General features: G+C 64.2%; 60 protein-coding genes and 5 tRNA genes (2 of these 65 cut by a window edge). 50 read left to right on the top strand and 15 right to left on the bottom strand.

What is annotated here, in order from left to right; genetic code table 11:
• The 13 genes from tuf (QYL93_RS11490) to QYL93_RS11430 all read left to right on the top strand — a co-directional run.
• Positions 1-704 carry the 3' portion of an elongation factor Tu gene (tuf, locus tag QYL93_RS11490; protein ID WP_179682390.1) on the top strand. Its footprint begins 487 nt before the window's first position, so only the last 704 of its 1,191 coding nucleotides appear in the window; the start codon falls outside the window, past its left edge; its stop codon occupies positions 702-704.
• 29 nt (positions 705-733) lie between these two features.
• A complete protein-coding gene (rpsJ, locus tag QYL93_RS11485) occupies positions 734-1,045 on the top strand; it encodes a 30S ribosomal protein S10 (RefSeq protein WP_005796953.1) in 312 nt (103 codons plus the stop codon).
• 213 nt (positions 1,046-1,258) lie between these two features.
• Positions 1,259-1,933 (top strand): 50S ribosomal protein L3, encoded by a 675-nt coding sequence (gene rplC, locus QYL93_RS11480; RefSeq protein ID WP_057203511.1) that lies wholly within the window; start codon positions 1,259-1,261, stop codon positions 1,931-1,933.
• Positions 1,933-2,553, top strand: a complete 621-nt coding sequence (gene rplD / locus QYL93_RS11475; protein ID WP_010467171.1) for a 50S ribosomal protein L4 — start codon at positions 1,933-1,935, stop codon at positions 2,551-2,553. Before rplC ends, rplD begins: the two co-directional genes overlap by 1 nt.
• Positions 2,550-2,864: a 50S ribosomal protein L23 gene (rplW, locus tag QYL93_RS11470; protein WP_010467173.1), complete on the top strand. Its 315-nt coding sequence runs from the start codon at positions 2,550-2,552 to the stop codon at positions 2,862-2,864. The genes rplD and rplW overlap by 4 nt, the downstream gene beginning before the upstream one ends.
• A gap of 2 nt (positions 2,865-2,866) precedes the next feature.
• Positions 2,867-3,691, top strand: a complete 825-nt coding sequence (rplB, locus tag QYL93_RS11465) for a 50S ribosomal protein L2 (protein WP_007847814.1) — start codon at positions 2,867-2,869, stop codon at positions 3,689-3,691.
• A 10-nt stretch (positions 3,692-3,701) separates the two neighbouring features.
• A complete protein-coding gene (gene rpsS, locus QYL93_RS11460; RefSeq protein ID WP_027997031.1) occupies positions 3,702-3,977 on the top strand; it encodes a 30S ribosomal protein S19 in 276 nt (91 codons plus the stop codon).
• A 9-nt stretch (positions 3,978-3,986) separates the two neighbouring features.
• Positions 3,987-4,319 carry a 50S ribosomal protein L22 gene (gene rplV, locus QYL93_RS11455; protein ID WP_007847806.1) on the top strand — a complete coding sequence of 111 codons (333 nt, stop codon included), beginning with the start codon at positions 3,987-3,989 and terminating at the stop codon, positions 4,317-4,319.
• 14 nt (positions 4,320-4,333) lie between these two features.
• Entirely contained in the window at positions 4,334-5,218 is an 885-nt protein-coding gene (rpsC, locus tag QYL93_RS11450; protein WP_305743748.1) for a 30S ribosomal protein S3, read from the top strand.
• A gap of 2 nt (positions 5,219-5,220) precedes the next feature.
• The gene (rplP, locus tag QYL93_RS11445; protein WP_007847799.1) at positions 5,221-5,637 is read left to right on the top strand and encodes a 50S ribosomal protein L16; all 417 of its coding nucleotides are present in this window, start codon (positions 5,221-5,223) and stop codon (positions 5,635-5,637) included.
• Positions 5,638-5,653: 16 nt separating this feature from the next.
• Entirely contained in the window at positions 5,654-5,848 is a 195-nt protein-coding gene (rpmC, locus tag QYL93_RS11440) for a 50S ribosomal protein L29 (RefSeq protein WP_057203514.1), read from the top strand.
• Positions 5,849-5,857: 9 nt separating this feature from the next.
• Positions 5,858-6,127 (top strand): 30S ribosomal protein S17, encoded by a 270-nt coding sequence (gene rpsQ / locus QYL93_RS11435; RefSeq protein WP_007847796.1) that lies wholly within the window; start codon positions 5,858-5,860, stop codon positions 6,125-6,127.
• Between the two features lie 134 nt (positions 6,128-6,261).
• Positions 6,262-6,768 (top strand): peroxiredoxin, encoded by a 507-nt coding sequence (locus QYL93_RS11430; RefSeq protein WP_305743747.1) that lies wholly within the window; start codon positions 6,262-6,264, stop codon positions 6,766-6,768.
• Positions 6,769-6,816: 48 nt separating this feature from the next.
• Here the strand turns inward: QYL93_RS11430 and QYL93_RS11425 are convergent, their stop codons facing one another.
• Both QYL93_RS11425 and QYL93_RS11420 read right to left on the bottom strand, forming a co-directional pair.
• Positions 6,817-7,308, bottom strand: a complete 492-nt coding sequence (locus QYL93_RS11425) for a GNAT family N-acetyltransferase (protein WP_305743746.1) — start codon at positions 7,306-7,308, stop codon at positions 6,817-6,819.
• 47 nt (positions 7,309-7,355) lie between these two features.
• A complete protein-coding gene (locus tag QYL93_RS11420) occupies positions 7,356-8,024 on the bottom strand; it encodes a cytochrome b/b6 domain-containing protein (protein WP_305743745.1) in 669 nt (222 codons plus the stop codon).
• 167 nt (positions 8,025-8,191) lie between these two features.
• Between QYL93_RS11420 and QYL93_RS11415 the strand changes: the two genes are divergently transcribed.
• Positions 8,192-8,647, top strand: a complete 456-nt coding sequence (locus QYL93_RS11415; protein WP_305743744.1) for a cytochrome c — start codon at positions 8,192-8,194, stop codon at positions 8,645-8,647.
• A gap of 78 nt (positions 8,648-8,725) precedes the next feature.
• On the opposite strand, the gene QYL93_RS11410 is transcribed toward QYL93_RS11415, so the two are convergent.
• Positions 8,726-9,229, bottom strand: a complete 504-nt coding sequence (locus QYL93_RS11410) for a peroxiredoxin (RefSeq protein ID WP_305743743.1) — start codon at positions 9,227-9,229, stop codon at positions 8,726-8,728.
• Between the two features lie 173 nt (positions 9,230-9,402).
• On the opposite strand from QYL93_RS11410, the gene QYL93_RS11405 reads away from it, so the two are divergent.
• From QYL93_RS11405 to QYL93_RS11380, 6 genes are read left to right on the top strand one after another with little or no spacing between them, the layout of a single operon-like run.
• The gene (locus tag QYL93_RS11405) at positions 9,403-9,939 is read left to right on the top strand and encodes a hypothetical protein (protein ID WP_305743742.1); all 537 of its coding nucleotides are present in this window, start codon (positions 9,403-9,405) and stop codon (positions 9,937-9,939) included.
• Complete coding sequence (locus tag QYL93_RS11400) at positions 9,936-11,186, top strand: MFS transporter (protein ID WP_305743741.1); 1,251 nt, start codon at positions 9,936-9,938, stop codon at positions 11,184-11,186. Before QYL93_RS11405 ends, QYL93_RS11400 begins: the two co-directional genes overlap by 4 nt.
• Complete coding sequence (locus QYL93_RS11395) at positions 11,183-11,632, top strand: PTS sugar transporter subunit IIA (protein WP_057203522.1); 450 nt, start codon at positions 11,183-11,185, stop codon at positions 11,630-11,632. The genes QYL93_RS11400 and QYL93_RS11395 overlap by 4 nt, the downstream gene beginning before the upstream one ends.
• A complete protein-coding gene (locus QYL93_RS11390; RefSeq protein ID WP_305743740.1) occupies positions 11,601-11,870 on the top strand; it encodes an HPr family phosphocarrier protein in 270 nt (89 codons plus the stop codon). Before QYL93_RS11395 ends, QYL93_RS11390 begins: the two co-directional genes overlap by 32 nt.
• Positions 11,871-11,922: 52 nt before the next feature.
• Positions 11,923-13,680: a phosphoenolpyruvate--protein phosphotransferase gene (ptsP, locus tag QYL93_RS11385; RefSeq protein WP_305743739.1), complete on the top strand. Its 1,758-nt coding sequence runs from the start codon at positions 11,923-11,925 to the stop codon at positions 13,678-13,680.
• Positions 13,681-13,735: 55 nt separating this feature from the next.
• Positions 13,736-15,001, top strand: a complete 1,266-nt coding sequence (locus QYL93_RS11380) for an MFS transporter (protein WP_305743738.1) — start codon at positions 13,736-13,738, stop codon at positions 14,999-15,001.
• A 34-nt stretch (positions 15,002-15,035) separates the two neighbouring features.
• Here the strand turns inward: QYL93_RS11380 and QYL93_RS11375 are convergent, their stop codons facing one another.
• The 5 genes from QYL93_RS11375 to QYL93_RS11355 all read right to left on the bottom strand — a co-directional run bounded on the left by QYL93_RS11375 (position 15,036) and on the right by QYL93_RS11355 (position 18,687).
• The gene (locus tag QYL93_RS11375; RefSeq protein WP_305743737.1) at positions 15,036-15,869 is read right to left on the bottom strand and encodes a DMT family transporter; all 834 of its coding nucleotides are present in this window, start codon (positions 15,867-15,869) and stop codon (positions 15,036-15,038) included.
• A 67-nt stretch (positions 15,870-15,936) separates the two neighbouring features.
• Positions 15,937-16,641, bottom strand: coding sequence for an AraC family transcriptional regulator (locus QYL93_RS11370; protein WP_305743736.1), 705 nt, complete (start codon positions 16,639-16,641; stop codon positions 15,937-15,939).
• A gap of 30 nt (positions 16,642-16,671) precedes the next feature.
• Positions 16,672-17,652 carry a lipoyl synthase gene (gene lipA, locus QYL93_RS11365; RefSeq protein ID WP_057203528.1) on the bottom strand — a complete coding sequence of 327 codons (981 nt, stop codon included), beginning with the start codon at positions 17,650-17,652 and terminating at the stop codon, positions 16,672-16,674.
• A 14-nt stretch (positions 17,653-17,666) separates the two neighbouring features.
• Positions 17,667-18,305 (bottom strand): lipoyl(octanoyl) transferase LipB, encoded by a 639-nt coding sequence (gene lipB / locus QYL93_RS11360; protein WP_305743813.1) that lies wholly within the window; start codon positions 18,303-18,305, stop codon positions 17,667-17,669.
• 61 nt (positions 18,306-18,366) lie between these two features.
• Positions 18,367-18,687: a YbeD family protein gene (locus QYL93_RS11355; RefSeq protein WP_305743735.1), complete on the bottom strand. Its 321-nt coding sequence runs from the start codon at positions 18,685-18,687 to the stop codon at positions 18,367-18,369.
• A gap of 271 nt (positions 18,688-18,958) precedes the next feature.
• Here QYL93_RS11355 and QYL93_RS11350 point away from each other — a divergent pair, with 271 nt between their 5' ends.
• The 9 genes from QYL93_RS11350 to QYL93_RS11310 all read left to right on the top strand — a co-directional run bounded on the left by QYL93_RS11350 (position 18,959) and on the right by QYL93_RS11310 (position 26,133).
• Complete coding sequence (locus tag QYL93_RS11350; protein WP_305743734.1) at positions 18,959-19,432, top strand: ATP synthase subunit I; 474 nt, start codon at positions 18,959-18,961, stop codon at positions 19,430-19,432.
• Positions 19,433-19,451: 19 nt separating this feature from the next.
• Positions 19,452-20,330 carry a F0F1 ATP synthase subunit A gene (gene atpB, locus QYL93_RS11345; protein WP_305743733.1) on the top strand — a complete coding sequence of 293 codons (879 nt, stop codon included), beginning with the start codon at positions 19,452-19,454 and terminating at the stop codon, positions 20,328-20,330.
• A 59-nt stretch (positions 20,331-20,389) separates the two neighbouring features.
• Positions 20,390-20,659 (top strand): F0F1 ATP synthase subunit C, encoded by a 270-nt coding sequence (gene atpE / locus QYL93_RS11340; RefSeq protein WP_007847749.1) that lies wholly within the window; start codon positions 20,390-20,392, stop codon positions 20,657-20,659.
• Between the two features lie 34 nt (positions 20,660-20,693).
• The gene (locus tag QYL93_RS11335; protein WP_007847746.1) at positions 20,694-21,164 is read left to right on the top strand and encodes a F0F1 ATP synthase subunit B; all 471 of its coding nucleotides are present in this window, start codon (positions 20,694-20,696) and stop codon (positions 21,162-21,164) included.
• A 10-nt stretch (positions 21,165-21,174) separates the two neighbouring features.
• Positions 21,175-21,717, top strand: a complete 543-nt coding sequence (locus QYL93_RS11330; protein WP_305743732.1) for a F0F1 ATP synthase subunit delta — start codon at positions 21,175-21,177, stop codon at positions 21,715-21,717.
• A 42-nt stretch (positions 21,718-21,759) separates the two neighbouring features.
• Entirely contained in the window at positions 21,760-23,313 is a 1,554-nt protein-coding gene (gene atpA, locus QYL93_RS11325) for a F0F1 ATP synthase subunit alpha (RefSeq protein WP_057203533.1), read from the top strand.
• An 18-nt stretch (positions 23,314-23,331) separates the two neighbouring features.
• Positions 23,332-24,198: a F0F1 ATP synthase subunit gamma gene (gene atpG, locus QYL93_RS11320; RefSeq protein ID WP_305743731.1), complete on the top strand. Its 867-nt coding sequence runs from the start codon at positions 23,332-23,334 to the stop codon at positions 24,196-24,198.
• Between the two features lie 33 nt (positions 24,199-24,231).
• Positions 24,232-25,638: a F0F1 ATP synthase subunit beta gene (gene atpD, locus QYL93_RS11315; protein WP_305743730.1), complete on the top strand. Its 1,407-nt coding sequence runs from the start codon at positions 24,232-24,234 to the stop codon at positions 25,636-25,638.
• Between the two features lie 78 nt (positions 25,639-25,716).
• Positions 25,717-26,133, top strand: coding sequence for a F0F1 ATP synthase subunit epsilon (locus tag QYL93_RS11310; protein ID WP_057203545.1), 417 nt, complete (start codon positions 25,717-25,719; stop codon positions 26,131-26,133).
• A gap of 65 nt (positions 26,134-26,198) precedes the next feature.
• On the opposite strand, the gene QYL93_RS11305 is transcribed toward QYL93_RS11310, so the two are convergent.
• From QYL93_RS11305 to QYL93_RS11295, 3 genes are all read right to left on the bottom strand, one after another.
• Positions 26,199-26,993 carry a hypothetical protein gene (locus QYL93_RS11305; RefSeq protein WP_305743729.1) on the bottom strand — a complete coding sequence of 265 codons (795 nt, stop codon included), beginning with the start codon at positions 26,991-26,993 and terminating at the stop codon, positions 26,199-26,201.
• A 218-nt stretch (positions 26,994-27,211) separates the two neighbouring features.
• A complete protein-coding gene (locus QYL93_RS11300; protein ID WP_305743728.1) occupies positions 27,212-27,505 on the bottom strand; it encodes a DUF4148 domain-containing protein in 294 nt (97 codons plus the stop codon).
• 60 nt (positions 27,506-27,565) lie between these two features.
• Positions 27,566-27,859, bottom strand: coding sequence for a DUF4148 domain-containing protein (locus QYL93_RS11295; RefSeq protein ID WP_305743727.1), 294 nt, complete (start codon positions 27,857-27,859; stop codon positions 27,566-27,568).
• Between the two features lie 380 nt (positions 27,860-28,239).
• Between QYL93_RS11295 and QYL93_RS11290 the strand changes: the two genes are divergently transcribed.
• The 3 genes from QYL93_RS11290 to QYL93_RS11280 are packed head-to-tail and all read left to right on the top strand — an operon-like array spanning position 28,240 to position 30,253.
• Entirely contained in the window at positions 28,240-28,689 is a 450-nt protein-coding gene (locus tag QYL93_RS11290) for a nuclear transport factor 2 family protein (protein WP_057203537.1), read from the top strand.
• 12 nt (positions 28,690-28,701) lie between these two features.
• Complete coding sequence (locus tag QYL93_RS11285) at positions 28,702-29,727, top strand: YheT family hydrolase (RefSeq protein WP_305743726.1); 1,026 nt, start codon at positions 28,702-28,704, stop codon at positions 29,725-29,727.
• A complete protein-coding gene (locus tag QYL93_RS11280) occupies positions 29,720-30,253 on the top strand; it encodes a DUF2946 family protein (protein ID WP_305743725.1) in 534 nt (177 codons plus the stop codon). The genes QYL93_RS11285 and QYL93_RS11280 overlap by 8 nt, the downstream gene beginning before the upstream one ends.
• A gap of 57 nt (positions 30,254-30,310) precedes the next feature.
• Here the strand turns inward: QYL93_RS11280 and QYL93_RS11275 are convergent, their stop codons facing one another.
• The 4 genes from QYL93_RS11275 to QYL93_RS11260 form a co-directional block, all read right to left on the bottom strand.
• Entirely contained in the window at positions 30,311-30,883 is a 573-nt protein-coding gene (locus tag QYL93_RS11275) for a cytochrome c5 family protein (RefSeq protein ID WP_305743724.1), read from the bottom strand.
• A 158-nt stretch (positions 30,884-31,041) separates the two neighbouring features.
• Positions 31,042-32,469, bottom strand: coding sequence for an efflux transporter outer membrane subunit (locus QYL93_RS11270; RefSeq protein WP_305743723.1), 1,428 nt, complete (start codon positions 32,467-32,469; stop codon positions 31,042-31,044).
• The gene (locus tag QYL93_RS11265; RefSeq protein ID WP_305743722.1) at positions 32,462-35,617 is read right to left on the bottom strand and encodes an efflux RND transporter permease subunit; all 3,156 of its coding nucleotides are present in this window, start codon (positions 35,615-35,617) and stop codon (positions 32,462-32,464) included. Before QYL93_RS11265 ends, QYL93_RS11270 begins: the two co-directional genes overlap by 8 nt.
• Positions 35,618-35,626: 9 nt before the next feature.
• Positions 35,627-36,931, bottom strand: coding sequence for an efflux RND transporter periplasmic adaptor subunit (locus QYL93_RS11260; RefSeq protein ID WP_370876966.1), 1,305 nt, complete (start codon positions 36,929-36,931; stop codon positions 35,627-35,629).
• A 163-nt stretch (positions 36,932-37,094) separates the two neighbouring features.
• On the opposite strand from QYL93_RS11260, the gene QYL93_RS11255 reads away from it, so the two are divergent.
• The 18 genes from QYL93_RS11255 to rsmB all read left to right on the top strand — a co-directional run.
• A complete protein-coding gene (locus QYL93_RS11255) occupies positions 37,095-37,745 on the top strand; it encodes a TetR family transcriptional regulator (RefSeq protein ID WP_305743721.1) in 651 nt (216 codons plus the stop codon).
• 67 nt (positions 37,746-37,812) lie between these two features.
• Positions 37,813-37,888: transfer RNA gene (locus QYL93_RS11250), tRNA-Arg, on the top strand.
• 284 nt (positions 37,889-38,172) lie between these two features.
• Complete coding sequence (locus QYL93_RS11245; protein ID WP_305743720.1) at positions 38,173-38,514, top strand: hypothetical protein; 342 nt, start codon at positions 38,173-38,175, stop codon at positions 38,512-38,514.
• 388 nt (positions 38,515-38,902) lie between these two features.
• Positions 38,903-38,988, top strand: a tRNA-Tyr gene (locus tag QYL93_RS11240).
• A 69-nt stretch (positions 38,989-39,057) separates the two neighbouring features.
• Positions 39,058-39,131: transfer RNA gene (locus QYL93_RS11235), tRNA-Gly, on the top strand.
• A gap of 64 nt (positions 39,132-39,195) precedes the next feature.
• Positions 39,196-39,270, top strand: a tRNA-Thr gene (locus tag QYL93_RS11230).
• A gap of 75 nt (positions 39,271-39,345) precedes the next feature.
• Complete coding sequence (gene tuf / locus QYL93_RS11225) at positions 39,346-40,536, top strand: elongation factor Tu (protein ID WP_179682390.1); 1,191 nt, start codon at positions 39,346-39,348, stop codon at positions 40,534-40,536.
• 9 nt (positions 40,537-40,545) lie between these two features.
• Positions 40,546-40,621 (top strand) — tRNA-Trp (locus QYL93_RS11220).
• A gap of 89 nt (positions 40,622-40,710) precedes the next feature.
• Positions 40,711-41,094, top strand: a complete 384-nt coding sequence (secE, locus tag QYL93_RS11215) for a preprotein translocase subunit SecE (protein ID WP_305743719.1) — start codon at positions 40,711-40,713, stop codon at positions 41,092-41,094.
• 4 nt (positions 41,095-41,098) lie between these two features.
• Positions 41,099-41,695 carry a transcription termination/antitermination protein NusG gene (gene nusG / locus QYL93_RS11210; RefSeq protein ID WP_179682389.1) on the top strand — a complete coding sequence of 199 codons (597 nt, stop codon included), beginning with the start codon at positions 41,099-41,101 and terminating at the stop codon, positions 41,693-41,695.
• A 119-nt stretch (positions 41,696-41,814) separates the two neighbouring features.
• Complete coding sequence (rplK, locus tag QYL93_RS11205; protein ID WP_057199791.1) at positions 41,815-42,246, top strand: 50S ribosomal protein L11; 432 nt, start codon at positions 41,815-41,817, stop codon at positions 42,244-42,246.
• A gap of 1 nt (position 42,247) precedes the next feature.
• The gene (gene rplA / locus QYL93_RS11200) at positions 42,248-42,943 is read left to right on the top strand and encodes a 50S ribosomal protein L1 (RefSeq protein WP_057199792.1); all 696 of its coding nucleotides are present in this window, start codon (positions 42,248-42,250) and stop codon (positions 42,941-42,943) included.
• A gap of 238 nt (positions 42,944-43,181) precedes the next feature.
• A complete protein-coding gene (gene rplJ, locus QYL93_RS11195) occupies positions 43,182-43,706 on the top strand; it encodes a 50S ribosomal protein L10 (protein WP_056165010.1) in 525 nt (174 codons plus the stop codon).
• 40 nt (positions 43,707-43,746) lie between these two features.
• Positions 43,747-44,124 carry a 50S ribosomal protein L7/L12 gene (gene rplL / locus QYL93_RS11190; protein ID WP_057199794.1) on the top strand — a complete coding sequence of 126 codons (378 nt, stop codon included), beginning with the start codon at positions 43,747-43,749 and terminating at the stop codon, positions 44,122-44,124.
• 265 nt (positions 44,125-44,389) lie between these two features.
• A complete protein-coding gene (gene rpoB, locus QYL93_RS11185; protein WP_179682388.1) occupies positions 44,390-48,502 on the top strand; it encodes a DNA-directed RNA polymerase subunit beta in 4,113 nt (1,370 codons plus the stop codon).
• Between the two features lie 21 nt (positions 48,503-48,523).
• Entirely contained in the window at positions 48,524-52,771 is a 4,248-nt protein-coding gene (gene rpoC, locus QYL93_RS11180; RefSeq protein WP_305743718.1) for a DNA-directed RNA polymerase subunit beta', read from the top strand.
• 250 nt (positions 52,772-53,021) lie between these two features.
• Positions 53,022-53,570 (top strand): LemA family protein, encoded by a 549-nt coding sequence (locus QYL93_RS11175; protein WP_305743717.1) that lies wholly within the window; start codon positions 53,022-53,024, stop codon positions 53,568-53,570.
• Between the two features lie 70 nt (positions 53,571-53,640).
• Positions 53,641-54,028, top strand: the 5' end (the start) of a protein-coding gene (rsmB, locus tag QYL93_RS11170; protein ID WP_305743716.1) for a 16S rRNA (cytosine(967)-C(5))-methyltransferase RsmB. 1,040 nt of this gene lie beyond the right edge of the window; 388 of the gene's 1,428 nt are visible here — the first part of the coding sequence; the start codon lies at positions 53,641-53,643; its stop codon lies off the right edge, out of view.

Below are 54,028 nucleotides of genomic sequence, written 5' to 3'. Positions count from 1 at the left end.
TCCCAGGCGACGACACCCCGATCATTCGCGGTTCCGCCAAGCTCGCCCTGGAAGGCGACAAGGGTGCCCTGGGTGAAGAAGCCATCATGAAGCTGGCCGACGCACTGGACAACTACATCCCCACGCCAGAGCGCGCTGTGGATGGCGCCTTCCTGATGCCTGTGGAAGACGTGTTCTCGATCTCCGGCCGCGGCACCGTGGTGACCGGCCGTATCGAGCGCGGTATCGTCAAGGTCGGCGAAGAAATCGAAATCGTCGGCATCAAGGACACCGTCAAGACCACCTGCACCGGCGTGGAAATGTTCCGCAAGCTGCTGGACCAAGGCCAGGCTGGCGACAACGTTGGCCTGCTGCTGCGCGGCACCAAGCGTGAAGACGTGGAACGCGGCCAAGTGCTGTGCAAGCCCGGCTCGATCAAGCCCCACACCCACTTCACGGCTGAAGTGTATGTGCTGAGCAAGGACGAAGGCGGCCGCCACACCCCGTTCTTCAACAACTACCGTCCCCAGTTCTACTTCCGCACGACCGACGTCACCGGCGCCATCGAGCTGCCAGCGGACAAGGAAATGGTCATGCCAGGCGACAACGTGTCGATCACTGTGAAGCTGATCAACCCCATCGCCATGGAAGAAGGCCTGCGCTTCGCCATCCGTGAAGGCGGTCGTACCGTCGGCGCCGGCGTCGTGGCCAAGATCATCGCCTAATCGCTCAGTAGAACAACAAGGAACTTGACATGTCCAAGCAAAAAATCCGCATCCGCCTGAAGGCGTTTGACTACAAGCTGATCGACCAGTCCGCTGCCGAGATCGTTGACACCGCCAAGCGCACCGGCGCCATCGTCAAGGGCCCCGTGCCCCTGCCGACGCGCATGAAGCGTTTCGACATCCTGCGCTCGCCGCACGTCAACAAGACCAGCCGCGACCAGCTCGAAATCCGTACGCACCAGCGCCTGATGGACATCGTGGATCCTACCGACAAGACGGTGGACGCCCTGATGAAGCTCGACCTGCCTGCTGGCGTGGACGTCGAAATCAAGCTGCAGTAATGATCCCTTCCTGGCGGGCTTGCCCGCCAGGTTTGGTCTCGTATAACGCGAACTTGCTTGCAAAAGCAGTTCGCGTTATACTTTAGGGCTTCGCTTAATTTGCGTGCACTTACGGGTGTGCGCAGGGCGAAGTTTTAATAACCCTCTTTCATGCACGCGAGTGCAACGCCGCAGCCAATTGAAGTTGCGGCGGTGGAAGTTTTGGAGAAACAAATGAGTCTGAGCAACTCCCTCGGGTTGCTGGGTCGCAAGGTGGGCATGATGCGTCTGTTCACCGATGACGGGGACGCAGTGCCTGTCACGGTGGTGGATGTGTCCAACAACCGCGTAACCCAGATCAAAACCCAAGAGAACGATGGCTACGTGGCCCTGCAGGTCACGTTCGGTTCGCGCAAAGCATCGCGCGTGACCAAGCCAGAAGCCGGTCACCTTGCCAAGGCAGGTGTGGAAGCCGGTGAAATCATCCAGGAATTCCGCGTGACCGCCGACACCGCTGCCCAGTACCAAGCTGGCGCATCGGTCGTTGTGACGTCCGTGTTTTCCGTGGGCCAGAAGGTCGACGTGCAAGGCACCTCGATCGGTAAAGGCTACGCCGGCACCATCAAGCGCCACAACATGAAGTCGCAACGCGCGTCGCACGGTAACAGCCGTTCGCACAACGTTCCCGGCTCCATTGGTATGGCGCAGGATCCAGGCCGCGTGTTCCCTGGCAAGCGGATGACGGGCCACCTCGGCGATGTCACCAAGACCACGCAAAACCTCGATGTGATCCGCATCGACGAAGCGCGTCAACTGCTCTTGATCAAGGGCGCTATTCCGGGCTCCAAGGGTGGGTTCGTGACGGTGCGTCCAGCGGTCAAGGCCAAAGCCTCCAAAGGAGCGAACTAATGCAGCTCGAACTCCTGAATGACCAAGGCCAGGGCGCGTCCAAGCTGGACGTTCCTGAGACCGTGTTCGGTCGTGAATACAACGAAGATCTGGTGCACCAGATCGTCGTGGCTTACCAAGCCAACGCCCGCCAGGGCACCCGTGCGCAGAAGGACCGTGAACAAGTCCGCCACTCGACCAAGAAGCCTTTCAAGCAAAAGGGTACGGGTAACGCACGTGCAGGTATGACCTCGTCGCCACTGTGGCGCGGGGGTGGTCGGATTTTCCCGAACATGCCTGACGAAAATTTCACGCAAAAGATCAACAAGAAGATGTACCGCGCCGGCATGTCTGCGATTTTGTCGCAGCTGGCCCGCGAAGGCCGTCTGGCGGTGGTCGACTCGCTGAAGCTTGATTCGCCCAAGACCAAGGTCCTGGCAGACAAGTTCAAGGCGATGAACCTGCAATCGGTGATGGTGATCGCCGAGGAAGTGGACGAAAACCTGTACCTGGCTTCGCGCAATCTGGTGAACGTGCTCGTCGTCGAGCCCCGTTACGCCGACCCCGTGTCGCTGGTCCGTTTCAAGAAAGTGCTCGTCACCAAGGGTGCAATCGACAAACTCAAGGAGATGTTCGCATGAGCACACTCAAGTTTGACGAAGGTCGTCTGATGCAAGTGCTGGTCGCTCCCATCGTGTCCGAAAAGGCCACCATGGTTGCCGAGAAGTCCAATGCAGTGACGTTCAAGGTGCTGCAGAACGCAACCAAGCCAGAAATCAAGGCCGCTGTGGAATTGATGTTCAAGGTCGAGGTCAAGGGCGTTTCTGTGGTGAACACCAAAGGCAAGACCAAGCGTTTTGGCAAGACCATCGGCCGCCGCGACAACGTTCGCAAGGCTTATGTCACGCTGCAACCAGGTCAAGAGCTGAACCTCTCCGGGGAGGCCGCGTAATCATGGCTGTCATCAAGATGAAACCCACTTCGCCCGGCCAACGTGCCGTGGTGAAGGTCACGCGTGACCACCTGTACAAGGGTGAAGCGTACGCCCCCCTGCTGGAACCCCAGTTCCAGAAGGCCGGCCGTAACAACAACGGTCACATCACCACCCGCCACAAGGGCGGTGGCCACAAGCACCACTACCGTGTGGTGGACTTCAAGCGCAACAAGGACGGCATTCCAGCCAAGGTCGAGCGCATTGAGTACGATCCAAACCGTACGGCCCACATCGCTCTGGTGTGCTATGCCGACGGCGAGCGTCGCTACATCATCGCTCCCCGCAACCTGGAAGTGGGCGCAACCCTGCTGTCCGGTTCGGAAGCCCCGATCCGCGCTGGTAACACGCTGCCTATCCGCAACATCCCCGTGGGTTCGACCATCCACTGCATCGAGCTCAAGCCCGGTGCCGGTGCTCAGATCGCCCGCTCGGCTGGTGCTTCGGCAACCCTGCTGGCCCGCGAAGGTACCTACGCTCAAGTGCGCATGCGCTCGGGTGAAGTGCGCAAGATCCACATCGAATGCCGCGCCACCATTGGCGAAGTGGCCAACGAAGAACACAGCCTGCGCCAACTCGGCAAGGCCGGTGTGAAGCGCTGGATGGGTATTCGTCCTACGGTTCGCGGCGTCGCCATGAACCCAGTGGATCACCCTCACGGTGGTGGCGAAGGCCGCACCGGCGAAGGCCGCCATGCAGTCGATCCTTGGGGCAATCTGACCAAGGGTTATCGCACCCGTAACAACAAGCGCACACAGATCATGATCGTGTCGCGTCGCAAGAAGTAAGGGGTAACAGATGACTCGCTCTCTCAAAAAGGGTCCATTTGTTGACCATCACTTGCTGGCCAAGGTCGAAAAGGCCGTTGCCACCAAGGATAAGAAGCCAGTGAAGACCTGGTCGCGTCGCTCCATGGTTCTGCCCGATTTCATCGGTCTGACCATCGCCGTGCACAACGGCAAGCAGCACGTACCTGTCTACGTTACCGACCAGATGGTGGGCCACAAGCTCGGCGAATTCGCCCTGACGCGCACCTTCAAGGGTCACCCCGCTGACAAAAAAGTCAAGAAATAAGGAACGACCATGTCTGAAACACGTGCAGTCCTCCGGGGCGTCCGTCTGTCGGTCGACAAGGGCCGTCTGGTCGCTGACTTGATCCGCGGCAAGAAAGTGGACCAGGCTCTGAACATCCTGAACTTCACGCAGAAAAAAGCTGCGGGAATCGTCAAGAAGGTTCTGGAGTCCGCCATCGCCAACGCTGAGCACAACGACGGCGCCGACATCGACGAACTGAAGGTCAAGACCATCTACGTCGAGCAAGGCACCACGCTCAAGCGCTTCACCGCGCGCGCCAAAGGCCGCGGCAATCGCATCAGCAAGCCCACGTGCCATGTGTACGTGACGGTTGGCAACTAAAGGCTCGGAAGACTATGGGACAAAAAATCCATCCTACCGGCTTCCGCCTTGCGGTCAGCCGCAACTGGTCCAGCCGTTGGTACGCCAGCAACCGCGACTTCGCGGGCATGCTGGCCGAAGACATCAAGGTGCGCGAGTACCTGAAGGCCAAGCTCAAGAACGCCGCCGTGTCGCGCATCCTGATCGAGCGCCCCGCCAAGAACGCCCGTATCACCATCTACTCGGCTCGTCCTGGTGTGGTGATTGGCAAGAAGGGTGAAGACATCGAGAACCTCAAGAAGGAACTCGCTCTTCGCCTGGGCGTGCCTGTCGCAGTGAACATCGAAGAAGTGCGCAAGCCCGAAATCGATGCCAAGCTGATCGCCGACAGCATCACGCAGCAGCTCGAAAAGCGGATCATGTTCCGCCGTGCCATGAAGCGCGCCATGCAGAACGCCATGCGTCTTGGTGCCCAGGGCATCAAGATCATGTCGTCCGGCCGTCTGAACGGTATCGAAATCGCCCGCTGCGAGTGGTACCGTGAAGGCCGCGTGCCACTTCACACGCTGCGCGCCGACATCGACTACGGCACCTCCGAAGCCAAGACCACCTACGGTGTGATCGGCGTCAAGGTCTGGGTCTACAAGGGCGATACGCTGGGTCGTAACGACCTGCCTGCCGTGGAAACCCCACGTCCAGACGAAGAACGCCGCCCACGCGGTCCACGCCGTGATGGCCGCCCAGGTGGCGACCGTCCAGGTGCTGGCCGTGGAGGCCCACGTCGCCCAGCCGGTGTGAACACCGGTCCGGCCGACGGCAGCGACAAGCCAGCGGAAGCTGGTGGCGCTGATAACACCGCCGTTAAGCGCGTACGCAAAGTCGCCGCGCCCGCTACAGCAGCGGACGGAAAAGGAGAATAAGTATGCTGCAACCTGCTCGCCGCAAATACCGCAAGGAGCAAAAAGGCCGTAACACCGGTGTCGCAACGCGGGGTGCTTCCGTTGCTTTCGGTGATTTCGGTCTGAAGTGCACCGACCGTGGCCGCCTGACGGCCCGCCAGATCGAGGCTGCACGCCGTGCAATCTCCCGCCACGTGAAGCGTGGTGGCCGCATCTGGATCCGCGTGTTCCCGGACAAGCCAATCTCTACCAAGCCCGCAGAAGTGCGTATGGGTAACGGTAAGGGCAACCCCGAGTACTACGTGGCCGAAATCCAGCCCGGCAAGATCGTCTTCGAGATCGTCGGTGTGCCCGAAGAACTGGCCCGTGAAGCGTTCCGCCTGGCTGCCGCCAAGCTGCCGCTGCGCACCACGTTCGTCAGCCGCCACATTGGCTCGTAATTCAGGAGAACAAGCAATGAAGACTACTGAACTGCGCCAAAAAGACGTTGCCGGCATCGAAGGCGAAATCAAGGCTCTGCAGAAGGCCCATTTCGGCCTGCGCATGCAGAAGGCTACCCAGCAGTTGGCCAACACCAACACGCTGCGTACCACCCGCCGCGATATCGCCCGTGCAAAAACCATCCTTGCTGAAAAGCAAGCCGCCAAGTAAGGAGCCGACATGACGGAAGCTAAAAAATCCCTCAAGCGCACCTTGATTGGCAAGGTGGTCAGCGACAAGCGCCAGAAGACCGTGACCGTGCTGATCGAGCGCCGTGTGAAGCACGAGCTCTACGGCAAGATCGTGGGCAAGTCGAGCAAGTACCACGCCCATGATGAAAATGGCGAGTACAAGCTGGGCGACGTGATCGAAATCACCGAGAGCCGTCCGCTCTCCAAGACCAAGAACTGGGTTGCCACCCGCTTGGTGCAAAAGGCCGGCCTGCTCTAAGCCCTCCCGGCTTGTTGGCAGCACTGCCCTCCAAAACGACCCACAATGTGGGTCGTTTTGCTTTTGGGGCCTGCGTTTTGTGCGCGCTGCCCCGGGGCATGCGGATACCACCCCAACAACCCTAGGAGAGATCAATGATCAAAGTCGGTGACACCCTGCCAGCCAGCACCCTGATGGAATATTCGGAAGTCGAGGGCGAAGGCTGCTCCATTGGCCCGAACCCGGTGCCGGTGGACAAGGCCACGGCGGGCAAGACCATTGCCCTGTTCGCACTGCCCGGCGCTTTCACGCCCACCTGCTCGGCCAAGCACGTGCCTGGCTATGTGGAAAAGGTGGATGAGTTCAAAGCCGCCGGCGTGGACGAGATCTGGTGCGTGAGCGTGAACGATGCCTTCGTGATGGGCGCCTGGGCGCGCGACCAGCAGACCGAAGGCAAGGTGCGCATGCTCGGTGACGGCGACGCCACCTTCGCCAAGGCCACCGGCCTGACGCTGGACCTCAATGGCAAGGGCCTGGGCCTGCGCAGCAACCGCTACTCGATGCTGGTGCGCGACGGCAAGGTCGTCACGCTCAACATCGAAGCCCCGGGCAAGTTCGAAGTCAGCGACGCCGCCACCCTCCTGGCCCAGGCCAAGGCGTAATCGACTCCCGGCCCTGGGCAGCACCTGCTGCGACGGGGCCGGCGGCGTTCAGGAGATATCCGCCTTGAGGTAATGCGACCCTGCAATGGGGTTGTGGTAGTACGGCGGGATCTCCTCGAACCCCAGGTCCGTGTAGAGCGCACGGGCCGACTCCATGTCGTCGAGCGTGTCGAGCAGCACGCAGGCGTAACCCGCGCGGCGCGCCTGGTCGAGCATGGCTTCGGCCAGCTCGCGGCCCAGGCCGAAACCGCGGAAGGCCTTGCGCACGTACAGGCGCTTCATCTCGCTGGCATTGGGGTAGTCGGCCGCATCCAGCGGCCGCAGGGCGCAGCAACCGGCGACGGCGCCATCCACCTGGGCCAGCAGCAGGTGCCCGCGTGGGGCAGCGTAGTCGCCCGGCAGGCTTGCCAGCTCGGCCTCAAAGTCCTGGAACGCAAGGTCCACCCCCAGGGTCGCGGCGTACTCCCGGAAAATCTCGCGGACCGTCTCCATCTCGGCGGCAGACGACGGGTTCAGCAAGGTGACGGCAGGCTTGTCCAAGGCGCGAATTCAGGAAATGCAGGAATCCGCAGTGTAGCGGCTCGCACTCAGAACGCGCTCAGGGTGGACACCCACCAGGCCACTCCAGCGCCCACACCCAGTGCGACCAAGGCCAGGGCGCGGGTGGCGAGGTCGTCACGAGATGGCGCCACGGGCTGGGGCAATTCCTTGTAACCATGCAGCATGGGCGCCACCAGCCGGTGCTTGCGCACCAGCACATAAAAGCCGATGGCCAGGACGTGCAACGCCACCAGGCCCAGCACCAGGTACTGGCCGATCTCCTTGTGGTAGCCCGTGGCCTGCCCCACGACGGCATTGGAGACAAAGCGGGTGAGCGGGCCGGAGAACGCGATCTCGTCGTCGCTGAGCAGGCCGGTACCTACCTGTGCCACCAGCACGGCGAGCAGGGCGAAGACCGACAGCGCGCCCATTGGGCTGTGGCCCACACCGTCCTCGGGGTGGCCCGCGCCGCGCAGGTAGCCCACCAGACGCACCGGCGAGTACAGGAAGGCGCCAAACCGCGACCAGCGCCCGCCCACCAGCCCCCACACCAGGCGAAAGACCAGCAGCGCCAGCACCACATAGCCCAGGCGCAGGTGCCAGACCATGGCATTGCCCCCCACCTTGGCGGTGACCACCAGGGCGATCACGCTGGCGGCCAGGGCCCAGTGGAAGAGGCGGGTGGGCAGATCCCAGATGCGGACGGTGTGTGTCATGGTCGTGGTCCGGCGCTTGCCGTGTCGTGGGGGTGTCGTTGGCCGCATTGTGCGCGAGATGGCCGGCGCCGCCAACGCGCACTGTCGGGCATGCCAAAACCGCCGCAAAGCGGCATACTGGCGGCGGCTGGTTGGTTTTTGCTCCCCACGATAAAAGGAAACATCCGATGAAAACCCTCGCTGTAGTCGCCGTTGCCGCGGCCGTCGTCACCCTGTCGGCGCCCGCATCTGCCCAGTTCGCCAAACCCGAAGACGCCATCAAATACCGCCAGAGCGCGCTGTTCGTGATGGGCCAGCATTTCGGACGCCTGGGTGCCATGGCCAATGGCCGCATCCCCTTCGACGCCAAGGCGGCGCAGGAAAATGCGGACGTGGTCGCCGAAATGGCCAAGCTGCCCTGGGCCGCTTTTGGTGCCGGCACCGACAAGGGGGCGCCGACGAAGGCGCTTCCGGAGATCTGGACCCAACAGGCCAAGTTCAAGGAGCACTCCGACAAGCTCGAAGCCGAGACCGTCAAGCTCGCCGCAGCCGCCAAGACCGGCAACCTGGACAACCTGAAGACCGCCTTCGGCTCGGCCGCCAACACCTGCAAGGCCTGCCACGACAACTACCGCGCCAAGTGAAGCCGGCCGTCGCGGCGGCCCCAAAGCAAAAAGCCTCTTCCGGATGGAAGAGGCTTTTTTGCGTTGCGGAAGACCCGTTCAGGTCTCGGCTAACAGCTTCTCGATCAGCTGGTGCAGTTCCGGGAAGTTGGGGGCGCCCACATAGGTCTTCACGATCTCGCCGCGCTTGTTGACGATGAAGGTCGAGGGCGTGAGCCGCACATCGCCCCAGGCCTGGGCCACGGCGCCGGTGTTGTCGATGGCCACCTTGAAGGGCAGCTTGCGCGTTTCGGCGAAGTTCACCACGTAGCTCGGTGGGTCGTAGCTCATGGCCACAGCCAGCGTCTCGAAGCCCTTGGGCTGGTATTTCTTGTAGGTGGCAATGATTTCGGGCATCTCGGCCACGCAGGTGGTGCAGCTCGTGGCCCAGAAGTTCACCAGCGTCACCTTGCCGCGCAGGTCGGCCGACGATTGGCGCGAGCCGTCGAGCAGCACGAAAGTGGACTCGGGCGCCGCAGAGCGGCCCGTGTCCAGGTACACGTAGGCGCCCACGGCGGCAAAAGCCGCCACCGCTGCACCTGCTGCCCACTGCTTGATACCCATGGCGTCATCCCATCCCGGAAGTGCGGGCTCCAACCCGCACGGTATTGTGCCGGACAAGGCTGCCACCTGCCGGCTGGCCTGTCCACTGCGGTGATGGAGTGTGGGGCGGTGCAAAAGTTCTCCCTTCCCGGGCTCCGCGCACGAAATATCCGGCCACTGCCGATAATGGGCCCATGAACTGGACATTGACCGGCGCCGCCAGCGCCCTCCTGGGACTGGCTGCATGCAGCCCGGCACTCAACTGGCGCAGCGTGGCCCTGCCCGACGCCGCCCTCACCATCACGCTGCCCTGCAAGCCCGACCATGCCACGCGCAAGGTGGAGCTGGCGGGCACGCCGGTCGACCTGTCCATGGTCGGCTGCGAGGCCGACGGGGCAACCTTTGCCCTGTCCCACGCCACGCTGGCCGACCCGGCGCAGACCGGCGTGGCGCTGGCCCACTGGCGCGCGGCCGTGCTGGCGCGCCTGGGGGGAGCGCAGGCCCAGGCCCACGAGGTGCCGTTTGTGCCCCGCAATGCCCTGCCGCTGCCCCAATCGGTGCGCACCGTGGCCCAGGGGAAGGGGCCCGATGGGCAGGCCGTCACCGCGCAGGCGGTCTGGTTTGCGCGCACCGAGGGGCCGCAGATGCAGCTGTACCACGCCGTGGTCTACACACCCAAGCCCCGCCCCGAGGTGGCCGATACCTTCTTTAGCGGGCTGGTGTTGCCATGAGCGCCGGTGTGCTGCCACGGCGCGCGGCCGTCATCGTCTTCCTTGCCTTCGCGTTCGCCTACTTCCTCTCGGCCCTGCTGCGCGCCGTCACGGCCACGCTGGCGCCCACGCTGTCGCAGGAGTTCACGCTGCACGCTAGCGACCTGGGCCTGCTGGCGGGCGGCTACTTCCTGGGCTTTTCTGCCACGCAGTTGCCGCTCGGTACCTGGCTGGACCGGCATGGCCCGCAAAAGGTGCTGCTCGGCTTTTTGGGCGTGGCTGTCGCCGGCTGCCTGGTGTTCTCGATGGCCACGGGGTTCTCGGGCCTGCTGGCGGGGCGCGTGCTGTGCGGCGCGGGCGTGAGCGCCTGCCTGATGGCGCCGCTTACCGGCTACCGCCGCTGGTTCGATGCCACGGCGCAGATGCGTGCCAATTCCTGGATGCTGATGACGGGCTCGCTGGGCATGGTGGCCTCCACCCTGCCGGTGCAGTGGGCCGTGCCTCTGGTGGGCTGGCGCCCGCTGTTCTGGGGGTTGGCCGTGCTGATCGGCGTGGCCATGGTGGGCATTGCGCTGTGGGTGCCGCGCTGGCATGCGGCCGCCCCGGTTGCGGGTGCCGGTGCCTCACCCGCGCCGGGGGGCTACGCCATGGTCTGGCGCCATCCGTACTTTCAGCGCATGGCCCCGCTGGGCTTCTTCGTCTACGGCGGCATGGTGGCCATGCAGACCCTGTGGGCGGGCCCCTGGATGCAGCAGGTGGCCGGCTACAGCGCGCTCGAGTCGGCCACCGGCCTCTTCTGGATCAACCTTTCCATGCTGTGCACCTTCTGGGCCTGGGGCATGGTCAATCCCTGGCTGCTGCGCCACGGCCTCGGGGCCGACCGGCTCATCCTCGCGGGCCTGCCGCTGTCGCTTCTCATCCTGCTGGCCATCATCGTCGCCGGGCCTGCGGCGGGGGGCGCGGCGTGGGCACTGTTCTGCGTGTCGTGCACCTTCGTTTCGCTCTCGCAACCGGCAGTGGGCATGGCCTTTCCGCAGGCCCTGGCGGGGCGTGCGCTGTCGGCCTTCAACCTGGTGATCTTTGCGGGCGTGTTCGTGGTGCAGTGGGGCATTGGCCTGGCGGTGGATGCATTTGCCGCCGCCGGCCTGTCCACGACGGCCTCGTTCCAGGCGGCCATGGGGGTGTTCCTGGTGTGCAACACGGGGTCCTACCTCTGGTTCGCCCTGCGGGGGCAGCGCCATAATGCGCTTCAAACCTCTGTCCCATGAGCACCAGCATCCTGATCATCGCCCACGCCCCTTTGGCCCATGCCCTGCGCGAATGCGTGCTGCACGTGTTTGCCGACTGTGGCGACAGCGTGGCCGCACTCGATGTGCAGCCCAATGAGCGTCCCGAGGAGTCCCTCGCCCAGGCGCGGATCCTGCTGGAGCAATTGGGGCCAGACTCCACCCTGGTGCTGACCGACGTGTTCGGCGCCACCCCCTGCAACGTGGCGCAGCGCCTGGTGGACGGTGTCCGCTCGCGCCTGGTCACAGGGGTCAATCTTCCGATGCTGCTGCGTGCCGTGAGCTACCGTGCAGAGCCCCTTGATTCGGTCGTCACCCGCGCGGTGGTGGGCGGCACGCAAGGGGTGATGCAGGTGGCCATCGCCGCGCCGCAGAACCAGTCCCGACGCAACCGACATGATCAAGACTCGTACGACCATCAGCAATAAACTGGGCCTGCACGCCCGCGCCTCGGCCAAGCTCACCAAGCTGGCCGGCAGCTTCCCCTGCGACGTTTTCATGAGCCGTGGCGACCGCCGCATCAATGCCAAGAGCATCATGGGGGTCATGATGCTGGCTGCCGGTATCGGCACCGAGGTCGAGGTGGAGACGAATGGCGAGCGCGAGCAGGAGGGCATGGATGCCCTGCTGGCGCTGATCGCTGACAAGTTCGGCGAAGGCGAGTAAACGCCATGGTCGCAGCGCGCGCATCCATGGTGGCTGAAGAAAGGGAATTGCGATGACCTTTGCCGTTCACGGTCTGGCGGTGGCGCGCGGCATTGCCATCGGCCGTGCCGTGCTCGTGGCATCGAGCCGCGTGGACGTGGCCCACTACTTCATCCAGCCCGAGCAGATACCGGCCGAGATCGAGCGCGTGCGCCAGGGCCGCAATGCGGTGGTCGAGGAGCTGCAGCGCCTGCAGACCGACATGCCCGCCGACGCTCCGCACGAGCTCACCGCGCTGCTCGACGTGCACCTGATGCTGCTGCAGGACGAGGCCCTCACGGGCGGCGTCAAGCACTGGATCACCGAGCGCCTGTACAACGCAGAGTGGGCGCTCACCACCCAGCTCGAAGTGATTGCGCGCCAGTTCGACGAGATGGAGGACGAGTACCTGCGCGAGCGCAAGGCCGACCTGGAGCAGGTGGTCGAGCGCATCCTGCGCTACATGAAGGGCGTGGCCAGCCCCGTGGCGCCACCCGCCAGCAGCCCGCGCCGCAAGACCCAGCAGGATCTGCTGCTCGACGACACGGTGGACGTACCCCTGGTGCTGGTGGCGCATGACCTGTCGCCAGCCGACATGCTGCAATTCAAGCAGAGCGTGTTTGCCGGCTTCGTGACCGACGTGGGCGGCAAGACATCTCACACCGCCATCGTCGCGCGCAGCATGGACATTCCCGCCGTTGTCGGCGCGCGCGCGGCCAGCCAGCTGGTGCGCCAGGACGACTGGGTCATCATCGACGGCGATGCCGGCGTGATCATCGTCGACCCCTCGCCCATCATCCTGGCCGAATACGGCTTTCGCCAGCGCCAGACCGAGCTCGAACGCGAGCGCCTGTCGCGCCTGCGGCACACGCCGGCCGTCACCATCGACGGGCACCGCATCGAACTGCTGGCCAACATCGAGCAGCCCGGCGATGCCGTGGGTGCGGTGCGCGCCGGCGCCGTGGGTGTGGGCCTGTTCCGCAGTGAATTCTTGTTCATGGGGCGCACCGGCAACCTGCCGGGCGAGGACGAGCAGTACCGCGCCTACCGCGAGGCCCTGGACGGCATGCAGGGCCTGCCGGTCACCATCCGCACCATCGACGTGGGGGCCGACAAGCCGCTGGACAACAAGGTCCACAAGGACACGCACCTGAACCCAGCACTGGGCTTGCGCGCCATCCGCTGGAGTCTGGCCGACCCGGCCATGTTCCGCACCCAGCTGCGCGCCGTGCTGCGTGCCGCGGCGCATGGCAAGGTGAACCTGCTGTTCCCCATGCTGGCGCACACCAACGAAATTCACCAGACCCTGGCCCAGGTGGACCTGGCGCGCGCCGAGCTCGACGCCCGGGGCGAGCCCTACGGCCCGATCCAGCTGGGCGCCATGATCGAGGTGCCGGCTGCGGCGCTGATGGTGCGCACCTTCCTGCGCTACTTCGATTTTCTGTCCATCGGCACCAACGACCTGATCCAGTACACCCTGGCCATCGACCGGGCCGACGAGGCGGTGGCCCACCTATACGACCCGGTGCACCCGGCCGTGCTGCGCCTGGTGGCCGATGTGATCGCCGAGGGCGAGCGCCAGGGCAAGAGCGTCTGCGTTTGCGGCGAGACTGCCGGCGATGTGAGCATGACGCGCCTGCTGCTGGGCCTGGGCCTGCGCAGCTTTTCCATGCACCCCGCGCAGATCCTTGCCGTCAAGCAGGAAATCCTGCGCGCCGACACGCGCAAGCTCGTACCCTGGGCGCTGCAGGTGCTCGACGGCGAAGAGCCTGCGGCCTTGCTGGCATCCTAGAAAACCCTTGAATCAATAGCTGCCAGCGCTCGCTGGAAAAGCGCTGGAGGTCGATTTGGCCCATACCCCGGTAGCCGCCCCCGCAGATGCGTCCCTCATCGACTCGCGCCAGGCCTTCCAGCGGCTGCTGGTCACCCTGGGCCTGGTGGTGCTGGGCAACAGCAGCATGTATGTCGTGTCGGTCGTGCTCCCTGCCGTGCAGAACGAGTTCGGCATCGGCCGTGCCAGCGCGTCGCTGCCCTACACCTTGATGATGGTCTGCCTGGGCCTGGGAGGGCTGCTCACGGGCAGGCTGGCAGACCGCCATGGCCTCACGCCCGTGCTCTGGCTGGGCGCGCTGGCCGTGCTCGGCGGCTTTGTCGGCGCGGCCTTTTCCGGCAGCATATGGGCCTTCGGGCTCGCGCACGCGGTGATGGGCTTCATCGGCAGCTCGGCCACCTTCGCACCTTTGCTGGCCGACACGGCGCTGTGGTGGAATCGCCGGCGCGGCATTGCGGTGGCGGTGTGCGCCAGCGGCAACTATGTGGCGGGCGCGTTCTGGCCGCCCATCGTGCAGTACGGTGTCGACACCGTCGGCTGGAGGCCGACCTACATGGCGCTGGGCGTCGTCTGCGGCCTGGGCATGCTCGCGCTGTCGCTGCGCATGCGCCAGCGCCCGCCGGCCATCCAGGCCGCAGCTGCTGGCGCCCAGGCTGCCGCTGTGGACCACGCACGTCCCTTCGGCCTCGCGCCGGGTGCCGCGATGGCGCTGCTGTGCGTGGCCGGTGTGGCGTGCTGCGTTGCCATGGCCATGCCACAGGTCCACATCGTGGCCTATTGCACCGATCTGGGCTTCGGCGCCGCCCAGGGTGCGCAGATGCTGTCGCTCATGCTGGCCTGCGGCATCGTGAGCCGGCTGGTCTTCGGGCTGGTCTGCGACCGCATCGGTGGCATCCGCACCCTGCTGCTGGGCTCTGCGCTGCAGGGCATCGCCCTGCTGCTGTTTCTGCCCTATGACGGCCTGGTGCCGCTGTACGTGATCTCCGCGCTGTTCGGCCTGTTCCAGGGCGGCATCGTGCCGACCTACGCCATCATCGTGCGCGAGCACTTCGCGCCCGCGCAGGCGAGCGTGCGGGTCGGCGCCGTCATCATGGCCACGCTCGTCGGCATGGCCCTGGGCGGCTGGCTGTCGGGCTTTATCTTCGACGTCACCGGCAGCTACCACGCCGCCTTCCTCAACGGCATCGGCTGGAACCTGCTGAACCTCTGCGTCACCGGCTGGCTCTTCCTGCGATTGCGCAGGGTGCGCGTGCAAGCCGGGGTGCCCGCAGGGGTGGCTTGAGCCGTTGGTGCTCGCAGGGTGCGCGGGGAGGCCTTTACTTCGTCCGTACGCCGAGGACGGCCGCACTGATGATCAAGGCCGTGGCCAGCGCGATGCTCCCGCTGAACGCGCGACCGCTCACCACCATCAGCAAGGCGGTCGAGGCCAGCGGCGTGATGTAGCTCAGGATGCCGATGTGCCGCGCATCGCCGAGCTTGAGCGCCTTGTCCCACAGGAAGAACGAGGCACCGAGCGGCCCCAGGCCCATCACGGCCAGCAGCAGCCAGTCGCGGGGTGCGAGGGTGGCCGCAGGCTCCAGCGCCACGTGGCACAGCAGCGACAGCGCACCCGAGACCAGGCCGAACAGGCCGATGGCCGTGGTCGGAAAGGCCGCCACGCGCTTGGTCAACAGCGAATAGGTGGCCCAGATCAGCGCCGCCGCGAAGGCCGGCACATAGCCCCAGGCCAGCGTGCCGCTCAATTCGCGCCCGCCCACGATGGCGATGGCCGCACCGCCAAAGCCCAGCAATGCCGCCAGCACATGCGGCCAGCGCAGCCGGATGCCCGGCAATACCACGGGCGACAGCACCACGATGAACAGCGGCCACAGGTAGTTGACCAGGTTGGCCTCCACCGGCGGTGCGTTGCGCAGCGCGATGAACAGCAGGAAGTGGTAGGCGAAGAGGCCATACACACCCAGTGCCAGCGTGCGCAGTGGAATGCGCCACTGCGACGGGTCGCGCAGCACGAAGGGCCAGGCGGGAAGGCTGCCGATGATGAGGGCAATGCCCGTCAGCAGGAACGGGGGCACATGGGCGAGCGAAACGCCCAGCGAGGCGAGGGAGGCCCACAGCGCGATGGCGCCCAGGGCATGGAGATTGGCTTGCATGCGGGCACTGTAAGCGCGCCGGGCATCGCGCAACGACGGAGCATCGTCGCCGCCCTGCGGTCCGGCATCAGCCCCGGCGCAGCGCCGCCGTCAGGGCCGATGGCGAGCGGTAGCCCGTGCGGCGTGCCACCTCGGCCACGGCCATGCCGCCCGCGCGCAGCAGCTGGGCATGCTCGAGCCGCTGGCTGCGCAGCCAGGCCATGGCGCCCTGGCCTTGCTCCTCGCGGCAGCGCGCAGCGAACTGGCTGGGGCTCAGGTGCACCTGCTGCGCGATGTCCGCCACCGACAGCGGCCGGTGCCAATGCCGGGCGGCCCATTGGCGCAACGCCGGCCAGTCGATGGCACGGCGCCGTGCACTGGCATCTTCCGCTGGGGCCGGTGTCCGGGAGGATGGTAGCCAGGCCTCCAGCAGCAGGGCGGGGCCGTGGGCCTGGGCCAGGGGGCGGCCTTGCTGCAGGGCGCTGGCGAGGTAGCGGGCCAGGGTCAGCGCCGGGGGCGGTGGAGCCGTCTGCAGCGTGGGGGCAGTGCAGTGTGTCCAGCCCAGGTCGCTGCTGTCCAGCACCAGGCACAGGCTGCCGCCGCTGGCTTCGAAATCGTGGTGTGCACCGGGCGCGATGACGCAGCCGCCGCCGCTGGCCACGCGCATGCCGCGTCCGTCGACCTCCAGGTCGAGCGCACCGGCCAGGCCCAGCAGCACCTGGAAGTGCCCATGGCTGTGGCTGCCGGGGGAGGGGCCGTACCGGCGCAGCGAGAGCGAGCCGGCGGTGTCCATGGAGTGGGCGCGTTGGCGGCGCAGCAGCGCTTACACGCCGGCGGCGTGTGCCTGCTGGTCGGCGTGGTAGCTGCTGCGCACCATGGCGCCCACAGCCGCGTGACTGAAGCCCATCTTGTAGGCCTCTTGCTCGAACATCTTGAAGGTGTCGGGGTGCACATAGCGGCGCACGGGCAGGTGGCTGCTGCTGGGCGACAGGTACTGGCCGATGGTCAGCATGTCGATGTCGTGCGCGCGCATGTCACGCATCACCTGCAGGATCTCTTCGTCCGTCTCGCCCAGGCCCACCATGATGCCGCTCTTGGTCGGCACCTTGGGGTGCAGGGCCTTGAACTTCTTGAGCAGGTTCAGGCTGAACTGGTAGTCGGAGCCCGGGCGCGCTTCCTTGTACAGGCGCGGCGCGGTTTCCAGGTTGTGGTTCATCACGTCGGGCGGCGCGGCCTTGAGGATCTCGAGCGCTCGGTCATCGCGACCGCGGAAGTCGGGCACCAGGATCTCGATCTGCGTAAGCGGCGACAGCTCGCGGATGTTCTGGATGCATTCAACAAAGTGGCCGCTGCCGCCGTCGCGCAGATCGTCTCGGTCGACGCTGGTGATCACCACGTACTTCAGGCGCAGCTGCGCGATGGTCTTGGCCAGGTTCAGCGGCTCGTCCTTGTCCAGCGGGTCGGGGCGGCCGTGGCCCACGTCGCAGAAGGGGCAGCGGCGGGTGCACTTGTCGCCCATGATCATGAACGTGGCTGTGCCCTTGCCGAAGCACTCGCCGATGTTGGGGCAGGAGGCCTCTTCGCACACCGTGTGCAGATTGTTCTGGCGCAGGATGTCCTTGATCTCGTAGAAGCGCGTGGTGGGCGAGCCAGCCTTCACGCGGATCCAGTCGGGCTTCTTGAGCACTTCGCCCTGTTCCACCTTGATCGGAATGCGCGACAGCTTGGCCGCAGCCTTCTGCTTGGCCAGCGGGTTGTAGGCTTCGGTGGACTGCGCTTCGCGGACGACGTCGGTGGTGCTCATGGCTTGTAGGCGGTTCAGGGAGACAGGCGTATGCCGAGCTGCTGGCCCAGCACCTGCGCGGTTTCTTCCCAGGTGGTTTGGACCCCGATTGTAGAAAGGTCCACGGTTCGCAGTCCCGCGTAGCCGCAAGGGTTGATACGGCCGAAGGGTTCCAGGTCCATCGCCACGTTCAGCGCAGCGCCGTGGTAGGTGCTGTGGCGGCTGACCTTGATGCCCAAGGCGGCGATCTTCCCGAGGCCCTCGAAGTCGGGTTCGGGGGCCGCGTGGCCTTCGCGTTTTTGCGGGCGCTGGGGCAGCAGGGCGTGGCTGTGCGGGTCATCCAGGCGCACGTAGATGCCGGGCGCGCCGGCCACGCGGTGGCCCGTGACGCCAAAGTGCGCCAGCGTGCGGATCAGCGCTTCTTCCACCCGGTAAACATATTCCTTGACGTAGTAGCCCGCGCGCTGCAGGTCGATGAGCGGGTAGGCCACCACCTGCCCCGGGCCGTGGAAAGTGACCTGGCCGCCCCGGTTGGTGGGCACGACCGGAATGGCGCCAGGGTTCAGCAGGTGGTCGCTCTTGCCTGCCAGGCCTTGCGTGTAGAGCGCGTCGTGCTCGCACAGCCACAGGGCATCGGGCGTGTCTGCCGTGCGTGTGGCCGTGTAATCCTGCATGGCCTGCACCGTGGCGGCATAGTCCACCCGCCCGAGCGTGCGCAGATCGATGGCCACGGCCTTACAGCACGACCTTGACCAGGGGGTGCGATGACAGCGCGCGGTACAGGTCGTCGAGCTGCTCGCGGCTGGTGGCCGTGATGGTGACAGTAACTCCGAGGTAATTGCCCTTGCTGCTGTCGCGCAGTTCAATGGTGGCGGGGTCGAAGCCCGGGTCGTACTGGTGGGCCAGCTCGGTGACCGCCTGCACGAAGCCGTCCACCTTGGCGCCCATGACCTTGATCGGAAACTGCGAGGGGTACTCGATAAGCGAGTCCTTGCGGGCATCCGCAGCGCTCGAGTCGAGGATGGTGAGGTTCGGTGGCAAAGGAGAGGACGTCATATGCAGGGGCTTCGATTTTTCGGTGGCGGTACAGGCGGGACCATTGTGCGACAAGCCCTTCGCACTGTCGTGGATCTGTCACACGGACGCGCGCCTTCTTGGTGCATAACTGGGGCACGGCGCCATGGGATGCGTTGGCGGGTCACCACAAAGGTGCCGGCGCATGCAGCTTTCAGACCTCGATTGCAGGTCTTTGTCGTTCGCCACGGGTTTTTACTTATAATTAGAGGCTTTGTGAAATTTGCAGTCTGTAACATGGGCGTTACCAACAATGAAAACAATCGCCCCTGAGACAGAAACTGAGGCTGAAGATTCTGACTTCAAGCCCTTGTCCGCGCAGGAAGCGGACCAGTGGCGCAGTCGCAACCCTCCCGTCTCGATGTGGAAGGTGGTGGCTGGTCAGGCGCTTGTCGGCGTGCTCGTGGGCCTGGTGGCCTGGGGGCTGACGGGCAGGGCCGAAGTGGGCTGGTCTGCTGCCTACGGCGCGCTTGCAGTGGTGGCTCCAGCCGCATTGTTCGCCCGCGGTATGTCGCGCCAGATGGCGTCTGGAAATGCAGGCGCCTCCATGGCGGGGTTCTTTGGCTGGGAGATAGCCAAGATCGTGTTCACCGTCGCGCTGCTGGCTGTGGCCCCCTGGGTCGTGCCGGGGCTGGTCTGGCTTGCCTTGCTGGCGGGCATGGTGGTAACGATGAAAACGTATTGGGTCGCACTCATGGTGCGGCCTGGTGTCCGAAAAACCGATTGATATAGAGAAGAGTTGTCCGATGGCCGCAGAAGCGCACGCTCCGACTGCAAGTGAATACATCGTTCACCACCTGCAGCATCTTCAAAACGTCAACCAGACCAAGATTGTTGACTTCACGGTCATCAACTATGACTCGATCATCGTGGGTTTGGTTCTGGGTGCCCTCACGCTTTTGATCCTGTGGTCGGCTGCCCGTAAGGCGACCTCCGGCGTGCCCGGCCGCTTCCAGGCGGCGGTGGAAATGCTGGTCGAGATGGTGGACAACCAGGCCAAGGCCAACATCCCCAGCGCCGAGAGCCGCAAGTTCATCGCTCCCCTGGGTCTGGTGGTGTTCGTCTGGATCTTCCTGATGAACTTCATGGACATGCTGCCGGTGGACCTGCTGCCTGCCATCTGGGCCCAGATCTACGGCGCTGCCGGCCACGACCCGCACCACGCCTACCTGCGCGTCGTGCCCACGGCCGATCTGTCCACCACCCTCGGCCTGGCATTCGCCATCCTGATCCTGCGCTTCTGGTACAGCGTGAAGATCAAGGGCGCTGGCGGCTGGGCGCACGAACTCGTGTCGGCCCCGTTCGGCACCAGCAAGAATCCCATCTTCGCCCTGATCCTGGGCGTGATCAACCTGCTGATGCAGGTCATTGAATATGTCGCCAACACCGTGTCGCATGGCATGCGGTTGTTCGGCAACATGTACGCCGGCGAACTGGTGTTCATGCTCATCGCCCTGATGGGTGGTGCGGCTGCACTGTCGCTGTCGGGTGTGCTGCTGCCTGTGGGCCACGTCATCGCTGGCACCATCTGGACGCTGTTCCACATTCTGGTGATCTCGTTGCAAGCCTTCATCTTCATGATGCTTGCGCTGATCTACCTCGGTCAGGCGCACAACGCGCACTAACGGTTCCCTTTCGTTTCTCTTTCCTTTTCAACCTTTCTTTTTTTAACTCAGGAGTCATCATGGAAAACATTCTCGGTCTCGTCGCTCTGGCTTGTGGTCTGATCGTTGGCCTCGGCGCTATCGGCGCTTCCATCGGTATCGCACTGATGGGTGGCAAGTTCCTCGAATCGTCGGCCCGTCAGCCTGAGCTGATCAACGAACTGCAAACCAAGATGTTCATCTTGGCCGGTCTGATCGATGCGGCTTTCCTGATCGGTGTGGCCATCGCCCTGCTGTTCGCTTTCGCCAACCCCTTCGCTTCCACGTTCTTGGCCAACCTGCCCAAGTAATTCCCACTCAACGCCACTCTAGAAAGGTGTTGCCGTGAGTATCAACGCGACCCTGTTCATTCAGGCCATCGTCTTCCTGATCCTGGTGTGGTTCACGATGAAATTCGTGTGGCCCCCGATCGCGAAGGCGTTGGATGAACGAGCCCAGAAAATCGCCGAAGGCCTCGCTGCTGCCGACCGTGCCAAGTCCGAACTGACCGCTGCCAACCAGCGCGTCGAGAAGGAACTGTCACAGGCACGCAACGAAACGGCCTCGCGTCTTGCGGACGCCGACCGACGTGCCCAGGCCATCATCGAAGAAGCCAAGGCACGCGCCACGGAAGAGGGCAACAAGATCGTTGCTTCCGCCCGTGCCGAAGCCGAGCAGCAAACGGTGCAAGCCCGCGAAGCCCTGCGTGAGCAGGTGGCTGCGCTGGCCGTCAAGGGTGCTGAGCAGATTCTCCGCAAGGAAGTCAATGCCGGCGTTCACGCCGACCTGCTCAACCGCCTGAAGACCGAGCTGTAAGGGGACACACATGGCTGAACTCGCCACCATTGCCCGCCCTTACGCCGAAGCCCTGTTCAAGGCCGCTACTGCGGGTGCGGGCATGGACCTGGCCAGCACTGCTGACTGGGTCGATGAACTGGCGGCGATTGCCGTCAACCCCCAGTTGCGCCAGCTGGCAGACAGCCCCAAGGTGACGGCAGACCAGGTGTTTGCCGTCGTCACGGGTGTTGCGCGTTCGGCGCTGTCCGATACGGCCAAGAACTTCCTGCGCACGGTCATCGACAACGGGCGCCTGCAGGCGCTGCCGGAAGTCGCTGCGCAGTTTCGTGCCCTCGTGAATCGCCGCAGCGGCTCTTCGGACGCCGTGGTGCACAGCGCCTTTCCGATGGATGCCGCAGCACTGGCTGAGGTCGGCTCGGCGCTGGAAAAGCGCTTTGGCCGCAAGCTCAACCTCACCGTTCAGCTGGATGCGTCCCTGATCGGTGGCATTCGCGTAGTGGTGGGTGACGAGGTGCTGGACACTTCGGTCAAGGCCCGTCTTGAACAAATGAAAGCGGCCCTCACCGCGTAACGCGCGGCGAGGACAGCGAACCAAAGAAAGAAGGAAAGAGTCATGCAACTCAATCCCGCAGAAATTTCTGAACTCATCAAGAGCCGCATCGAAGGTCTGGCCGCCAGCAGCGATATCCGCAACCAGGGTACCGTGGTGTCCGTGTCCGACGGTATCGTGCGCGTGCACGGCCTGTCGGACGTGATGGCCGGTGAAATGCTCGAGTTCCCTGCCACCAAGGACGGCCAGCCCTCCTACGGCCTGGCCCTGAACCTCGAGCGCGACTCCGTCGGTGCCGTGATTCTGGGTGAGTACGAACATATCTCCGAAGGCGACACCGTCAAGTGCACGGGCCGCATTCTGGAAGTGCCGGTCGGCCCCGAGCTGATTGGCCGCGTGGTGAACGCCCTGGGCCAGCCCATCGACGGCAAGGGCCCCATCAACGCCAAGCTCACCGACGTGATCGAAAAGGTCGCTCCGGGCGTTATCGCCCGTAAATCGGTGGACCAGCCCCTGCAGACCGGCCTGAAGTCCATCGACTCCATGGTGCCTGTGGGCCGTGGTCAGCGCGAGCTGATCATCGGTGACCGCCAGACCGGCAAGACGGCTGTCGCCATCGACGCCATCATCGCCCAGAAGGGCCAGGGCGTCAGCTGCATCTACGTCGCCATCGGCCAGAAGGCTTCGTCCATCAAGAACGTGGTGCGCGCGCTGGAACAAGCCGGTGCCATGGACTACACGATCGTGGTAGCCGCATCGGCCTCCGAATCGGCAGCCATGCAGTACGTGTCGGCCTACTCGGGCTGCACGATGGGCGAATACTTCCGCGACCGCGGCCAGGACGCCCTGATCGTTTATGACGACCTGTCCAAGCAGGCCGTGGCTTACCGCCAGGTTTCGCTGCTGCTGCGCCGCCCACCAGGCCGCGAAGCCTATCCCGGCGACGTGTTCTATCTCCACAGCCGCCTGCTCGAACGCGCAGCCCGCGTGAATGCCGACTACGTCGAAGCCTTCACCAAGGGTGAAGTCAAGGGCAAGACCGGTTCGCTGACCGCACTGCCCATCATCGAAACGCAAGCCGGCGACGTGTCCGCCTTCGTTCCTACCAACGTGATCTCGATCACGGACGGTCAGATCTTCCTGGAAACCAGCCTGTTCAACGCCGGTATCCGCCCCGCCATCAACGCCGGTATCTCGGTGTCGCGCGTCGGTGGTGCCGCCCAGACCAAGCTGGTGAAGAACCTGTCCGGCGGTATCCGTACCGACTTGGCCCAGTACCGTGAACTGGCTGCGTTCGCGCAGTTCGCTTCCGACCTGGACGAAGCCACCCGCAAGCAGCTGGACCGCGGTGCCCGCGTGACCGAACTGCTCAAGCAGGCACAGTACAGCCCGCTGCCCATCTCGCTGATGGGTGCCACGCTGTTCGCTGTGAACAAGGGCTTCATGGACGACATCGACGTCAAGAAGGTTCTCGACTTCGAACACGGCCTGCACCAGTTCCTGAAGACCAGCCACGCCGCACTGCTGGCCAAGCTGGAACAGGCCAAGGCCATGGACAAGGACGCTGAAGCCGAATTGACCGCTGCTGTCGCCGCGTTCAAGAAGTCGTTCGCTTAAACCGGACGAGGAGCCATCATGGCAGCAGGCAAGGAAATACGCGGCAAGATCAAATCGGTGGAAAACACCAAGAAGATCACCAAAGCCATGGAGATGGTGGCTGCATCCAAAATGCGCAAGGCGCAGGAACGGATGCGGGCTGCCCGCCCTTACAGCGAGAAGATCCGCAACATTGCAGCCAATCTCGGCCACGCCAATCCGGAGTACGTGCACCCGTTCATGAAAGTGAACGATGCCAAGGTGGCCGGCGTGATCGTGGTGACGACCGACAAGGGCCTGTGCGGTGGCATGAACACCAACGTGCTGCGCATCGTGACGGCCAAGCTGCGTGAGCTGCAGGGCGCTGGCGTGTCCACCGAGGCGGTTGCCATCGGCAACAAGGGCCTGGGTTTCCTCAACCGTGTCGGTGCCAAGGTGGTTTCGCACGTGACGGGCCTGGGCGACAAGCCCCACCTGGACAAGCTGATCGGCCCCGTGAAGGTGCTGCTCGACGCCTATGCAGAAGGCAAGATCAACGCGGTGTACCTGAGCTACACCAAGTTCATCAACACCATGAAGCAGGAATCGGTGGTGGAGCGGTTGCTCCCCCTGTCGTCCGAGCAGATGCAGGCCGAGAAGACCGAGCATGGCTGGGACTACATCTACGAGCCCGATGCACAGACCGTGATCGACGATCTGCTGGTCCGCTATGTCGAGTCCCTGATCTACCAGGCGGTTGCGGAAAACATGGCGTCCGAGCAGTCGGCACGCATGGTGGCCATGAAGGCCGCCACCGACAACGCCGGCAGCGTCATTGGCGAGTTGAAGCTGGTCTACAACAAGACGCGCCAGGCAGCGATCACGAAAGAACTTTCGGAAATCGTGGCTGGCGCCGCTGCTGTGTAAGCAGCTCAACCAACATCTAAATTGGAGCGAAAAATGGCTCAAGTGCAAGGCAAGATTGTTCAATGTATTGGCGCGGTGGTGGACGTTGAGTTCCCACGCGACCAGATGCCCAAGATTTACGACGCTCTGAAGCTCGAAGGTTCCAACCTGACGCTGGAAGTGCAGCAGCAGCTGGGCGACGGCGTAGTGCGTACCATTGCGCTGGGTTCGTCCGACGGCCTGCGCCGCGGCCTCATGGTGACCAACACCGGCAACGCCATCACCGTGCCCGTGGGCAAGGCGACGCTGGGCCGCATCATGGACGTGCTGGGTGCGCCCATCGACGAACGTGGTCCCGTGAGCCAGGAACTGACGGCATCCATCCACCGCAAGGCCCCTGCGTACGACGAACTGTCGCCATCGCAAGAGCTGCTGGAAACCGGCATCAAGGTGATCGACCTGGTGTGCCCGTTCGCCAAGGGCGGCAAGGTGGGTCTGTTCGGTGGCGCCGGCGTGGGCAAGACCGTGAACATGATGGAACTCATCAACAACATCGCCAAGGCCCACTCGGGTCTGTCGGTGTTCGCTGGTGTGGGCGAGCGTACCCGCGAAGGGAACGACTTCTACCATGAAATGGCCGATTCCGGCGTGGTGAACCTGGAGAAGCTCGAAGAGTCCAAGGTCGCCATGGTGTACGGCCAGATGAACGAGCCCCCAGGCAACCGTCTGCGCGTGGCGCTGACCGGCCTGACCATCGCCGAGTCCTTCCGTGACGAAGGCCGTGACGTGCTGTTCTTCGTGGACAACATCTACCGCTACACGCTGGCCGGTACCGAAGTGTCCGCTCTGCTGGGCCGCATGCCTTCCGCCGTGGGCTACCAGCCTACGCTGGCCGAAGAAATGGGCCGCCTGCAAGAGCGCATCACTTCGACCAAGGTCGGTTCGATCACCTCCATCCAGGCCGTTTACGTGCCAGCCGATGACTTGACCGATCCTTCGCCTGCCACGACCTTTGCCCACTTGGATTCCACCGTGGTGCTTTCGCGTGACATCGCCTCGCTGGGTATCTACCCTGCCGTGGACCCGCTGGATTCGACCAGCCGCCAGCTGGACCCGAACGTCGTGGGCGAAGACCACTACGCCACGGCCCGCGCGGTGCAAGGCACGCTGCAGCGCTACAAGGAACTGCGCGACATCATCGCCATTCTGGGCATGGACGAACTGGCTCCTGACGACAAGCTGGCCGTGGCCCGCGCGCGCAAGATCCAGCGTTTCCTGTCGCAGCCTTTCCACGTGGCCGAAGTGTTCACGGGCTCGCCAGGCAAGTACGTTCCCCTGTCGGAAACCATCCGTGGTTTCAAGATGATCGTCAGCGGTGAGTGCGATCACCTTCCAGAACAGGCGTTCTACATGGTCGGTACCATCGACGAAGCCTTCGAAAAGGCCAAGAAGGTGGCCTGATTGCCCGGTGGCTGAGCAGCCCCGCGCTGCCCGGCCTTCATGTGCAATCAAGCAACCCCTCTTTTCCTAGGAGCAATGATGAACACCATCCATGTTGATGTGGTCAGTGCCGAAGAGTCCATCTTCTCTGGTGAAGCGCGCTTTGTCGCGCTGCCGGGTGAATCTGGCGAACTGGGCATCTTTCCCCGCCACACCCCGCTGATCACGCGCATCAAGCCGGGTTCGGTGCGCATCGAAATGGCCGACGGCCGCGAAGAATTCGTGTTCGTGGCCGGTGGCATTCTGGAAGTGCAGCCCAACCGCGTGACCGTGCTGTCCGACACCGCCATCCGCGGCAAGGACCTGGACGACGAAAAGGCCAATGCTGCCAAGGCATCGGCCGAAGAAGCGCTCAAGAATGCCAAGAGCGAGATCGACCTGGCCCGGGCCCAGTCCGAGCTGGCCGTCATGGCCGCCCAGATCGCCGCGCTGCGCAAGTTTCGCCAGAAGAAATAAATAAGACAAGCAAGCCCCCAGATCCTTGCGGATCTGTTCAAAAAACCCGGCCCCGCCGGGTTTTTTTATGCCTGCGCGCCCGTGCCTTCAACGAGGCCGATGCGCAGGCCCTCGCACGCGATCCACAGCGCGTCCCCAGTATCCTCCTGCAGCAACTGGCGACTCGCCAGGAACATGCGTGCCGTGGCCAGCGAGTGCACGCTGAACGTGAGTGACTCGATCCGCAACTGCTCGGCGGGAACCAGTTCCAGCGAGATCCCCGGCGCAAGCATGATCGGTTGCCCGGAGGGCGAGCCACTGAGCCGCTGCCAGTGCTTTCGATGCATGCCCAGATCGGGCGTGCCCATGCGTATCAACTGTAGCCCTATGAGTCCCAGGGGGCCCCCATAGGCTTCCTGCAGCGCCTGCCTGTGCGCCCTGCGGCGTTGTACAGGCGTGGCTGCTTCGTCCCAGGGATAGATGGCCGCGCGAGGATTCCACTCACAGAAGAAAATGCAGCAGCTCGGCGCGGATACATCGGGCACGACGGCATTGGTGAAGTTTGTGACCACTTCGCCTTGTGCATTGGGGGACTGGAAGGTACGGGCGGGCTTGCTGGCGATGCCTGCAGCCGCTGTGCGCTCCAGCGCTTGTGGCAAGGGCAGGGCGGGCTCCAGCGCGAAGCCGTGGATGAGCGGTGGCTGTGCATGTTCGGGAAGATCGGCATTGGAGGTTGCGGCCCAGAATTCGAGGTCCGTGTTGCCCGCATGCACCCAGCCGTAGGTCGCGAAAGCGGCGTGCTGCAGGGGCCAGGCCACGGGCAGACCGAACACGCGGCTGAACAGGTCGAACAATGGCTCTGCGTTGGTCAGGCGCAGCATGATGTGGTCGATGGATTGGTAGGCGGGCATCCAGGGCATGGGGGCAAGTTGCAGGCCTGTGCATTGTGACCGGGTCGCCGCTGGGGGTGTGCGGGGCACAGGGTGAGCCTTCACTTACCGCTGCCTGTGCGATTGCCCATGAAAAAAGCCGAGGCCTCTTGCGAGGTCTCGGCTTGTGCAGGGTGGCTGCAGTGCGGTCTGCAGCTTTGCCTTGCAAATTACATGGCGCTGATTTCGCCCGAAGGGATCTGGCCGGTGCGAACAGCGTCGGCAGCAGCGGCACGCACGGCGGCGCGGTCCGCCGTCGACTTGTAGGTCACAACGCGCGAACCAGCGGGCTCGATGCTGCGCGTCTGTGCCACGGTAGCAGCTTCAGCAGCCACTTCGGCACGGGTGCGTTGGGTTTCAAACTTCGTGGCGAACTGCGAGCCGTCGGCTTCGTCAGCGTGGGCACCGAAAGCGGAGAAAGCAGCCACAGCGGCGATGGAGAGGAAACGTGCGGTCTTGTTCATGGTGATCTCGATTCTTTGACTAATTTGATTGGGCAGGGTGGCGGTTCAATCCGGGGCGGCTTACAGCGCGCCGATTTCGCCGGAAGAGATCTGGCCGGTGCGCACGGCATCGGCAGCCTGGGCACGCACGGCAGCGCGGTCAGCCGTGGACTTGTAGGTCACCACACGCGAACCAGCGGGTTCGATGCTGCGGGTCTGTGCCACGGTAGCGGCTTCAGCAGCCACTTCGGCGCGGGTGCGGTTGGTGTCAAACTTCGTGGCGAATTGCGAAGCATCGGCTTCATCGGCTTGGGCACCGAAAGAAGCGAAAGCGGCAACAGCGGCGATGGAGAGGAAACGTGCGGTCGTGTTCATGATGAAATCCTTAAAAGTAAAAGCGGCTCATAAAAACCGGAGCAAAAGCAACTTCGAACCGGGTTCGGTGAGTCGCCTTGCGGGTTCGGCTCATCGATGGGTTGAACTGTACGCCGTGGGTGATCAAAGAAAAACCACCCAGTCGCGAACTAACTGTTCCAGTATTGGAAACAATACCGAAGGAACTTTAAAGGGTTTACCCGGGCCTCAATGGAACGAGCGGGCGCTCCCTGGGTCTGGGTACATGCAAACCCGTAGCGAAAATCGGGACGATGGTGGAGGTCGAGCAGAGGCTGTCCACGGTGGTTCCATGTAGGTCCAGCCACTGCGGCAGCGGACCGCGCACAATAGGCGCACGCCCACCATCCCATTTTTTGCCCATGCCACGTGCACGACCCACCGCAGCCACCCAGGGCGGTTCTTCGGATGAGACCGAAGCCGCTTTTTACGACGCGCTCCAGCGCGGCGACATCGAACTGCTGATGTCGTGCTGGGCCGACGAAGAGGACATCGTCTGCGTGCACCCGGGTGGCCCCCGGCTCGTGGGAGCGGGCGCCATCCGCACGGCGTTCGAAGCCATGTTTGCCAACGGCACAGTGCGTGCCCGGCCGACCCAGGTACGCCGCGTGCAGGCCCTGTCCAGCGCGGTGCACAGCGTGGCCGAGCATGTGGAGGTGATGCTGCCCGACGGCATGCACCGGGCCATCGTGATCGCCACCAACGTGTACCACAAGACCCCCCAGGGCTGGCGTCTGGTGGTGCACCACGCCAGCGCGGGCGTGGTGGAGGACGTGCAGGCCATGCAGGCGCAGCAACCGGTGCTGCATTGACGCGTGTCTCCCATGCACTCCCTGCACTACACGGCCCCGCGGTGGCTGCCCGGCGGGCAGCTGCAGACCATCTGGCCCGCGCTGTACTCGCGCCGCGCGTTCGGCGTGCCGCCGCCCTACCGGCGCGAGCGCTGGGACACGCCCGACGGTGATTTCGTGGATGTGGACTTCCTGGACGATGGGGTGGCGCCGGGCACGAAGCGCCCGCTGCTGGTGGTGTTCCATGGCCTGGAAGGCTCCTCGCGCAGCCACTACAGCGAGGCCTTTGCCGACCTTGCGCGCGAGTGCGGCTGGGCCTGCGCGTTGCCGCATTTCCGTGGCTGCAGCGGCGAGATCAACTGGGCCCCGCGCGCCTACCACTCGGGTGACCATGCCGAGATCGGCTGGATGCTGCAGCGCCTGCGTGCTGGCCACGAAGGCCCGCTGATGGCTGCCGGCGTGTCGCTCGGCGGCAATGCGCTGCTGCGCTGGGCCGCCGAGTTGGGCGAGGAGGCCGGCCGCAGTGCCGATGCCGTGGCGGCGGTGTGCTCGCCCATCGACCTGGTCGCCGGCGGGCATGCCATCGGGCGTGGCTTCAACCGGCAGGTCTACACCCGCATGTTCATGCGCAGTCTGGTCCCCAAGGCCTTGCAGAAGCTGGCCCAGCACCCAGGCCTGTTCGACCGCCAGGCCCTGCTGGCGGCGCGCGACCTGTACGAATTCGACAACGTCTTCACCGCGCCGGTGCATGGCTTTCGCAACACCGAGGACTACTGGCTGCGGGCTTCGGCCAAGCCGATGCTGCACCGCATCCGCATCCCGGCCCTGGTGGTGAATGCGCGCAACGACCCCTTCGTTCCGGCCAGCAGCCTGCCAAGGGTGAGCGAGGTGGGCCCCTGCGTCACCCTCTGGCAGCCGGCGCATGGCGGCCACGTGGGCTTTGCCAAGGGGCGCCTGCCCGGCCATGTGCGCGCCATGCCGGACACCGTGGGCGCCTGGCTCGCGGCGCAGGCTGACACGGAAAATTCCGGCGCGGGGGCACAATCGCGGCATGGATGACATCGTCAAACAGGCCTTGGCCAAATGGCCCAACGTACCCGACTGCTATGGCTGGCTAGGGCTGGATGCGCGCGGGCGCTGGTACATGCGCGATGACCGCACCCAGGCGGCGGGCCCGTTCCCGCAGGCGAAGGGCTCGTTGCTGCAGCACGAAAAGCTGATCGACTTCATCCACCGCAACTACGAGGCTGACGAAGCGGGGCAGTGGTTCTTCCAGAACGGACCGCAGCGTGTGTACGTGGAGCTCGAAGCCACGCCGCTGGTCTGGCGCCTGGCGACCGATGGTTCAGTGACCTCCCACACGGGCAAGACCACCACAGTGGAGCAATGCCTGCTCGATGCCGAAGGCCGGGTCTACCTGGCCACGCCCCTGGGCCTGGGACTCGTGCATACCCTGGACGTGGGCCTGGCCGCCGACGCGGTGGAGCAGGGGCGCTGGACACCGGTGGAGGTGCAGGCCGAGGAGCTGCCGGCCCGCTATGGCTTTGTGCGCAGCCCGGCAGCGCGGCACGCCATCCCTGCCTGACTTGCCACAAAAAAGCCGACCTCGCGGGGTCGGCTTTTTTACGTGCGCGCAGGGCGCTTACTGGGATGCAGCAGAGGCAGCAGGTGCTGCTGCGGCAACCGATGCGCCATCGCCTGCAGCGGAGGCTGCAGCCGCAGGGGCGGCAGGCTCTTCGAACTTGGCGCCGCCAGCATTGGCCATGAAGGCCACGGCGCGCGCGATTTCGGTGTCGCTGAAGTCGCCGCCACCCTGGGGAGCCATCGCGCCTTTGCCCTTGAGGGCCGACTGCACCAGCGTTTCAAAGCCGGTCTTGATGCGGGCCGACCAGGCCGCGGCATCGCCGAACTTCGGCGCACCTGCTGCGCCCGTGGCGTGGCAAGCGGCGCATTGGGCCTTGTAGACGGCTTCGCCATTGGCCAGCGGCCGGTTGGCGTCGCGCACTTCGACCATGCCGACCTTCTGGATGCGCGCGGCGGTCGCCTTCTGGGTGTCTACCGCGCCAGCGGCCGGCTTGTTGTCCGAGGTGACGTACAGGACCAGGCCAATGATGGCAAAAATCGGAATCACAAACGAGGCAAGTACCGCGATCAGCAACTGCTTGGGGTTCTTGATCGGGCCGGTATGGGCTTCTTCGTGGTGGGTGTCGCTCATGACTTCCTCGGGTTATCGTGGGGCTTTGATGCAATCAACCTTCAATTATATCTGCCGGGGCCCCCGGGCCCTGAAGCGCGCGCGACCTGCGCGCTGAAAGGCGCAGAAAACATTTCCGGGCGGCCCACTGCCGCAGGCAGTGGGCCGCCCGAAGGGGCTCAGGAGCCTGCCGCCACGGGGGGCGGCTCGGCCGTGCCGCCGCCGCCCAGGGCCTTGTACAGCAGCACCTGGTTCTGCAGCTGGGCCAGTCGCACCTGCACCACACCTTGCTGGGTGGCGAAAAGGGAGCGCTCGGCATCGAGCAGGTCCAGGTAGCTGGAGACGCCGTTGCGGTAGCGCAGGTCGGCCAGGCGCAGGCGGGCCTCTTCGGCCTCGGCCTGGCGCTGCTGGGCGTCGGACTGCTCGGCCAGGGTGGACTGGCCGGCCAGCGCGTCTGAAACTTCGCGGAACGCCGTCTGGATGGCCTTCTCGTACTGCGCCACGGCAATGCTGCGCGAGGCCTGCGAACTCTGCAGGTTGGCCTGGTTGCGGCCCGCGTCGAAGATCGGCAGCAGCAGCGACGGCGCGAGGGTGAAGCCCCAGGAGCCGCTCTTGAACAGGCCCGAGAGCTCGCCGCTGGCCGTGCCGGCCTGCGCCGTCAGCGAGATGCGGGGGAAGAACGCAGCGCGCGCAGCGCCGATGTTGGCGTTGGCCGCGATCAACTGCTGTTCGGCCTGGCGGATGTCGGGGCGCTGCGTGAGCAGCTCCGACGGCAGGCCGGCAGGCAGGGCGGACATGGCCGGCGCATTGGCCAGTGTGCTGCCCGCCAGGCTGGCCAGCACATCGGCCGGCACCGGCTGACCGAGCAGCAGGGCCAGCGCGTTCTCGTCCAGCGCACGCTGGCGCTGCTGTTGCGCCAGGGTGGCGCGCGCGGCCTGCGTCAGCGATTCGGCCTGGCGGAAGTCGAGTTCCGAGGCCACGCCGGCATCCAGGCGCAGGCGCGTGAGGCGCACCGATTCCTCGCGCGAGGTCAGGGTGCGGCGCGACAGCTTGAGCAGCTCTTCGTCGGCCAGCAGTGTGAGCCAGCCGTTGGCCACGCCAGCCACCAGGCTGACCTGGGCGGCGTTGCGGCCTTCCTCGCTGGCCAGGTACTGCGCCAGCGCCTGTTCCTTGAGGCTGGCGATGCGGCCGAAGAAGTCGATCTCCCAGGCCGAGAGGGCCAGGCCCACGCTGAACGAGTTGGTCAGGTCGCCATTGGAGGCCGAGGGCCCCCGGCTGGCGTTGGCGCCCAGGCCCACGCTGGGGAACTGGTCGGCCCTGCGGATCTGGAACTGTGCACGCGCCTGCTCGATGTTGAGCGCGGCCACGCGCAGGTCGCGGTTGTTGGCCAGCGCTGCGCCGATCAGGGTCTGCAGGCGCGGATCGGCGAAGTAGTCCTTCCAGGGCACGGCGGCCGCGGTGGCGGCGCCGGCAGGCGTGGCCGCGCCCGCGGCGTAGGTGCCGGGTACGGGCGCCGCAGGGCGCTCGTAGGTGGGGATGAAGGAGCAGCCCGAGAGCAGCAGCGCGGCGGCTGCGGCCAGGGCCAGGGGGGTACGGCGGTCAATCATGGGTTCCAACTCCTGCTTCTTCTGCGTGGCGGCGGTTCATCTCCTGCTGGCGTGCGCTGCCCTTGAACAGGCTGCGCACCACCACGAAGAACACGGGCACGAAGAACACGGCCAGTGCCGTGCCGGTGATCATGCCGCCCAGCACGCCGGTGCCGATGGCGCGCTGGCTCGCCGAGCCCGCGCCCGAGGCGATGACCAATGGCACCACGCCCAAGCCGAAGGCCAGGGACGTCATCACGATGGGCCGGAAGCGCAGATGAGCGGCCTCCAGTGCCGACTCGATCACGCCCTTGCCCTGCGCCTGCAGGTCCTTTGCGAACTCGATGATCAGGATGGCGTTCTTGGCGGACAGGCCGATGATGGTGATCAGCCCCACCTGGAAGTACACGTCGTTCGCATAGCCGCGCAGCAGGGTGGCCAGCAGCACGCCCAGCACACCCAGCGGCACGACCAGGATCACGGCCAGCGGGATCGACCAGCTCTCGTACAGTGCGGCCAGGCACAGGAACACCGCCAGGATGGCAAAGCTGTACAGGATCAGCGACTGCGAGCCGGCGAGCTTTTCTTCGCGGGACTGGCCCGTCCACTCGTAGCCAAAGCCTGCGGGCAACTGGGCCGCGAGCTTTTCCATCTCGGCCATGGCTGCGCCGGTGCTCATGCCGGGAGCGGGTGAGCCCGAGATGCGCACGGCAGGGTAGCCGTTGTAGCGCACCGTCTGCTGGGCGCCCTTGACCCAGCGCGTGCTGGCAAAGGCCGACAGCGGTACGGGCTTGCCCTGGCTGTTGGTGGCGTTGATCTTGAGCAGATCGTCGGGCTGCATGCGTGCCGGTGCGTCGGCCTGCACCACCACGCGCTGCAGACGGCCCTGGTTCGGGAAGTCGTTCACGTAGGTGGAGCCCAGGGCTGTGGACAGCGCCGAGTTGATCGCGTCGAACGGCACGCCCAGGGCGTTGGCCTTGTCGCGGTCGATCTCGATCTGCAGCTGCGGCGCGTCTTCCAGGCCGTCGGGGCGCACCTGGGTGATCACCTTGCTCTGCGATGCCATGCCCAGCAACTGGTTGCGGGCGTTGATCAGGGCTTCGTGCCCGGCGCCGCTGCGGTCCTGCAGGCGGAACGAGAAACCGCTGGCATTGCCCAGCTCGGGGATGGGCGGGGGGCTCAGCGGGAAGATGAAGGCATCGCGGATGCCCATCAGCCCGCCGAAGGCGCGGCCGGCCAGGTCCTGGGCCGACTGGCCAGGGGCGTGGCGCTCCTTCCAGTCCTTCAAGGTCACGAAAGCGAGCGCCGCGTTCTGGCCTTGGCCGGAGAAGCTGAAGCCCAGCACGCCGACCATGCTCTGCACCTCGGGTTGCTTGAGGATGAATTCCTCGACCTGTTGCATCACGGCCAGCGTGCGCTCCTGCGTGGCGCCTGGCGGCAACTGCACGTTGACGATGATGTTGCCCTGGTCTTCACCTGGTAGGAACGAAGTGGGCAGGCGCATGTAAACGACCGCCACGGCCCCGACGATGGCGGCGTAGATGACCAGGTAGCGCGCGGCCTTCTTCAGGATGCGCGATACCACGCCTTCATAGCCCTTGGCGGTGCGTGAGAAACCGCGGTTGAACCAGCCGAAGAAGCCGCGCTTTTCATGGTGGTGGCCGGCTTCCACCGGTTTGAGCAGCGTGGCGCACAGGGCTGGCGTGAGCGACAGTGCCATGAAAGCCGAGAATGCGATGGAGGTCACCATCACCGCCGAAAACTGGCGGTAAATGTTGCCGGTGGAGCCTGCAAAGAAGGCCAGCGGCACGAACACCGAGATCAGCACCACGGTCACGCCGATGATGGCGCCCGAGATCTGGCGCATGGCCTTGCGGGTGGCTTCCAGCGGCGGCAGGCCTTCCTCGCTCATGATGCGCTCGACGTTCTCCACCACCACGATGGCATCGTCCACCACGATGCCGATCACCAGCACCATGCCGAACATGGTCAGCACGTTGATCGAAAAACCCAGGGCCAGCAGCGTGGCGAACGTGCCCAGCAGGGCGATGGGCACCACGATGGTCGGGATGATGGTGTAGCGCCAGTTCTGCAGGAACAGGAACATCACCAGGAACACCAGGGCCACGGCTTCCAGCAGCGTGATGGCCACCTGGGTGATGGAGATGTCCACGAAGCGCGAGCTGTCGTAGGGGATGCTCCATTCCGTGCCTTCAGGGAAGAAGCGGGCCAGTTCGTCCATCTTCACGCGCACGGCCTTGGCGGCCTCCAGCGCATTGCCGCTCGGGGACAGCTGCACGCCGATACCCACGGCGGGCTTGCCGTTCAGGCGGGCCGAGGTGGAATAGGACTGGCCACCGAGTTCCACGCGCGCCACGTCCTTGAGGCGCACGGTGGAGCCGTCGGGGTTGGCGCGCAGCACAATGGCGCCAAACTGTTCGACGCTGGACAGCTGGCCGTTGACCACCACCGTGGCGGCAATGCCCTGGCCGGCCACGTTGGGCAGGTCACCGATGGTGCCGCTGGCCACCTGCGCGTTTTGCGCGCGGATGGCGGCCGTGATCTCCGCCGATGACAGGTTGAAGCTGACCATCTTGGCCGGATCGATCCAGATGCGCATGGAGCGTTCGGTGCCGAACAGCTGCGCCTGGCCGATGCCGGGGAGGCGCTGCAGCTCGGGCACGATGTTGCGCGAGGCATAGTCGCCCAGGGCCACAGTGTCCATCTTCGGGTTGGTCGACGAGAGCATCGTGAACAACAGAAAGTTGGAGCGCGACTTGTCCACGCGCACGCCCTGCTGCGTCACGGCCGAGGGCAGCCGTGGCGAGGCGCGCGAGAGGCGGTTCTGCACGTCCACCTGCGCCAGCTCGGCATTGGTGCCGGGCTGGAAGCTCAGCGTGATGCTGCCGGATCCATCGGCCTGGGCCACGGACTCCATGTAGATCAGGCCGGGTGAGCCGTTCATCTCGCGTTCGATGACGGACAGCACGCTGTCCTCCAGCGTCTGCGCCGATGCGCCGGGGTAGGCGGCGTTGATGACGATCGATGGCGGTGCCACCGGCGGGTACTGCGCGATCGGCAGCTGCGTGATCGCCACGCCGCCCATCACCATGATGAACAGCGCGATCACCCACGCGAAGATCGGGCGGTCGATAAAGAACTTGGCCATGGATGCCCCTTATGGCTTCGTTGCGGCTGCGGAGGCGGCGGGTGCCGTACCGGGCGCTGCTGCGGCGGCAGGGGCCGCGGCGGGCGCGGCGCCGGCAGCCTGCCATGGGACAGGTTTCACGGGCGTGCCCGGGGGCAGCATCTGCAGCTTCTGGAAGCCGTCGACCATGACCTTCTCACCGGCCTTGAGGCCGTCGAGCACCACCCAGCGGTTGTTCTGCGCGGCGCTGATCTTCACGCTGCGCGGGCTGATCTTGCCGTCGTCGCCGACCACGCTCACCGTGTCGCCCTGCTGGGTGCGCGTCACGGCCTGCTGGGGCAGGGTGATGGCGTTGCTGGCCTGGGCCTGTTCGATCTGCACGCGCAGGTACAGGCCAGGCAGCAGCTCGCCCTTGGGGTTGGGCACTTCGGCGCGCAGCGTGACCTGGCCGGTGCTGGCATCGACCGACAGGTCCGAGAACAACAGCTTGCCGGGGTGTGCGTACGCCGAGCCATCGCTGAGCAGCAGCTTCACGCTGGCCGCTTCGCCGCCGGCGCGCTTGAGCTGGCCGTTTTCCATGGCGCGGCGCAGCTGGAACACGTCGGTGGCCGACTGGGTGAAGTTCACGTACACCGGATCGATCTGCTGGATGATGGCCAGCGGCGTGGCTTCGCCCTGGCCCACCAGCGCGCCTTCGGTCACCAGGGCGCGACCGATGCGCCCGGAGATGGGGGCCGTCACGCTGGCGTAACCCAGGTTGATGCCCGCGGTGCGCGTGGCTGCGCGGCCGGCCTCCACGTCTGCCTGGGCCTGCTTCTGGGTGGCTTCGGCGTTCACGAAATCCTGCTTGCTGATGGCGTTGGCGGCGACCAGGGGGCGGTAGCGCTCCACCGTGGCCGTGGCCTGGGCCAGGTTGGCCTCGGCCTTGGCCAGGCTGGCCTTTGCGCTGTCGGCGGCCGCCGCGTAGGTGGCCGGGTCGATGCGGAACAGGGGCTGGCCCGCCTTCACGTCGCTGCCTTCGCGGAACTGGCGCTGCAGCAGGATGCCGGCGGCCCGTGCACGCACCTGGGCAACGCGCGAGGCTTCCACTCGGCCGGGCAGCTCGGTGATCAGGCCCACATCGCCCGGTGTGGCAACCACCACGCCCACCTCCACGGGTGGCATCTTGGGGGCGCCGCCGGCTGCGGCCGGGGCATCGGACTTGCCGCACGCGGCGAGAAAGACGGCAACGGCGCACAGGGCGGCCACTGGCAGCATCCGCTGCAGGGCAGGGATGCGCGCAATGCGGGGAGAGGGGTCACGCAGGCGAGGCATGGGAGTCCTTGTGTTGGGCATCAACGGGATGGTCACGGCAGGCACCGCCGACCAGCAATTTGCGTCGGCGACTAAGAGTTTCTACCAATAGAAGAACAATTATACATACAACCATGGATGTATAATAGAGGCGGCGCCCACCCCTGGCCGCCCGCAAATTTGCACGGAATGAGAGGCTGTACCCATGGTGCGCAGAACCAAAGAGGACGCGATTGCCACGCGCAACGGCCTGATCGATGCGGCGGAGAAAGTGTTCTACGACAAGGGGGTGTCTCGCGCATCCCTGAGCGATATCGCCCTGGCCGCCGGCACGACCCGGGGGGCCATCTATTGGCACTTCAAGGACAAGGTCGATCTCTTCAACGCCATGATGGACCGGGTGACCCTGCCGCTGGAGCAGGGCTATGGCGAGTTCGAGGCCAGTGTCTGCCCCGATCCGCTGCAGCGCCTGCGTGCCGTGATGGCCCTGGTGCTGGAAAGCGTGGCCTCGGACGAGCGCACGCGCCGGGTGTTCGAGATCGCCATGCACAAGGTGGAATATGTGGGCGAGCTGGTGGCGGTGCGCGAGCGCCACCTGGCCGCCAGCGATGGGTTCATCCGCCAGTTGGCCCGCGACTTCGAGCTGGCGGCCCAGGCCCAGCACGCGGCCATGCCTGTATCGCCGATGGGAGCGGCCATAGGGCTGCACGCGCTGTTCGATGGCCTGATCCAGAACTGGATCCTCTCCAACGGTGTGTTCGATCTCGTCGGCATCGGCCGGGTCTGTACCGATGCCTTCATCTCCGGGCTGGGTCTGGTTCTCGGGGCATCTGCGCCACCTCTGGACAAGCCATGAGCGGCACGCCGGGGCGGCTTGTGCCGATGGGGTCCTGCTGCATGCGATAATCCAAAGCTACACGCATGCGGCTGTAGCTCAGTGGATAGAGTATTGGCCTCCGAAGCCAAGGGTCGTGGGTTCGATCCCCGCCAGCCGCACCACCATCTTCCGGAATGAACCTGGATGTACACGCGAGCGTGCTCCCTCCATCTGACCCCAGCGCTGCGGAGCGCACCCATGCTTGCATTGGTGTGGCTTCGCGTCTTCGGTGCCGGGCCGTGTTGGACCCTGTTCGTGCTGATTACCGCCGGGCCATGTGCTTGGCGCAGTGCCGTGCCGCCACTTTCCGTCCATTGCCTTCGCTCCTGACGCCGCCTGCAAAGGCCGCATCATCGTGCTGATGTGGATGGTCGCAGCACAACCCTGGAACAACATCTTCTCCCCCATGTCGCATCTGCTATTCAAATGGGTCCTCCGTGAGGACCGTTACGAGTTTTCCGGCCAGGCCCAGACACCACGGGCCCTGCAGGCCGAGGTGGATGCCGAGATCGTGGCGATCTGGGCTTGGGTGCAGCGCCAGAAGCTGCGGCCAGGGCAGTTTGGCTGGGAGGCCACGCGCCGCACCGCGACCAGCAAGGACGAGGCGCTGACCGTGGCCCACGGTGCCGTCGTGGCCGATGGCGGCACGGTGCTTCATCCGCAGGAGACGCGTGTCGTGGTCACGCTACCCGAGAAAGTGGCGGTGCAGTTCCGCTTCGAGTTCAATGTGGTGGATGACCGCAGATGAGGTAGGCATGCGGCGGTGCGCAGCGCTCGCCGGCCTGCTCGGGCACCGGCGTTATGACGCGACGGTGGCGTTGCGGCCCTGGTCCTTGGCTTGGAGGGTAGCATCCGCGCGTGCCACACCCGAGGTCGCTGGCCGGCTCTGTGGCGCCGGCGGCGAGACGAGAGTGCCGTATGGACCTCGGCGCAGGTGCGGTATTTTTTTAGTGCAGAAAGCCTCAGGCTGGCGCCAGGGCATCCGTGGGTGGCATAGAATCGAAGTCTCGGACAAAAACGCAGGTGCTCTCGCAAGAAGTGCGGCGGAATGTTCGGGATGAAAAGTAGCGTTTGGAATTTTTCGGCAGGCACTTTTGCGAAGTGCAAAAATTCAGTGCTATAATTCGAAATTCTCCGGAGGGGTGCCCGAGTGGCTAAAGGGGGCAGACTGTAAATCTGTTGGCTTACGCCTACACTGGTTCGAATCCAGTCCCCTCCACCAGTAGAAGAAAATGAAAGCAGGTTGCGGCAGGCCCTTTGCGGGGTTGGGGTCGCAGGGCCAGTTGGCAGTGCGGGAGTAGTTCAATGGTAGAACCCTAGCCTTCCAAGCTAATGACGCGGGTTCGATTCCCGTCTCCCGCTCCATTGTTCGGTTTGCTGGTTGGTTGAGAAGTAGAAGTCTTTTGATGCTGCGAAAGCAGTTTCAATTGCCCATGTGGCTCAGTGGTAGAGCACTCCCTTGGTAAGGGAGAGGTCGCGGGTCCGATTCCCGCCATGGGCACCAAAATTCAGGTGCATCCGCTTCAGGTTGTGCCGAAACCTTGTTGTGTAGTTGTAGATTTTTTTCGGAGTCGGAAAAATGGCAAAAGGTAAATTCGAGCGCACGAAGCCTCACGTCAACGTGGGCACGATCGGCCACGTGGACCATGGCAAGACGACCCTGACGGCGGCCATCGCCACGGTGCTGTCTTCCAAGTTCGGCGGCGAAGCCAAGGCATACGACCAGATCGACGCAGCACCTGAAGAAAAGGCCCGCGGCATCACGATCAACACCGCGCACGTGGAATACGAAACGGCCAACCGCCACTACGCCCACGTGGACTGCCCAGGCCACGCCGACTATGTGAAGAACATGATCACCGGCGCTGCCCAGATGGACGGCGCCATTCTGGTGTGCTCGGCCGCCGACGGCCCCATGCCCCAGACCCGTGAGCACATCCTGCTGGCCCGCCAGGTGGGTGTTCCTTACATCATCGTGTTCCTGAACAAGTGCGACATGGTCGACGACGAAGAGCTGCTCGAACTCGTCGAAATGGAAGTGCGCGAACTCCTGGACAAGTACAACTTCCCAGGCGACGACACCCCGATCATTCGCGGTTCCGCCAAGCTCGCCCTGGAAGGCGACAAGGGTGCCCTGGGTGAAGAAGCCATCATGAAGCTGGCCGACGCACTGGACAACTACATCCCCACGCCAGAGCGCGCTGTGGACGGCGCCTTCCTGATGCCCGTGGAAGACGTGTTCTCGATCTCTGGCCGCGGCACCGTGGTGACCGGCCGTATCGAGCGCGGTATCGTCAAGGTCGGCGAAGAAATCGAAATCGTCGGCATCAAGGACACCGTCAAGACCACCTGCACCGGCGTGGAAATGTTCCGCAAGCTGCTGGACCAAGGCCAGGCTGGTGACAACGTTGGCCTGCTGCTGCGCGGCACCAAGCGTGAAGACGTGGAACGCGGCCAAGTGCTGTGCAAGCCCGGCTCGATCAAGCCACACACCCACTTCACGGCTGAAGTGTATGTGCTGAGCAAGGACGAAGGCGGCCGCCACACCCCGTTCTTCAACAACTACCGTCCCCAGTTCTACTTCCGCACGACCGACGTCACCGGCGCCATCGAGCTGCCAGCGGACAAGGAAATGGTCATGCCAGGCGACAACGTGTCGATCACTGTGAAGTTGATCAACCCCATCGCCATGGAAGAAGGTCTGCGCTTCGCCATCCGTGAAGGCGGCCGGACCGTCGGCGCCGGCGTCGTGGCCAAGATCATCGCCTAATAAGGTTATAGGGGTATAGCTCAATTGGCAGAGCGTTGGTCTCCAAAACCAAAGGTTGTAGGTTCGATTCCTACTGCCCCTGCCACTTGAATGTGGCCCCCAACAAGCCCGCCAGACCCTGGCGGGCTTCGGCGTCTTGGGCGACGCCGCGAATCGGAGCAGGAAACAATACACATGGCCACTTCCCAGGTTGAAACCGTCAATACCGGTGCTGACAAAGCCAAGCTCGCTGCTGTGGCTGCGCTGGTCATTGCATCGGTCGCTGGCTTTTACTTGCTGAGCAAGCAGGGTGCGATTGCCCAGTGGGCCGCACTGATCGTCGGACTGATTGCTGCCGCTGCCGTGTTTCTGGTGTCCGAGCCAGGCCGGCAGTTTGTCGCGTTTGCGCGCGAAGCCTGGCGCGAAGTCAAGAAGGTCGTCTGGCCCACCCGCAAGGAGACCTTGCAGATGACGGCCTACGTGTTTGCGTTTGTCGTCATCATGGCGCTTTTCCTGTGGTTCACCGACAAGACCCTCGAATGGCTTCTGTACGACCTCGTTTTGGGCTGGAGGAAGTAACGCCATGACAAGTACCCCTGTGGACACCACCGGAGCCGAGGCTCTGGCACCCGCCGCGCCATCGAATCCCGATCTGCGCTGGTACATCGTTCATGCCTACTCGGGCATGGAAAAAGCGGTCGAGCGCAACATTGTGGAGCGCATCGGCCGTTCGGGCATGGAGACCAAGTTCGGCCGCATCCTCGTTCCCACCGAAGAAGTCGTGGAAATGAAGAACGGCCAGCGCAAGACCACCGAGCGCCGACTGTTCCCGGGCTATGTGTTCGTCGAAATGGTCATGGACGACGATACCTGGCACCTGGTGAAGCACACCAACAAGGTCACGGGCTTCGTGGGCGGTGCCAAGAACCGTCCCGCCCCCATCTCGGAAGACGAAGTGCAGAAGATCGTCAGCCAGATGCAGGAAGGCACCGAGAAGCCCCGCCACAAGGTGGAGTTCATGGTGGGCGAACTGGTGCGCGTCAAGGAAGGCCCGTTCACCGACTTCAATGGCTCGGTGGAAGAAGTCAACTACGAGAAGAGCCGTGTGCGGGTGTCCGTCATGATCTTCGGCCGCTCCACCCCGGTGGAGCTCGAATTCGGCCAGGTCGAAAAGACCTGAGCTTCAAGGTTTGGATGCCGCACCTTTCGGCTCGGTGCGGATGAAAGTGTTGTCGAGTCGTTAACCCCGGGGAGCTCAGGCCGCAAGGCCAAGGCGTTATCACCCGCAAGGAGTAAAGCATGGCGAAAAAAATCGTCGGTTTTATCAAGCTGCAAGTTCCAGCTGGTAAGGCCAATCCATCCCCACCGATCGGCCCAGCACTGGGTCAACGTGGTCTCAACATCATGGAGTTCTGCAAGGCATTCAATGCGCAGACCCAAGGCGTTGAGCCAGGCCTGCCATTGCCCGTGGTCATCACGGCTTTCGCAGACAAGAGCTTCACCTTCATCATCAAGACGCCGCCTGCGACGACACTGATCAAGAAGGCCATCAAGCTCGACAAGGGTTCTGCGAACCCGCTGAAGACCAAGGTCGGCAAGATCACGCGCGAACAGCTCGAAGAGATCGCCAAGACCAAGATGAAGGACATGAACGCCGCCAACGTAGCCGCCGCTGTGCGCACGCTGGCTGGCTCTGCACGCTCGATGGGCGTGACGGTGGAGGGTTTGTAATATGGCCAAGCTGACCAAGAAGCAAAAAGCCCTGCAAGGCAAAGTCGACAGCAACAAGCTGTACGCATTCGCCGATGCAGTCGTGATCGTCAAGGAAGCCGCTACGGCCAAGTTCGACGAATCCATCGATGTGGCCGTTCAACTTGGCATCGATGCCAAGAAGTCCGACCAGGTGGTTCGCGGCGCCGTGGTGCTGCCCAACGGTACCGGCAAGACGACCCGCGTGGCCGTGTTCGCCCAAGGCGCCAAGGCTGAAGAAGCCAAGGCTGCTGGTGCCGACATCGTCGGTATGGACGACCTGGCCGCCATGGTCAAGGCCGGCGACATGCCCTTCGACGTGGTGATCGCTGCCCCTGATGCCATGCGCGTCGTGGGTACGCTGGGCCAGATCCTGGGCCCACGTGGCCTGATGCCCAACCCCAAGGTGGGCACCGTGACGCCTGACGTCGCTACGGCTGTGAAGAACGCCAAGGCGGGTCAAGTGCAGTTCCGCGTCGACAAGGCCGGTATCGTGCACAGCACGATCGGCCGCCGCTCGTTCGACAACGACAAGCTGCAAGGCAACCTGGCTGCACTGATCGAAGCCCTGACCAAGGCCAAGCCTGCAACCAGCAAGGGTGTGTACCTGCGCAAGGTGGCAGTGTCTTCCACGATGGGCCTGGGTGTCCGCGTGGATACGCAGACCATCGCAGCGTAATTGCAAGAAATCTTCGGGCCAGCCTTCACGGGCAGGCCCGATGTGGTGGGCTGGGGCTGCTTCGGTAGCCACAGGCCATCCAAGACCGTTGGTGCGCGATCCCGTCGCGCTTAAAGACACAGAGACGCCAACGCAGATGGCGATCCCGCTGCAGATGGAAAACTTTCCTGAACAGTTGGTCGCTGCAACAAGAGCGTGCACGAGGCAACCGCCGAGTGCGCATTTTAAGGAGTAGACCTTGAGTCTTAATCGCAGTGAGAAAGAAGCGGTCATCAGTGAAGTGACCAGCCTCGCCGCTAAAGCTCAAACGCTTGTGATCGCGGAATACCGTGGCATCACGGTCGCCGACATGACCAAACTGCGTGTTGATGCTCGCAGCAAGGGCGTGACCTTGAGTGTTCTGAAGAACACCCTGGCCCGCCGTGCTGTAGCAGGCAGCGCATTTGACGTGGTGGCTGACCAGATGACCGGCCCGCTGATCTACGGCTTCTCCGAAGACGCTGTGGCCGCCGCCAAGGTGGTGGCCGATTTCGCGAAGACCAACGACAAGTTGGTGATTCGTGGTGGCGCTTTCGGTGGCAAAGCCCTGGATGTCAACGGCGTTAAGCAACTGGCCAACATTCCTTCCAAGGAAGTCCTGTTGGCTCAGATTTGTGGCTTGCTTATGTCCCCCATGTCGCGTACGGCCGTTGTGCTGGGCGCGCTGGCGGCCAAAAAAGGCGAAGGCGCTGCCGAAACGGCCGCCGAACCTGTCGCGGCCTGATGGCCCGATGGATAACCAACAAAATTGTTAGGAAATAAAAATGGCATTCGATAAAGACGCATTTTTGACCGCTCTGGACAGCATGACGGTTCTGGAACTCAATGACCTGGTGAAGGCCATTGAAGAGAAGTTTGGCGTGAGCGCAGCTGCCATGGCAGCTCCTGCTGCCGGCGGCGGCGGCGGCGGTGCTGCAGCAGCTGAAGAGCAAACGGAATTCAACGTGGTCCTGCTCGAAGCCGGCGCCAACAAGGTTTCCGTGATCAAGGCTGTGCGCGAAATCACCGGCCTGGGCCTCAAGGAAGCCAAGGACCTGGTGGACGGCGCTCCAAAGAACGTCAAGGAAGCTATTGCCAAGGCCGACGCCGAAGCAGCAGTCAAGAAGCTGGTGGAAGCCGGTGCCAAGGCTGAACTGAAGTAATTCAGTCCCCTTCAAGGGCTGGAGTGCTCCTCGCGGGCCTCCAGCCTTTGGTGCTTTCAGAGCGCACCCGAAAGCCGCACCAAGAAAGCGGTTTTCGAGTGTCTTCTGACAACCCCGACAGCAGAAGATACCTTGGTTCGGGTGATGTGCAACGCATCGCCGTCCGCCATGGTTGGTAGTGGCCAACCGCCAAGCCCGCAAGGAGGAGAGCCTTTGCGGGTCAGTCGTCGAAGACCCAGGACTCATGTCTTTGCCCGGAGATCTCATGGCCTATTCCTATACCGAACGCAAGCGAATCCGCAAAAGTTTCGGCAGCCGCGACAGCGTGCTGGAAGTTCCTTATCTGCTGCAGATGCAGAAGGACGCATACACCGCCTTCCTGCAGGCTGATAAAGCACCGCAAAAACGCACCATTGAAGGTCTGCAGGCTGCCTTTGACGCTGCCTTCCCCATCGTCTCGCACAACGGTTTTGTGGAGATGAAATTCATCGAGTACAACCTGGCCAAGCCGGCTTTCGACGTGCGCGAGTGCCAGACCCGTGGTCTGACCTTCGCCTCGGCCGTGCGCGCCAAGGTGCAGCTCATCATCTATGACCGCGAGTCCTCGACGTCGCAGTCCAAGGTGGTCAAGGAAGTCAAGGAACAAGAGGTCTACATGGGCGAAGTGCCCCTGATGACCGAAAAGGGCTCCTTCATCATCAACGGCACGGAACGCGTGATCGTCTCGCAGCTGCACCGCTCGCCTGGCGTGTTCTTCGAACACGACAAGGGCAAGACGCACAGCTCGGGCAAGCTGCTGTTCTCCGCGCGCATCATCCCCTACCGCGGCTCCTGGCTGGACTTCGAGTTCGACCCCAAGGACATCCTGTACTTCCGCGTGGACCGTCGCCGCAAGATGCCGGTCACGATCCTGCTCAAGGCCATTGGCCTGAACCCCGAGTCCATCCTCGCGAACTTCTTCGTGAACGACAACTTCCGCATCATGGACAGCGGTGCGCAGATGGAATTCGTGTCCGAGCGCCTGCGCGGCGAAGTGGCGCGTTTCGACATCACCGACAAGTCGGGCAAGGTCGTGGTCGCCAAGGACAAGCGCGTCACCGCACGCCACACCCGTGAACTGGAGCAGTCCGGCACCACGCACATCAGCGTGCCCGAAGACTTCCTGATCGGCCGCGTGGTGGCCCGCAACATCGTCGATACGGACACCGGCGAAATCATCGCCAAGGCCAACGACGAGCTGACCGAAGCGCTGCTCAAGAAGCTGCGCGTGGCCGGCATCCAGGACGTGCAGTGCATCTACACCAATGAACTCGACCAGGGCGCGTACATGTCGCAGACCCTGCGCATCGACGAAACGGTGGACGAGTTCGCTGCCCGCGTGGCCATCTACCGCATGATGCGCCCCGGCGAGCCGCCGACCGAAGACGCCGTGCAGGCCCTGTTCCAGCGCCTGTTCTACAACCCGGACACGTACGACCTGTCGCGCGTGGGCCGCATGAAGTTCAACGCCAAGATCGGCCGCGACGAATCCACCGGCCCCATGGTGCTGTCCAACGAGGACATCCTGGCCGTGGTCAAGATCCTGGTGGACCTGCGCAACGGCAACGGCGAAGTCGATGACATCGATCACCTGGGCAACCGCCGCGTGCGCTGCGTGGGCGAACTGGCCGAAAACCAGTACCGCACCGGCCTGGCACGTATCGAGAAGGCTGTGAAGGAGCGTCTGGGCCAGGCCGAGCAAGAGCCGCTGATGCCCCACGACCTGATCAACAGCAAGCCGATCTCGGCCGCGCTGAAGGAATTCTTCGGTGCCTCGCAGCTGTCGCAGTTCATGGACCAGACCAACCCGCTCGCCGAAATCACGCACAAGCGCCGTGTTTCCGCACTGGGCCCGGGTGGTCTGACCCGCGAACGCGCAGGCTTCGAAGTGCGCGACGTGCACGTAACCCATTACGGCCGCGTCTGCCCTATCGAAACGCCTGAAGGCCCGAACATCGGCCTGATCAACTCGCTGGCCCTGTATGCCCGCCTGAACGAGTACGGTTTCATCGAAACCCCGTACCGTCGCGTGGTGGACGCCAAAGTCACGAACGAGATCGACTACCTGTCGGCCATCGAAGAAGGCAAGTACGTGATCGCGCAGGCCAACGCCCTGCTCGACAAGGACGGCCGCCTGACGGGCGATCTGGTGTCTGCCCGTGAAAAGGGTGAATCCATCCTCTGTGGCGCAGACCGCGTGCAGTACATGGACGTGTCGCCCGCACAGATCGTGTCGGTGGCTGCCTCGCTGGTTCCGTTCCTGGAGCACGACGATGCGAACCGCGCGCTGATGGGCGCCAACATGTCGCGCCAGGCCGTGCCCGTGCTGCGCCCCGAGAAGCCCCTGGTGGGCACGGGCATCGAGCGCGTGGCCGCTGTCGACTCCGGCACCGTGGTCACGGCCACCCGTGGCGGTATCGTGGACTACGTGGATGCCACGCGCATCGTGGTGCGCGTGAACGACGTGGAAGCTGTTGCCGGTGAAGTGGGTGTGGACATCTACAACCTCATCAAGTACCAGCGTTCCAACCAGAACACCAACATCCACCAGCGCCCCATCGTCAAGAAGGGCGATGCACTGGTCAAGGGTGACGTGATTGCCGACGGCGCATCGACGGACTTCGGCGAAATCGCCATCGGCCAGAACATGCTGATCGCCTTCATGCCCTGGAACGGCTACAACTTCGAAGATTCGATCCTGATCTCCGAACGCGTGGTGTCCGAAGACCGCTACACCTCGATCCACATCGAGGAACTGGTGGTCATGGCCCGCGACACGAAGCTCGGTGCGGAAGAAATCACGCGCGACATTCCGAACCTGTCGGAGCAGCAACTGAACCGCCTGGACGAGTCCGGCATCATCTACGTGGGCGCCGAAGTGCAACCCGGCGATACGCTGGTGGGCAAGGTCACGCCCAAGGGCGAGACCACCCTCACGCCTGAAGAGAAGCTCTTGCGCGCCATTTTCGGCGAGAAGGCGTCCGACGTGAAGGACACCTCGCTGCGCGTGGACCAGGGCTCGCAAGGCACCGTGATCGACGTGCAGGTGTTCACCCGCGAAGGCATCCAGCGCGACAAGCGCGCCCAGCAGATCATCGACGATGAACTCAAGCGCTTCCGCCTGGACCTGAACGACCAGCTGCGCATCGTCGAGGCCGACGCCTTCGACCGTATCGAGAAGCTGCTCAATGGCCGCGTGGCCAATGGCGGCCCGCAGAAGCTGGCCAAGGGCACGAAGATCGACAAGGCCTACCTGGCTTCGGTCGAGAAGTTCCACTGGTTTGACATCCGCCCTGCGGAAGACGAAGTCGCCACCCAGCTCGAAAGCATCAAGAACGCCCTGGAGCAGACGCGCCACAGCTTCGACCTGTCTTTCGAGGAAAAGCGCAAGAAGCTCACGCAAGGCGACGAGCTGCCCGCTGGCGTGCTCAAGATGGTCAAGGTCTACCTGGCCGTCAAGCGCCGCCTGCAGCCGGGTGACAAGATGGCCGGCCGCCACGGCAACAAGGGTGTGGTGTCCAAGATCGTTCCGGTCGAAGACATGCCCTACATGGCCGACGGCACCCCTGCCGACATCGTGCTGAACCCGCTGGGCGTGCCTTCGCGGATGAACATCGGGCAGGTGCTCGAAGTCCATCTGGGCTGGGCCGGCAAGGGCATTGGCCAGCGCATCGGCGACATGCTGCAGCAGGAAGCCAAGGCCTCCGAGATGCGTACCTTCCTCGAAGAGGTGTACAACTCCCGCGGCCGCAAGGAAGACCTGTCGCAGCTGACCGACGAAGACGTGCTGGCCATGGCCGGGCATCTGACCGCTGGCGTGCCTTACGCGACCCCTGTGTTCGATGGTGCTTCGGAAGAAGAAATCATGGACATGCTCAAGCTGGCCTACCCCGACGACATCGCCGAGCGCAAGGGCCTGACGCCTACGCGCACGCAGGCCTACCTGCACGATGGCCGCACGGGTGACCGCTTCGAGCGTCCCACCACCATCGGCTACATGCACTACCTGAAGCTGCACCACTTGGTGGACGACAAGATGCATGCCCGTTCCACGGGCCCGTACTCCCTGGTCACGCAGCAGCCGCTGGGCGGCAAGGCCCAGTTCGGTGGCCAGCGTTTCGGGGAAATGGAAGTGTGGGCGCTGGAAGCCTACGGTGCAGCCTACGTCCTGCAGGAAATGCTCACCGTCAAGTCCGACGACGTGGTGGGCCGTACCAAGGTGTACGAGTCCATCGTCAAGGGTGAACACGCGATCGAAGCCGGCATGCCGGAATCGTTCAATGTGCTGGTCAAGGAAATCCGTTCGCTGGGCCTTGATATCGAGCTGGAACGCTCCTAAGCGGAAAAGGAAAGAGTCACTATGAAATCGCTACTCGACCTGTTCAAGCAATTCACGCCGGATGAGCACTTCGATGCCATCCGCATCGGCATGGCTTCGCCCGAAAAGATCCGTTCGTGGTCTTTCGGTGAAGTGAAGAAGCCCGAGACCATCAACTACCGCACGTTCAAGCCCGAGCGCGACGGCCTGTTCTGCGCCAAGATCTTCGGTCCCATCAAGGACTACGAATGCCTGTGCGGCAAGTACAAGCGCCTCAAGCACCGCGGCGTGATCTGCGAGAAGTGCGGCGTTGAAGTCACGCAGACCAAGGTGCGCCGCGAGCGCATGGGCCATATCGACCTGGCCGCGCCCTGCGCGCACATCTGGTTCCTGAAGTCGCTGCCATCGCGCCTGGGCCTGGTGCTCGACATGACGCTGCGCGACATCGAACGCGTGCTGTACTTCGAAGCCTACGTGGTGACCGACCCCGGCATGACCCCGCTGAAGAAGTTCAGCATCATGTCCGAGGACGACTACGACGCCAAGCGCAAGGAATACGGTGACGAGTTCATCGCCAAGATGGGCGCCGAAGGCATCAAGGACCTACTGGAATCCATCGACATCGACCTGTCGATCGAACGCCTGCGCGGCGACCTGACCGGCTCGGAAGTCAAGGTCAAGAAAAACGCCAAGCGCCTGAAGGTGCTCGAAGCGTTCAAGAAGTCGGGCATCAAGCCCGAGTGGATGGTGCTCGAAGTGCTGCCCGTGCTGCCACCGGACCTGCGTCCGCTGGTGCCGCTGGACGGCGGCCGCTTCGCCACGTCCGACCTGAACGACCTGTACCGCCGCGTTATCAACCGCAACAGCCGCCTGCGCCGCCTGCTGGAGTTGAAGGCCCCTGAAATCATCGCCCGCAACGAAAAGCGGATGCTGCAGGAAGCCGTGGATTCGCTGCTGGACAACGGCCGCCGTGGCAAGGCCATGACGGGTGCCAACAAGCGTGCCCTGAAGTCGCTGGCCGACATGATCAAGGGCAAGTCCGGCCGTTTCCGCCAGAACTTGCTGGGCAAGCGCGTGGACTACTCCGGTCGTTCCGTGATCACCGTGGGCCCAACGCTCAAGCTGCACCAGTGCGGTCTGCCCAAGCTGATGGCCCTGGAGCTGTTCAAGCCTTTCATCTTCTCGCGCCTGGAAGCCATGGGCATTGCGACGACGATCAAGGCCGCCAAGAAGGAAGTCGAATCTGGCACGCCGGTGGTGTGGGACATCCTGGAAGAGGTCATCAAGGAACACCCGGTGATGCTCAACCGTGCACCTACGCTGCACCGCCTGGGCATCCAGGCGTTCGAGCCCATCCTGATCGAAGGCAAGGCCATCCAGCTGCACCCCCTCGTCTGCGCGGCCTTCAACGCCGACTTCGACGGTGACCAGATGGCCGTCCACGTCCCGCTGTCGGTGGAAGCGCAGATGGAAGCCCGCACGCTGATGCTGGCCTCCAACAACGTGCTGTTCCCCGCTTCGGGCGAGCCTTCTATCGTTCCTTCGCAGGACGTGGTGCTGGGCCTGTACTACGCCACCCGTGACCGCATCAACGCCAAGGGCGAAGGCCTGATCTTCGCCGACACCGGTGAAGTGCAGCGCGCGTTCGACGCGGGCGAGGTCGAGCTGGCCACGCGCATCAACGTGCGCCTGACCGAGTGGACCAAGAACAAGGACACCGGCGAGTTCGTGCCCGAGGTCAAGATGGTGGAAACCACCACCGGCCGTGCCCTGCTGTCCGAGATCCTGCCCAAGGGCCTGCCGTTCTCGAACATCAACAAGGCCCTGAAGAAGAAGGAAATCTCCAAGCTCATCAACGTTTCCTTCCGCAAGTGCGGTCTCAAGGAAACGGTGGTGTTCGCCGACAAGCTGCTGCAAAACGGTTTCCGCCTGGCCACGCGCGCCGGCATTTCCATCTGCATCGACGACATGCTGGTGCCGCCCCAGAAGGCCGGCATCATCGAGCGCTCGGAGAAGGAAGTCAAAGAGATCGAGCAGCAGTACGTCTCGGGTCTGGTGACCTCTGGCGAGCGCTACAACAAGGTGGTGGACATCTGGGGCAAGGCCGGCGACGAAGTGTCCAAGGTGATGATGGCCCAGCTGTCCAAGCAGAAGGTCATCGACCGCCACGGCAAGGAAGTGGACCAGGAGTCCTTCAACTCCATCTACATGATGGCCGACTCCGGCGCCCGCGGCTCTGCCGCCCAGATCCGCCAGGTGGCCGGCATGCGGGGCCTGATGGCCAAGCCTGACGGCTCGATCATCGAGACGCCCATCACCGCGAACTTCCGCGAAGGCCTGAACGTGCTGGAGTACTTCATCTCCACCCACGGTGCCCGTAAGGGTCTGGCCGACACGGCGCTGAAGACGGCCAACTCCGGCTACCTGACGCGCCGCCTGGTGGACGTGACGCAGGATCTGGTCGTGACCGAAGAGGATTGCGGCACTTCCAATGGGTCGCTGATGCGCGCCATCGTTGAAGGCGGTGAAGTGATCGAATCGCTGCGCGACCGTATCCTGGGCCGTACCGCTGCCGAAGACGTGCTGCACCCCGAGAACCGTTCGGTGCTGGTGCCTGCCGGCGTGATGCTGGAAGAAGACCTCATCGAGGAAATGGAAGCGGCTGGCGTGGACGAGGTGAAGGTGCGCACGGCACTGACCTGCGAAACCCGCTACGGCCTGTGCGCCCGATGCTATGGCCGAGATCTGGGCCGCGGCGGCCTGATCAACCTCGGCGAAGCCGTGGGTGTGATCGCTGCCCAGTCCATCGGTGAACCCGGCACGCAGCTGACCATGCGCACGTTCCACATCGGTGGTGCCGCATCGCGTGCTGCCATCGCTTCGAGCGTGGAAGCCAAGTCCAACGGCGTGATCGGCTTCAACGCCACGATGCGCTACGTGAGCAACACCAAGGGCGAGCTGGTGGTGATTGCGCGTTCGGGTGAGATCATCATCCATGACGAGCATGGCCGCGAGCGCGAGCGCCACAAGGTGCCGTACGGCGCCCTGCTGACGGTGAAGGCCGACCAGACCGTCAAGGCCGGCACCATCCTGGCCAACTGGGATCCGCTGACCCGCCCGATCATTACCGAGTTCGCCGGCCAGGTGAAGTTCGAGAACGTCGAAGAAGGCCTCACGGTTGCCAAGCAGCTCGACGAAGTGACCGGTCTGTCCACCCTGGTGGTGATCGATCCCAAGCGCCGTGGCGCCGCCAAGGTCGTGCGTCCGCAGGTCAAGCTGATCGATGCGCAGAACAACGAAGTGAAGATCCCTGGCACCGACCACTCGGTGACCATCGGCTTCCAGATCGGTTCGCTCATCCAGGTGCGTGACGGCCAGGACGTGGGCCCCGGCGAAGTGCTGGCGCGTATTCCGGTCGAAGGCCAGAAGACCCGCGACATCACCGGCGGTCTGCCCCGCGTGGCCGAGCTGTTCGAAGCCCGCACGCCGAAGGACAAGGGCACGCTGGCCGAGATGACCGGCACCGTGTCGTTCGGCAAGGAAACCAAGGGCAAGGTCCGCCTGCAGATCACCGATCCCGAAGGCCACGTGTTCGAAGAACTCGTGCCCAAGGAAAAGAACATCCTGGTGCACGAAGGCCAGGTGGTGAACAAGGGCGAGTCCATCGTCGACGGTCCGGCCGACCCGCAGGACATCCTGCGCCTGCTGGGCATCGAAGAGCTGTCGCGCTACATCGTCGATGAAGTGCAGGACGTGTACCGCTTGCAGGGTGTGAAGATCAACGACAAGCACATCGAGGTGATCGTTCGCCAGATGCTGCGCCGCGTCGTGGTCGAGAACACCGGCGAGTCGAACTACATCGGTGGCGAGCAGGTCGAGCGTTCCGAGATCCTGAACACCAACGATGCACTGCAGTCCGAAGGCAAGATCCCTGCGACCTACAGCAACCTGCTGCTCGGTATCACCAAGGCATCGCTGTCCACCGACTCGTTCATCTCGGCGGCTTCCTTCCAGGAAACCACCCGCGTGCTCACCGAGGCTGCCATCATGGGCAAGCGCGACGAGCTGCGTGGCCTGAAGGAAAACGTGATCGTGGGTCGCCTGATCCCTGCCGGTACCGGCATGGCCTACCACCAGGCACGCAAGGCCAAGGACGCCATGGACGACGCCGAGCGCCGCGCCATCGCCGAAGCCGAAGCCGCTGAAATGGCTGCGTCCTCGTCGTCGGACGATGCCACGGAAGTCGAAGGCAGCAGCACCACCACTGCCACGGACGCTTCCGCAGACTGATAGCCAGGCGGCACCGGACAAGGACCCAGCGATGCAATGCGCGGCGCACGGGGTCCTGGTTCGGCGCAACCCCGGGCCTTGATGCGCTCCCGCCCTGTCCCTGGACAGGTCGGGAGCGTTTTTACTGGAGCGGTCGAGCGCTCCGATTTTTCCCTGTTCCCTCTTTCTCGGCCGCGGGCTGCGCTTGCAGCGCACGCCCCAGGCCATGCGTATGTGGTCATCGCCTCTTTTCTGGATTCTTGTCGCCATCATGCTGTTCTGGGCCCTGGGGGCCTACAACCGGCTGACGCGGTTGCGCTCCTCCGTGGTCCAGGCCTTTGGTGCCGTGGATGCCCACCTGGTGCGCCTGATTGCGCTGCTGGGCGAGTTCGACGCGGTCCAGGGCCACAGCGTGGGCCCCGGCATGCCCAGCGGCAGCACGGACACCGGGCCGCCGGTGCAGCGCCCGGTGTTCGACCCGGCCAAGATCGCCGCCCTGCGCGGCGCCACCACGCAGATGGGGGCGTCGCTGGCCGTGGCACGCTCGCAGCCCCTGCAGCGCGATGCGCTGGCCGCGCTCACCGCAGCGCGCAGCGTGCTCGATGCCACCTGGCGCACCGTGGTCACCGAGGCCGATGGCCCGGGAGCCCGGGAGATGCTGGCGCCCTGGGCCATCCGCTGGGAAGAGCACCACGCGCAGATCGATCTGGCCGTGCAGGTGATCAACCATGCCGCCGGGCAGCACGACGCCGCCATTCACCAGTTTCCCGCCCGTGTGCTCGCCTGGATCTTCGGCTTCAAGGCCACCAAGGGGCTGTGATCAACGCGCCCCGGCCCCCTTTCTTTTGACCGCCAGCGCACCTGTGCGCCGGCACCACGAGGCACCCACCATGCATCCAGCCCCCTCCCACCCTGCCGCGCCCGAAGGGCGGCGCCCTGATCGCAACCCCGCGCAAGCCGGTGCCGGCCGCGGAGGCGATGCGCAGCAGCTGGCACTGTGGCAGCAGCTCATCGCCGTGGCCGGCGTGCTCCAGTCCATCCGCGATGGTGTCTCGGGCACGGCCGCGCTGGACGCGGTCAGCACCACGCTGCGCCCCGGCGTGCAAGCCCTGCTGTTCCAGGTGCTGCGCAACCTGGGGCGTGCCGAGGCGCTGCGGCGCCAACTGGCCAAGCGGCCGCCGCCGCCCGATGCGGACGCGCTGCTGTGCACCGCGCTGGCACTGTGCTGGCGCGCCGACGAGGCGCCTTATGAACCCTTCACCCTGGTCAACCAGGCGG

It is taken from the genome of Acidovorax sp. A1169 (assembly GCF_030704685.1).
Classification (GTDB): domain Bacteria; phylum Pseudomonadota; class Gammaproteobacteria; order Burkholderiales; family Burkholderiaceae_C; genus Acidovorax.
The sequence above is the reverse complement of the archived record's forward strand: the minus strand, read 5'-3'. Positions and strand labels throughout refer to the sequence as shown.

Excerpts from the sequence above, each read along its gene's own strand:
- QYL93_RS11400 (WP_305743741.1), top strand. The coding sequence starts at position 9,936 with ATGAGCGCCGGTGTGCTGCCACGGCGCGCGGCCGTCATCGTCTTCCTT.
- atpD (WP_305743730.1), top strand. The coding sequence starts at position 24,232 with ATGGCTCAAGTGCAAGGCAAGATTGTTCAATGTATTGGCGCGGTGGTG.
- atpE (WP_007847749.1), top strand. The coding sequence starts at position 20,390 with ATGGAAAACATTCTCGGTCTCGTCGCTCTGGCTTGTGGTCTGATCGTT.
- QYL93_RS11310 (WP_057203545.1), top strand. The coding sequence starts at position 25,717 with ATGAACACCATCCATGTTGATGTGGTCAGTGCCGAAGAGTCCATCTTC.
- rpsJ (WP_005796953.1), top strand. The coding sequence starts at position 734 with ATGTCCAAGCAAAAAATCCGCATCCGCCTGAAGGCGTTTGACTACAAG.
- QYL93_RS11255 (WP_305743721.1), top strand. The coding sequence starts at position 37,095 with ATGGTGCGCAGAACCAAAGAGGACGCGATTGCCACGCGCAACGGCCTG.
- QYL93_RS11410 (WP_305743743.1), bottom strand. The coding sequence starts at position 9,229 with ATGGGTATCAAGCAGTGGGCAGCAGGTGCAGCGGTGGCGGCTTTTGCC.
- QYL93_RS11350 (WP_305743734.1), top strand. The coding sequence starts at position 18,959 with ATGAAAACAATCGCCCCTGAGACAGAAACTGAGGCTGAAGATTCTGAC.
- rplK (WP_057199791.1), top strand. The coding sequence starts at position 41,815 with ATGGCGAAAAAAATCGTCGGTTTTATCAAGCTGCAAGTTCCAGCTGGT.
- QYL93_RS11175 (WP_305743717.1), top strand. The coding sequence starts at position 53,022 with ATGCTGTTCTGGGCCCTGGGGGCCTACAACCGGCTGACGCGGTTGCGC.
- tuf (WP_179682390.1), top strand. The coding sequence starts at position 39,346 with ATGGCAAAAGGTAAATTCGAGCGCACGAAGCCTCACGTCAACGTGGGC.
- lipB (WP_305743813.1), bottom strand. The coding sequence starts at position 18,305 with ATGCAGGATTACACGGCCACACGCACGGCAGACACGCCCGATGCCCTG.
- rplW (WP_010467173.1), top strand. The coding sequence starts at position 2,550 with ATGAGCACACTCAAGTTTGACGAAGGTCGTCTGATGCAAGTGCTGGTC.
- rpsS (WP_027997031.1), top strand. The coding sequence starts at position 3,702 with ATGACTCGCTCTCTCAAAAAGGGTCCATTTGTTGACCATCACTTGCTG.
- QYL93_RS11290 (WP_057203537.1), top strand. The coding sequence starts at position 28,240 with ATGCCACGTGCACGACCCACCGCAGCCACCCAGGGCGGTTCTTCGGAT.
- QYL93_RS11300 (WP_305743728.1), bottom strand. The coding sequence starts at position 27,505 with ATGAACAAGACCGCACGTTTCCTCTCCATCGCCGCTGTGGCTGCTTTC.
- QYL93_RS11390 (WP_305743740.1), top strand. The coding sequence starts at position 11,601 with ATGATCAAGACTCGTACGACCATCAGCAATAAACTGGGCCTGCACGCC.
- rpsQ (WP_007847796.1), top strand. The coding sequence starts at position 5,858 with ATGACGGAAGCTAAAAAATCCCTCAAGCGCACCTTGATTGGCAAGGTG.
- rpmC (WP_057203514.1), top strand. The coding sequence starts at position 5,654 with ATGAAGACTACTGAACTGCGCCAAAAAGACGTTGCCGGCATCGAAGGC.
- atpG (WP_305743731.1), top strand. The coding sequence starts at position 23,332 with ATGGCAGCAGGCAAGGAAATACGCGGCAAGATCAAATCGGTGGAAAAC.
- QYL93_RS11280 (WP_305743725.1), top strand. The coding sequence starts at position 29,720 with ATGGATGACATCGTCAAACAGGCCTTGGCCAAATGGCCCAACGTACCC.
- QYL93_RS11275 (WP_305743724.1), bottom strand. The coding sequence starts at position 30,883 with ATGAGCGACACCCACCACGAAGAAGCCCATACCGGCCCGATCAAGAAC.
- QYL93_RS11260 (WP_370876966.1), bottom strand. The coding sequence starts at position 36,931 with ATGCCCAACACAAGGACTCCCATGCCTCGCCTGCGTGACCCCTCTCCC.
- rplA (WP_057199792.1), top strand. The coding sequence starts at position 42,248 with ATGGCCAAGCTGACCAAGAAGCAAAAAGCCCTGCAAGGCAAAGTCGAC.
- rpoB (WP_179682388.1), top strand. The coding sequence starts at position 44,390 with ATGGCCTATTCCTATACCGAACGCAAGCGAATCCGCAAAAGTTTCGGC.
- QYL93_RS11355 (WP_305743735.1), bottom strand. The coding sequence starts at position 18,687 with ATGACGTCCTCTCCTTTGCCACCGAACCTCACCATCCTCGACTCGAGC.
- ptsP (WP_305743739.1), top strand. The coding sequence starts at position 11,923 with ATGACCTTTGCCGTTCACGGTCTGGCGGTGGCGCGCGGCATTGCCATC.
- QYL93_RS11330 (WP_305743732.1), top strand. The coding sequence starts at position 21,175 with ATGGCTGAACTCGCCACCATTGCCCGCCCTTACGCCGAAGCCCTGTTC.
- QYL93_RS11265 (WP_305743722.1), bottom strand. The coding sequence starts at position 35,617 with ATGGCCAAGTTCTTTATCGACCGCCCGATCTTCGCGTGGGTGATCGCG.
- rpsC (WP_305743748.1), top strand. The coding sequence starts at position 4,334 with ATGGGACAAAAAATCCATCCTACCGGCTTCCGCCTTGCGGTCAGCCGC.
- nusG (WP_179682389.1), top strand. The coding sequence starts at position 41,099 with ATGACAAGTACCCCTGTGGACACCACCGGAGCCGAGGCTCTGGCACCC.
- secE (WP_305743719.1), top strand. The coding sequence starts at position 40,711 with ATGGCCACTTCCCAGGTTGAAACCGTCAATACCGGTGCTGACAAAGCC.
- rplP (WP_007847799.1), top strand. The coding sequence starts at position 5,221 with ATGCTGCAACCTGCTCGCCGCAAATACCGCAAGGAGCAAAAAGGCCGT.
- QYL93_RS11245 (WP_305743720.1), top strand. The coding sequence starts at position 38,173 with ATGTCGCATCTGCTATTCAAATGGGTCCTCCGTGAGGACCGTTACGAG.
- rplC (WP_057203511.1), top strand. The coding sequence starts at position 1,259 with ATGAGTCTGAGCAACTCCCTCGGGTTGCTGGGTCGCAAGGTGGGCATG.
- rplL (WP_057199794.1), top strand. The coding sequence starts at position 43,747 with ATGGCATTCGATAAAGACGCATTTTTGACCGCTCTGGACAGCATGACG.
- QYL93_RS11370 (WP_305743736.1), bottom strand. The coding sequence starts at position 16,641 with ATGGACACCGCCGGCTCGCTCTCGCTGCGCCGGTACGGCCCCTCCCCC.
- rplD (WP_010467171.1), top strand. The coding sequence starts at position 1,933 with ATGCAGCTCGAACTCCTGAATGACCAAGGCCAGGGCGCGTCCAAGCTG.
- lipA (WP_057203528.1), bottom strand. The coding sequence starts at position 17,652 with ATGAGCACCACCGACGTCGTCCGCGAAGCGCAGTCCACCGAAGCCTAC.
- QYL93_RS11430 (WP_305743747.1), top strand. The coding sequence starts at position 6,262 with ATGATCAAAGTCGGTGACACCCTGCCAGCCAGCACCCTGATGGAATAT.
- QYL93_RS11420 (WP_305743745.1), bottom strand. The coding sequence starts at position 8,024 with ATGACACACACCGTCCGCATCTGGGATCTGCCCACCCGCCTCTTCCAC.
- atpB (WP_305743733.1), top strand. The coding sequence starts at position 19,452 with ATGGCCGCAGAAGCGCACGCTCCGACTGCAAGTGAATACATCGTTCAC.
- QYL93_RS11395 (WP_057203522.1), top strand. The coding sequence starts at position 11,183 with ATGAGCACCAGCATCCTGATCATCGCCCACGCCCCTTTGGCCCATGCC.
- QYL93_RS11295 (WP_305743727.1), bottom strand. The coding sequence starts at position 27,859 with ATGAACACGACCGCACGTTTCCTCTCCATCGCCGCTGTTGCCGCTTTC.
- QYL93_RS11305 (WP_305743729.1), bottom strand. The coding sequence starts at position 26,993 with ATGCTGCGCCTGACCAACGCAGAGCCATTGTTCGACCTGTTCAGCCGC.
- QYL93_RS11285 (WP_305743726.1), top strand. The coding sequence starts at position 28,702 with ATGCACTCCCTGCACTACACGGCCCCGCGGTGGCTGCCCGGCGGGCAG.
- QYL93_RS11375 (WP_305743737.1), bottom strand. The coding sequence starts at position 15,869 with ATGCAAGCCAATCTCCATGCCCTGGGCGCCATCGCGCTGTGGGCCTCC.
- rplB (WP_007847814.1), top strand. The coding sequence starts at position 2,867 with ATGGCTGTCATCAAGATGAAACCCACTTCGCCCGGCCAACGTGCCGTG.
- atpA (WP_057203533.1), top strand. The coding sequence starts at position 21,760 with ATGCAACTCAATCCCGCAGAAATTTCTGAACTCATCAAGAGCCGCATC.
- rplV (WP_007847806.1), top strand. The coding sequence starts at position 3,987 with ATGTCTGAAACACGTGCAGTCCTCCGGGGCGTCCGTCTGTCGGTCGAC.
- QYL93_RS11270 (WP_305743723.1), bottom strand. The coding sequence starts at position 32,469 with ATGATTGACCGCCGTACCCCCCTGGCCCTGGCCGCAGCCGCCGCGCTG.
- QYL93_RS11415 (WP_305743744.1), top strand. The coding sequence starts at position 8,192 with ATGAAAACCCTCGCTGTAGTCGCCGTTGCCGCGGCCGTCGTCACCCTG.
- rpoC (WP_305743718.1), top strand. The coding sequence starts at position 48,524 with ATGAAATCGCTACTCGACCTGTTCAAGCAATTCACGCCGGATGAGCAC.
- QYL93_RS11405 (WP_305743742.1), top strand. The coding sequence starts at position 9,403 with ATGAACTGGACATTGACCGGCGCCGCCAGCGCCCTCCTGGGACTGGCT.